The organism is Clostridium sulfidigenes (genome assembly GCF_052067195.1).
Classification (GTDB): Bacteria; Bacillota; Clostridia; order Clostridiales; family Clostridiaceae; genus Clostridium_J; species Clostridium_J sulfidigenes.
This window is the reverse complement of the sequence record NZ_JBQHQR010000013.1, coordinates 1-57,671: the sequence shown is the minus strand read 5'-3', so window position 1 is coordinate 57,671 and position 57,671 is coordinate 1. Positions and strand designations below refer to the sequence as shown.

Here is a 57,671-nt window from a genome sequence, read left to right as displayed (position 1 = left end):
TTTTAGAGGATAAGTATAACTACAGTAATGTTCAGCTTATAATACTACGTCCTCCTTATGTTTATGGAGAAAATAATTATGCAGCAAGGGAAGGCTTTATTTTCCATCACATTATCAATGATAGGCCTATCCTAATTCCTAATGATGGAGAGACTAAAATTCAATTTATCTACTCTAAGGACCTAGGCAATTTAGTAGAAAGATTTTTAGATACAAATCAAGATAATCTATCTATTTATAATGTTGGAAATAGTGAGGCAGTCACCTTTAATACATGGATAGAACTATGTGAGAAGGCTGCTAGAAAAAAGGCAATAAAGCATCATTTTTATTATGAGGAGAATGGTTATAATGAGAGAGACTTCTTTTCATTTTTTAATTATGACAATGTGCTAGATGTGAAAAAGATTCATAGAATATTTGAAAAAGAAACATCTATGGAGGAAGGCTTAAAGAAATGTTATCAATGGTATCTTCATAATGAATCGGTGGTTATGATGAAAAAACATGTAGCAGAAAAGGAAGAAGAAATTTATAAGTTATTAGGGAAATAGTTCATAGTTTTATAATATGGATGTATAACTATGAATTTAGTAATATATTTAGTACGATATGGAGATTAAAATGGACAAGTTAATATTTTGGGATTTTCAAGGTACATTAGCTCATAATGAGTGGATGCTTAGTAAAGCTTTATTCAAGGTTTTATGTAAGTATGAACCATATACGGAAATAGGTATTGAAGATTTTAAGAAAATCTCATTAGTGGGATTTCCTTGGCAACAAGCTGAAAAGGAATATGTGAATCTCACTTCTAGTGATGCTTGGTGGAACCATGCTGAAGATATATTAATAAAGGGATATATAAAGTTAAATATATCAGAAGAAAAAGCAGCTATCTACTCAAAAGAAATTAGACAAGTACTTGCATCAGGAGAAAGTTTTCAACTATATGAAGATACAATAGAAGTATTACAGTACTTTATGAAAAAGGGTTATTCAAACGTAATACTCTCAAATCATATTCCTGAATTACCTAAGATAGTAGAGAAATTAGGATTATCACCGTATATAATCGATTGTATATCATCTGCTAATGTTGGATATGAGAAGCCAAATCCTAAAATATATCATTATGCTTTGAAAAAGCATTGCAATTATAGGGATATATGGATGGTTGGAGATAGTATTTTAGCTGATGTAAGAGGTCCAGAACATGTTGGAATTAAAGCAGTATTAGTAAGATCTAATACAGAAGAAAATGTTAGATATTACTCAAAGGATTTATTAGGAGTGAAAGAAATAATAGTATAGAAAATTAATATTGAAAATGGTTAGCAATAAGCTATTGAGTTCATACAAGATAAGATAATCATTAGATTTAGAAAAACTATTTATTATACTGTGATAATTAAAAATACATTGGAGGATAGCTATGATAAAACAGTACACAAATTTAAATAATTTAGATATGTCTAGAGAAATAAAAGAAAATATTGAAAGAATATTCATGGGGAATAATGGAGAAAAGACCTTAGAGCACAGTATTAATGTTGCTAAAACTAGTATTATAATTGCAGAAAAATATAACTTAGATAAAGATGTTTGTGAAATTGCTGGATATCTTCATGACATTAGTGCAATTATTAGCCCTGAAGAAATGCTACAGTATGCTAAGGATAATAATTGGTATATAGATGAGGCAGAAAAAAAGTACCCATTTTTATTACATCAACGTTGTTCAGTTGAATTAGCAAAGGAAGTTTTTAACATAGAAGATAATAATATACTAGGTGCAATAGGTTGTCATACTACTTTAAAATTAAATCCTACACCATATGAGATGACTTTATTTATAGCTGACAAACTTTCATGGGATCAAGATGGAAGACCTCCTTTTTATGATTTGGTAAAAGAAGAATTAGACAAGTCATTATATCATGCAGCTTTAGCGTATATGAATTATATTGTAGATAATAAATTAATATTATATCCACATAAATGGTTTATAGAAGGAAAACAATGGCTGGATGGGCATTGTAATACAAGGAAGGAAGTAAGTGGTTATGAATAAAGAAGAAAAGAATCAGTTTATAGTAGATACCATAGCTAAGGTAAATAAGATATTCTCTATTCATGAAAAAATAAAGGATATAGATACATCTTTATTAAAGCTTTATACAGTAGCTGTAGTAGAAGATGGGTATTTTTTTATCTTTGATTTATCTGACAATGGTACTTGCTATGAATTTAAAGGTGAATATAAAGCACCTATGATTGTACCAGAAAAAGTGTTGGCCTCCTTTCCACTAGATTTTTATGATATGAAACCTGCATCTGTAGTATCTAAGGATGCATTTAATACCTTGGAGGGATATATATTTATATTTCATGAGTTTGTTCACTGCTATCAATGGGAGCAAGGAGATAGTGAAATTAGAGAAGAACTAGAAATTGCTAAAATAGCTAAAGAGAAAAAAGATTTTATGTGGGAGATAAATCATCCATTTCCTTATGAGGATAAGGTGTTCATAAATGAAACTTCTAAACTAGAATTTGTGGATAAAAAACTACAATATAAAGATATGGTAGATTATCATAGAGTTATGAAGAACCGTTTAAATCAAATAGACTTTGAATATATGGTATGGCAAGAGTTTATAGAAGGATTTGCTAGATATATTGAAAATCTTATTAGAGAAAAGTTACAAGTAAAATTAAATTCTAATAAATTAGAAAAACCTTTTAGTAGAGTAATCTTTTATGAGCTAGGTAGTAGATCCATAAGTGCTATATTAAAAGAAAATCCTGAGATTAAGGGGAATATTAAATGTATATATGATAAAATTAATATATAATGGATGAACTTTAGATAAAGGGTAGGGTGAGTGTTATATGGATTTTTTATATATTGTTATAGGGGTTATAGTGGCTGAGTTTATATGTTCAATATTGTTTAAAGGACTTAATGATAGCATTATTGGACTTTTTAAACCGATGCAGAAGTTTGTATCAAAATCTAAGAAGAAGAAAGTATGGAGTGCTATAGGGTATGGTATTGCTGTTTTTATTGCTTTGGCAATTAAGGATAGTTTTGAACTACATTACATTTGGTATGGTATATTAATTGGAGTTTTATTGTCTCTTAATGACATAATCTTTGAGAGAGGAATATTTGAGAAGAGAATAGACAATTTATAATAATATTAAAGTAAAAAATTTTATAGTATTAATAAGGTATAAAGAATAAAAGGTATAAAGCTAGTTTTATGATAGCTTTATACCTTTTATTTTAATTTATTTTAGACATAACTCTTTTAAATTCGGATATTGCACCACTAAGAGAAATTAAATCTTCATCTGGTAGCACAGATAACTTTTCCTTAAGAAAGCTTTTCATTAAATCCTTTTTGATTTTAAAGACTTCATTGGCTTTTTCTGTTATTTCAATTCTAATAACTCTTCTATCCTTTGGATCTTCATATCTATTAACATAACCACACTCAAGGAGTTTATCTATTATTGGGGTCATATTGGGTTTAGATATACAAAGGTCTCTGGCTATACTAGACACCGATGAAGGTCCATTTTGAGCTAGGTAAAAAACCACTTTTACATGAGATGGTGGCACAACTGTATTTTTCATAAAGTCTTCTAATTTTATAATCTTTTTATGAAGTAGCATCATAAGAAGGAAAAAGTCCTCAGATAGTTTAGTTAAATTTTTTTCATCCATAATAATTCTCCTTTGGCTGCAGTATTGAATTTCTATATTAAAATCGTTAATTAAAAATTAAAAAATCCACAATAAAATAGTTATTGACTTATAATAGTTATAAAACTATAATTAATATATGTTTATAACTGTTATATACTTATAAATAATATAATATCATAATTTATATAAATTAATAAGTATTTTATAAGATTATTATAAATAAATTTTTTTTAAATTGCAAATAAACTGATAAATTGTAAATACTATTGTTATCTATGTTCATAGGGCATAGGTAATAAAGTATTTTGTTTTTAGTTTATTTCTTAGTAATTCATTTTGTAAGAGGGAGTGGAGGAATATGTTCAAGTTAATTAAATATTTAAAGAACTCAGTGGTGCCAATTATCATCATAATTGGATTACTAATTGTTCAAGCAGTCTGTGACCTTTCTTTACCTGACTATACTTCTAATATAGTAAATGTTGGAATTCAGCAAGGGGGAGTAGAAAAAGTTACACCAGAAGTAATTAGAAAGAGTCAATTAGAAAAGTTAGAACTGTTTATTAGTGAAGACGATAAAATAGAAATTAAGAGTAATTATACTTTGTTAGATAAAGATTCTCTTAGTGATGAAGAATACAATAAATATGTGAAGAAGTATCCTTCTTTAGAAAATGAAGGTGTATATAAGCTTACAACTAAGAAAAAGGATAAAGAAACCATTGAAAAGTTAAATGGAATATTTGCAAGGCCAATGTTAGTAGTGCAAGGCTTTGAAAGTGACAGTGAAGAAAGTAAGGCCATGAAAGCAGCAATCATAGCTAAGTTTCCTCCTAATATGGGTATAGATGAAAATGCAGATATATTGGAAGTGATGTCACAGTTACCGCAGGAACAGCGAGATACTATGATGAAAGATATAGATAAAAATTTTGAGAACTTACCTAATACTATGATAGACCAAGCAGCTATTAGTTATGTAAAAAATGAGTATAATAATATTGGTTTGAATATAGACAAAATGCAAACTAACTATCTTCTTTATACCGGAGGATTAATGATACTTATAGCCCTACTAAGTATGGCTGCTACAGTAACTGTTGGATTTATTGGGGCTAGAGTGGCGGCAAACCTTGGTAAAAACCTTAGAAGTAAAGTATTTTCTAAAGTTATAGGTTTTTCTAATGCAGAGTTAGATAAGTTTTCTACTGCGTCACTTATAACTCGTAGTACCAACGATATTCAGCAAATTCAAATGCTTATGGTAATGCTTCTAAGAGTAGTATTCTATGCACCAATCTTAGGAATTGGTGGAGTAATAAAGGTTTTAAACACAGAAACTTCAATGGCTTGGATTATTGTTGTTGCAGTAGTTGCTATTTCAGCAGTAGTAATTGTTTTATTTACAGTAGTTATGCCAAGATTCAAGAGGGTTCAGAAACTAGTTGATAGGATTAACCTTGTAACTAGAGAAATTTTGACTGGTATGATGGTAATTCGTGCCTTTAGTACAGAAAGACATGAAGAAAAAAGATTCGATAAAGCAAATAATGATTTAACTAAGAATAATTTATTTGTCAATAGAACTATGGCTTTAATGATGCCAACTATGATGTTGATTATGAATGGAATTACTATTTTAATAGTATGGAATGGATCACATAGCATTGATGCAGGAACCATGCAAGTTGGAGATATGATGGCATTTATTCAATATACAATGCAAATTATAATGGCATTCTTAATGATATCTATGGTTTCAGTGATGTTACCTCGTGCTACAGTTTCAGCTGGGCGTATAGATGAAGTATTATCCACTGAATATGTAGTTAAGGATCCTGTAGCTCCAATAAAACTTGAAGAAGATAAAAAGGGATTTCTTAAATTTAATAATGTTTCCTTTAAGTATCCAAACGCTGAAGAAAATGTTCTAAGTAATATAACTTTTACTGCTATGCCGGGAGAGACTACCGCATTTATTGGTAGTACAGGAAGCGGTAAGTCTACCCTTATTAATCTTGTACCGAGATTTTATGATGTGACTGAGGGAGAAATACTTTTAGATGGAATTGACATTAGAAAAGTAAGTCAACATGATTTAAGAGAAAAGATAGGTTATGTACCTCAAAAAGGAGTGTTATTCTCTGGTACCATTGAAAGTAACTTAAAATATTCAGGTAAAAGTATTACAGACGAAGATATGATAAAGGCTGCAGAGATTGCACAAGCCACTGACTTTATTAAAGGTACTAAGGAGAGTTATAATACTGAAATATCTCAAGGGGGTACTAATGTTTCAGGGGGCCAAAAACAAAGACTTTCTATTGCAAGAGCTATTGCTAAAAAACCAGAGGTATATATTTTTGATGATAGTTTCTCAGCTTTAGATTTTAAGACTGATGCGGCATTACGAAAAGCCCTTAAAAAAGAAACATTAAATAGTACAGTTCTAATTGTAGCTCAAAGAATAAGTACGATTCTACATGCAGAGCAGATAATAGTTTTAGAGGAAGGTAGAATTGCAGGTATTGGAACTCACAATGAGTTAATGAAAACTTGTGATGTGTATAAACAAATAGCACTATCTCAACTTTCAAAGGAGGAGTTAGCTAATGAGTAAGGAGCAAAATATGAAAAAAGGACCTATGGGTGGTGGAGGACCTATGGGACGTGGACCAATGGGAGGTCCTGGAGAAAAAGCTAAAAACTTTAAGGGCACCATGAAAAAGCTTATTAGTTATCTTAAACCTTTTACTGCATCCATAATAATTGTTATAATATTTGCCGTTGGAAGTGCTGCTTTTTCTATTATTGGACCTAAGGTTTTAGGTAAAGCTACCACTAACATTTTTAAGGGACTTGTAGGTAAGATAACAGGTTCAGGAGTAGGCATAGACTTTGAATATATAGGAAGAATTTTATTAATACTTTTGATTTTATATATAATTAGTACATTATTCTCTTTTGTACAAGGTTTTATAATGTCGGGAGTTACTCAAAAGGTTTCATATAATCTTAGAAAAGAGATTTCTGAAAAAATTAATAGAATGCCTCTTAAATATTTTGATAATAAGACTCATGGTGAAGTTTTATCTAGGGTAACAAATGATGTAGATACCGTAAGTCAAAACTTAAACCAAAGTATGACTCAAGTTATAACTTCAATTACTACATTAATTGGAGTACTAATAATGATGATTTCAATAAGCGGTATCATGACAGGTGCAACTCTCCTTATATTGCCAATATCTATGTTTTTAATATCGGTAGTAGTTAAGAAATCTCAAAAACACTTTAGAAATCAACAGAAATATTTAGGAAATGTTAATGGGCAAGTAGAAGAGGTTTATGGAGGGCATAATATAGTTAAGGCCTTTAATGGAGAAGAAGAGGCAATTAGAGAATTTAATAAGTTAAATGATAAATTATACGACTCGGCTTGGAAGTCTCAATTTTTATCTGGAATGATGATGCCTATTATGACCTTTGTAGGAAACATAGGCTATGTAGTAGTATCTATTTTAGGTGGATGGCTGGCTATTAAGAAAACTATTGAAGTTGGAGATATTCAATCCTTCATTCAATATGTAAGATCTTTTAATCAACCAATAGCTCAGTCAGCTCAGATAGCAAATCTAATGCAATCTACAGCAGCGGCTGCAGAAAGAGTTTTTGAATTCTTAGCAGAAGAAGAGGAAGTGCAATTTGCAGAAAACCCTGTTAAAATAAAAAATCTGTTATTGTCAGAAGATGAGGGAGAAGAAATTCAAGGTGAAGTAAACTTTGAAAATGTTCACTTTGGGTATAAAGAAGATAAGATTATTATCAATGATTTTTCAGCACATGTAAAACCAGGACAGAAGGTTGCTATAGTTGGACCTACTGGAGCAGGAAAAACTACCATGGTTAAATTGCTTATGAGATTTTACGATGTGAATAGTGGAGCTATCTTAATAGATGGTCATAATATTCAAGATTTCAACCGTCAAGATTTACGTAGTATATTTGGTATGGTACTTCAAGATACTTGGTTATTTAATGGCTCTATTAAGGAAAATATCAGATATGGTAGATTAAATGCCAATGATGAAGAAGTTATTGCTGCAGCTAAGGCTGCTAATGTGGATCACTTTGTAAAAACTTTACCTGATGGATATGATATGATTTTAAATGAAGAAGCTAATAACGTGTCTGCAGGTCAAAAGCAATTACTTACTATAGCTCGTGCAATTCTTGCGGATCCTAAGATTCTAATTTTAGATGAAGCCACTAGTTCTGTAGATACTCGTACTGAGGTTTTAATACAAAAGGCAATGGATAATTTGATGAAGGGTAGAACTAGTTTTGTAATTGCTCATAGATTATCTACTATAAGGGATGCAGATTTAATCCTTGTAATGAAAGATGGAGATATAGTAGAACAAGGAAATCATAATGAGTTACTTGCAGCTAATGGCTTCTATGCAAACTTATATAATAGTCAATTTGAAGACATTAAAGAAGATGTAGTTTAATAACTAAATAAAAAGTAAATAGAGTTTTTTGACTAGGATAGAGTTTTTTCCATCTGAAGTTTATTGACATAGTTTTTAAGAACTAGCTTAAATTAAGTAAATTAATTTGAGTTAGTTCTTTTTATTTTAGAGATAAGTATAACCTAGTATTTAGGAAATAATAATAAAGTAATTAGTTAAATATATAATAAATATAAGTTCATTTAATATATAAATAATTAATAGACAAATATGAAAAAGATGATATAATTACCATTAATAAATGTGTAATATTAAATATGCTAAAAAATAATTATAGTAAACTGAATAAAATTCATGTTTATTAAATATATGGAATATTAGAAGGAGATTTATCATGAAAGCAAAACAGGTTTTAGATATAGCTCTTTCAGCAGGCGAACTACTTATTAGTAATGGATCAGAATCCTATAGAGTAGAGGAAACTATTGAAAGGATATGTAAAGCATATAATTATAAAAGTGAATGCATAACTACAGGAAAAGGAATTTTTATATCTATTTTAGATGAGGATCAAGAAAAGGTTACATCACTAAAAAAGGTTAGAAGCAAGAGTGTTGATTTATATAGCATAGAGCTAGTAAATAGTTTTTCTCGAAGCATCGAGTCAGAGAAGATTTCCTATGAGGAAGCAATGGAAAGACTAGAAGATATAAGAAAAACGCCTACTTTTAAATTACCTATTAGAGTGTTAGCTGGTGGAATGACTTGTTTTATTTATTCATTATTTTTCAACGGAACAATTTTTGCAGCCTTTATATCTGCGATTATTGGTATGATAATATATTATATGGTAGATAAGGTATCCAACGTAGGATTTTTCCAATTTTTTATCTTCTTTTTCTCAGGATTTCTTATAGCTAGTATAAGTATTTTATTTGAAAATATTATAACTATAGTGAACAAGGACAAGATTATACTAGGGTCTATTATGGTACTATTACCTGGTGTAGCCCTTACTAATGGAATAAAAGATATAATTTATGGTGATTTTACATCAGGAATTTCAAAGGTAGGTGAGGCAGTTTTAATAATTACAGCAATTGGTTCAGGAATTGGTACTGCATTAGCCTTTAGAAATTTTCTAGGAATCTTTTAGATATAATATATTTAAGTGAAAGTAGAGGCTATGTTATGATTAGACAAATTGTTTTAGCGTTTTTTGGAAGTGTATTTCCGGCCATATTATTTAATATAGATAGAAAAAAATTAGTTTGGGCTGGGATTTCAGGAACTCTTGCATGGATAAGCTATTTAATAGTGTTCAACTATGGAGGAAGTGTAATTATTGCTACTTTCATGGGGGCATTTGTAGTAGGAGTTTATAGTGAAGTAATGGCAAGAAGGTTAAAGGCTCCAAGTATGCAGTTTTCAATACCAGGAATATTCCCGTTAGTACCAGGAGTTATGGCCTATAACACAGTATTATATATAGTAGCTCAAAATTATGACCTTGCTTATAGCAGTGCAATGAAAACTATTATAGTAGGTGGAGCTATTGCCTTTGGAATGATGTTATCTTCAACTACTTATAAATTTTTTAGCAAAATTCAAAGAGATATAGAAACAAAGAAAGCAGCATAAAATAAAATATTAGGCTATGTTTTAAACTGTTGTTAAAACATAGCCTATATTTAAATTAAGTTTAAATTTATACTTAATTATTGAGCCTTCTTTTCGTTTTCCTTGTTATTTTCAGGGTTACACTTATTATCACACTCTGGTTTTCTCATATGTTTTCCAGGAGTCTTTGTATTTTGTTTTTTCTCATCAGTTTCGTTTAGAGTTGGTTTCTTTTCATCTTCTTTAGGAGCTTTTTCATTCTCAGGCTTAGACTCACTTATAGTTTGCTTCTTTTCATCAGGTTTTTTTGTCTTTTCTTCTTCCTCAATCATAGTTGGTTTCTTTTCCTCAGTGGGTTTTTCATCCTTAGATTTTTCTGATGGAGTCTCTATAGTAGTCATTTTTTCACTATTAGAATCCATTGATATATTATCATATCCAAAGGCTACAGTAGAAGAAGTCATGATGGCACCAACTAATGTTAGTATAATTAAAGATTTTTTCATTGTAATACACCGTCCTTTTAAAGTATTTACTTAAATTCTTAAGTATGAGTATATTTGATGAGAATAACAAGAATAAGGATAAGCTATTGAAAAATAAAAGGTTTAAGAAAACTCGACTTTAGTTTATCCTTAGAAAGAAAAAATATGTTATTAAAAATTTTCCATTAAAAATGTGGATAATAATAAATTAAAAGTGAATTTGAAAATTATAGTTTTTATGTTATAATGAAGTTAATTTAATAATTATTTAGCTAGGGGTGCCTAATGCTGAGAGAAGCAATAATTGCTTTAACCCTTGAACCTGATGTGGATAATGCCATCGAAGGAAAGCTTTAAAAGATTTTAATAATAGCTTATTTATAAAAATGTTTATAAATATTTATTTTATGAATTCATCTAAAGGCTTACCTTGTGTAAGCCTTTATTTTTTTAGATAAGAATTAATAAAGGTTTGTAAAAAAATATGTAAGCAATTATTTTCTCCTAAAGAAAGGCGCTAAATTATTAAATTAAATAATTATTGTACTTAGGGAGGAAGAAAGTATGAATTTTACAACACAAATGGATGCCGCTAGGAAGGGCATTGTAACAAGAGAGATGGAGATTGTAGCTAAGTCAGAGAATATGGATATTCAAGAGTTAAGGGCTTTAGTAGCGGAAGGGAAGGTAGCTATACCTGCTAATAAAAATCATAAATCTCTTGTACCACAGGGAGTAGGACAAGGTCTTAAAACTAAAATAAATGTAAATTTAGGTATATCCAAAGATTGTGATGACATAGATAAAGAAATGGAAAAGGTAAAAGTTGCTTTAGATATGAAAGCAGAGGCTATTATGGACCTTTCTAATTATGGAAAAACTGCGAAGTTTAGAGAAAAGTTAGTAGAAATGTCTACAGCGATGATTGGAACAGTACCAATGTATGATGTAGTTGGCTTTTATGATAAGGAACTAAAGGATATCTCTGTAGATGAATTCTTTAAAGTAGTAGAAAAGCATGCACAGGATGGAGTAGATTTTGTAACTATCCATGCAGGACTAAACAGGGAAACTATAAATACTTTTAAAAGAAATAAGAGGATTACTAATATAGTTTCAAGGGGAGGATCTCTTTTGTTTGCTTGGATGGAATTAAATCAGAGAGAAAATCCATTCTATGAGTATTTTGATAGATTATTAGATATATGTGAAAAATATGATTTAACTTTAAGTTTAGGAGACGCATGTAGACCAGGTTCGATAGCTGATGCCACAGATGCTTCACAAATTAAGGAGCTTATGGTATTAGGTGAGCTTACAAAAAGAGCTTGGGAGAGAAATGTACAAGTTATAATTGAAGGTCCAGGGCACATGGCTATAAATGAAATAGAAGCTAATATGTTACTTCAAAAAAGACTTTGTCACGGAGCACCATTTTATGTTTTAGGACCTTTAGTTACGGATGTAGCTCCAGGTTATGATCATATAACTTCTGCCATTGGTGGAGCTATTGCAGCAAGTTATGGAGCAGACTTTTTATGTTATGTAACTCCAGCAGAACATTTAAGACTTCCAAACCTAGATGATATGAAGGAAGGTATAGTAGCAGTAAAAATTGCAGCTCATGCAGCGGATATTGCTAAAGGAATTAAAGGTGCATCGCAGTGGGATAATGAAATGAGTAAGGCAAGACAGGAACTTGATTGGGAGAAGATGTTTACCTTAGCTTTAGATGAAGAAAAGCCAAGAAAATATAGAAAAGAATCTACACCTCATCATGAAGATAGTTGCACTATGTGTGGTAAAATGTGTTCTATGAGAAATATGAACAAGATTCTTAGTGGAAAAGATATTAACCTTTTAAGAGAAGATGATTAATAATTAATAAAAGGACACTATTAAAAATTAAGCTTTTATTGGTAGTTTAAGCTTAGTAATTTTAAGAGTGTCCTTCTTTATATACTTTTATGTTTAATAACTTGAATAATATAATTAATAATAAAGGAATAACTGTTTTAAAGTTTAAATTATTAATATATATCTGCAGTTACTAAGTTCACTGAATTTATTGAATTTAGCATTAATTCATCTTCTAAGGTATTTATTAACGTAACTTTATCTCTTCCAGATTCTTTAGAGATATATAATTGTTTGTCTGCAATTTCAATCATATAGTCAGTTGATCTAAGAGAGGAAAGGTTTCCATAGACCCCACCAATACTAACAGTAATTACAGAACTCTCATTATCATGAGTAGATTTTATTTTTAAGTCCTTAACTTTACAACTTATTAGATTACCTAGGTAAATAGCTTCATCATAGGTTAAATCCTCAGCAAGATATATAAATTCTTCTCCACCGTATCTACCACAAAAATCGTGACGGGAGGTAGAAATGTCTTTTAAACATTGAGCAATACTAGCAAGACATTTATCACCATGCATATGACCCCAATAATCATTATATAATTTAAAGTTATCCACATCTATCATAAATAAAACCATATTATTTTTATTGAGTTTAGAATATTTCCATAGTCTACTAAACATTTGGTCAATGGCATGTCTATTTGAAATTTTAGTAAGAGAATCTTTCAATGCTTTAAACCGTAAATTCTTATTCTCATTTTTCATATATTGTAGCCTTTTATTTTGGGATTCTATTTCCATTTCTAGTTTTTGATTTATTATTTTAATTTGTTCTAATTCTTCAGCTTCTATAGCATGATTACATTGAATTCTTATAATTTCTAGTTTAGATTTCATGGTAGATGAAGAAACTTCTTCTTCTGAAAGGTGGTACTGCCTGTAATATTCTAAGGCTGTTTTAAAATCTCCTAATGATTCGTAGTATTTAGAAAGCTGCAAATGTATTTTGCTAAGCTTATGTTTGGAATTAAGTTCCTCAGCACAATGTATAGCTTTATTTAAATATTCTATAGCATCATCAGAAGAAGTAGAAAGCTTTAAAAAACCAATGTTAAAGTATAAATCTATGATATAGAATTTGTTGCTAATGGTTTCTAAGTGTTCTAAGGATTTATTATAGTATCCCATGGCTTTATCAAACTCTTTATTTTTAAAGTGAATGAAACCAATATTATTTTCTATTTCACCTAGAAGTATAAAGTTATTAAATTTAATTGCTATATCATAGCTTTCAAAAAATATTTTTAAAGCTTTATGGTAATTATTCTTCTCTAGAAGAACTTGTCCTATATTAAATAAAATAGATGCAGAGAGTGAAGTATAATTAAACTTTTTAGCTTTAGCTAAAGCTTTCTCATAATATTTCAAGGCTTTATTATATTGGGTAGTTATCCTGTGAATCTCTGCCATATTATTAAGGGAACAGGTGTGAATAAAACTATGTTTATCATCAATACACAAATCTAGAACTCTAAGACAATTTATTAAAGAATCCTCATAAAGTCCGACGTGAAAATATGCGCAACTTAAAAGATTTAAAGCTACAACAATGCCTTCCTCTTCATTTAATTCCATAAATATATCTAGAGCATGATGACCATATTCTACCCAATTGGCAAAGTTTGATAGTGATCTGTAAATTAAGGCAAAATTAATAAAGCAATAGCCCATTGCAGATTTATTATTAAACGATTCAGCTAATTTATATGCTTCTTTTGTTATTTCATAAGCTTTTCTAGGATCGCTATGTACAATAGTTTTTCCATCATCAATAAGTTTAAAAAGTTCTTTTGAGTTATTATCCATACTAAACAACCTACTTTTCTTAGAATAGTTTAATTATAATTTGAATTTAAACTTATAACTGAGTAACCAATGCATTTTTAACCTTATGGTTACAATAATATAATAACATAAAATTAGATGAAAAATAATATAAAATTATATGATATATAAAAATTACTTAGAGATTTTAAGTAATATAAACACAAAAAGTAATTATATGTTATATTTAATTTACTTGTTATTAATCACAATATTTTTTTAATCTTTCAAAATCTAGAATAACTATTTTTTTAGATGTGCTTGCTAATATTCCTTGGGATTTTAACTCGTTAAGAACTCTAGTAACGGTAACTCTAGAGCAACCGATTAAATTTCCTAATCCTTCATGGGTAAGCGGGAGACTTAATTCAATTGGATCATTAGTTTCAGAATAATTATTTATAGTTTGAGCAACAATTCTACAAAGAGCAGAGCAAATTTGAGCTCTTGGTGATCTCTTTAAAAGGTCTCCCATCTGAAATAAAGAAATTTGATATTTTCTTAATATACTTTGAAGAAAATACTCATAATTTTTAGGGTTATCATTTAAATAATTATATAAAGTTTCATTATCAATAAATGAGATTGAAGTATCTTCTAATGTAACTGGAGTAATGCCTATATGAGAGTGCTGAAATAAACTTTCTTCCCCATATATTTCTCCTGGTATTAAAAAAAATAAAATTTTTTCAAGACCATTTTTAGTATAGATACAAACCTTCACTTTTCCTTCAGTAACTATTGAGAGTTTACCACCAGGAAAGTAATCTATATGCTCATTTTTTTTATAATGTTTTATAATTCCTAAAGGAGCAAGTTCTTCAAGAAAAAAGGTTCTCATTTTTTCTTGTGGAATATGTTTAAAGTATTCTTCATACATATATTAAATCATCCTTTTCAATTTAATAGAGTAATAGGTAATGTTTATGTTAAATCTTAAAAAACGTCTATAGTATAATATAATTCCTCATATTATAGGAATTATTTTTAAATTAAATTTTATTCATTAGTATTATTTTTGTTATTAATAGTAGATTCATTTTGTGGAGTAACAGTAGCAATAGTTGATAGGTTTGTACCTATAGCTTGAAAAAGATTTCCTAATAGATTAATTTCATCAGAAGTTCTATTTTTAGCTATATATAGAGAGAGAACAGCAGCTGCTACAACTAATTCTTCGGGGTTTAGATTATAAGACATAAATTCACCTTAAGAAAATAATTATTATTTTATATATTATGCAATAGAAATAGAGATGTCAATAAATTTAAATATAATTTTAGTTTATTGCAATAAAAAATCTATCAAATAAATGATAGATTTTTCTACTTGTATTATTATAGGCTATTCATATACTTTTTCCAGTCTCCATGATGAATATAGATTGCATGGGAATTAAAGTTTTTATCATTGCCATCTACGTATTTATATATATAACAATTTTCAATAGCCTTTGTTTCAAGATTTTTGACATTTATAGTAGTTCTTATATATTCATTGATTGATATATCTTCAAAGGATCTGAATCCTTCCATTTGATCTAAGGAAACTATATCTTCATAAAAATCTTTTAGTGCCATAATTTCTCCAATAACAGTATCTTCTCCATCTAGTAAAGCAGGGTATCCCTTGTGAGGAAGATGGAAAAGCTTTCCCCTTACTTCTCCTAGAGAAGCTGGAGATACTTTATTTTTTAAGTATTTATCATAGTTAAAGAAACCTTCTCTTAAGCTTCCATATACAAATACTTTTTTTTCTTCTGTTGGGTATGTCATTAGCAGATTGTACCTCCTATAGTTTTAATGTCTTCATCTCCATTATTAACTAGGGCTTCTATACAAAGCTCAAGACATTTTGAAATATCTTGAAGATTCATATAAGGTGTATTTGGCTTTGTAACCACTTGATTTGGTATATATGGAACGTGAATAAACCCACCTTTCATATGAGAGTACTTTTTATCGATAAGATAAAGTAATCCATACATTATATGGTTACAAACAAATGTTCCAGCAGTATTAGAAATTGCAGAAGGATAGCCATTATCTACCATGTTTTTAACCATTGCTTTTATAGGTAAGTTAGAGAAATAAGCATTTTCTCCATCTTCTTTAATTTTTATATCTATTGGTTGATTTCCTTCGTTATCTTTAATTCTAGCATCATCTATATTAATAGCAACTCTCTCCGGCATAACTGCAAATCTACCACCTGCTTGTCCGATGCAAATAACTGCATCTGGGTTATGATTTTTGATAGAGGTTTCAAGGGCCTCTATTGCTTTATTAAAGACAGTAGGAATTTCTACCTTTATAACTTCTACGCCAGCAATATTATTAGGAAGTAATTTTACTGCTTCAAGAGCTGGATTTACAGGTTCTCCTCCAAAGGGATCAAAACCACTTATTAAAACTTTCATATATATATTTAATGAAGCATTAGCTTCATTAAAATTCACCTCCTTTAGTTATATCTTATATAAACTTTTAAAATGCTAAGAAATACATTAAAACTATGTGCGCTAGTAGTAATGTCATAGCCACAGGAAATTGACGTTTAATAATTGCATTTTTGTCGTCTATTTCTAGAAGAGCTGCAGGCATAATATTAAAATTAGCTCCCATTGGTGACATTAGTGTTCCACAATATCCAGCAGTAAGAGCCAAGGCACCAGCAACTACTGGATTAGCCCCCTGTGCAAATACAAATGGAATTCCAATACCAGCAGTGATAACTGCAAATGCAGCAAAGGCATTTCCCATAATCATTGTAAAGATAGCCATACCAATGCAGTAAGCAGCTACTCCAATTAAAAGATTTCCTTCAGGTATGAAGCTTGATATACCATTAGCAATAACAGTACCAACTCCAGCAGCTGTAAATAGTGAGCCTAATGCAGTAAGAAGTTGAGGTAAGATACTTACAGGTCCAACAGAGTCAATCATTCTAGCTCCATCCTCTAAAATGAACTTTGGATTAGCTTTTGTGATAATTAAGGTTGCAATAGTTGCTATCACAGCAGCTATACCAATAGCAGCTGTTCCGCTAATAGAAGTAAATTGTGCTATTCCTAGAGCTACAATTGCGATTACTAGAGGTGGTAAGAAAACTTTATTTTTAAGTTTTCCAGATTGAGTTTTAGCAAACTCTCCATCAAGGGGTTTGGTAGGTAGCATTTTAACTTGCTTAGAAACGGTCAAGCAACCTAAGGCTATTATTAAAATCCCAACTATATTAGCTGGGATATAAGGTCCAGCTATGAATATAATACCTAGAATTGACCAAAATATTGAAGTACCAATTCTAGCTTTATGATCTTTATTTGTAAATGTATAAACTGATAGGGAAATCATTAGGAAGCCCACTAAGGCATAAAAGATTTCCAATAAAAAATTTGATAGTGCTGCCATATCCATAATCGATTCCTCCTTTAATTATCTTTTTTAGAATATTTTTTAATTAATGATTTATCTAATAAATGATTTTGTACTAATACCATTATAAATAGTATTACAGCTATTGGGATAGAAGCTTTAGCTACATCGAGAGCATCTACTACATATCCTTGTTCCTGAAGTGTACTGGTTATTAGAAGTACTCCTGAGCTAGCCATAAATAAGTTTTGTCCAAAGAAGTTACCATAGTTGTCCATAGCAGCAGAAGAAGCCTTAATTTTATCCTCATCTTCCTTATCAATTTCTCCAAAGTTACTAACGGCAGCACCTTGTGCCATAGGGTTAACAAGAGGTCTAACAAATTGAGGATGTCCACTCATTCTAATAGAAAGGGCAGCTGCCACTTGTCTAACTAGGGCATAGACACTTAATAGCTTTCCAGCAGAAAGAGATTTAGCATTACTTATAAGAGTTGCAGCTCTTTCTTTAAGTCCATATCTTTCACACATACCAATTACAGGTAATGTTAATATGAATAATGTTATGGCTCTTTGAGATACAAAAGTTTGTCCTAGAGTAGTCAATATTTCGTTAATACTCAGACCAGCAACGAGCCCTGTTAAAACCCCCGCAGAAAGAACTACAGCAATAGTATCGAGTTTTAACGTAAAACCAATGATAACAATTATAATACCGATTAATTTGATCATTATTATCCTTCCTCCCATGAATTTATATAATTTTTTAAAATTATACACTATTATGAAAAGTAAATATGTATACAGGTATACAAAGAACGGATAAATATTAGGTATAGATGAGGTCGATTGGATAAAAATAAAATTTAATCATTATGCATCAACAGCTATTTTTATCCATATTGTATTAGTAGTTGTAGTATGATAATATTAGTCTAGTAAAATGGAATAATTAATATTTATAGCATATTTTTAGGGAGATGATAAGAGTATGGGAAAAATTATACTTACCATAGTAATAACAGTATTGATGCTCCTATTTGCAATTTTCTATTTTGGAGGTATCATATTTGTTACTTTTGCAGAAGGGATAAAGTTATTGCCAATAATTTTGCTTTTAATTGTCATAGGTATAGCAGGAGCAATTATTTATAATATGATAGAAAGAATAAAAGAAATAAAAGGGGGAGACGAAAATGATATTAGTAAATACTAATTACATTGCAGGAAAAGAGTTAGAAATGTTAGGAATGGTTAAAGGGTCAGTGGTGTGGTCTAAAAATATAGGTAAGGACATTCTTAGTGGTCTTAAAACCGTTGTAGGTGGAGAGATAAAAGGCTATACAGAAATGATGAATGAAGCTAGAGCCATATCTACAAAGCGTATGGCTGACGAAGCAGAAACTATGGGTGCTGATGCTATAGTAAATATAAGGTATGCAACAAGCTCAATAATGAATGGTACATCTGAAGTTATTTGTTATGGAACTGCAGTAAAATTTAAATAAAATTATCTGAGATAGACTGAGTCAAATAAAAAATTTTGACTCAGTCTTTATTATTTATTGCAAAAATAATGTTTTAATACGACCTTTAAAGAAGGACTACTAATATTCCTATAGCTTGTATATTATGTTAATGTAATTTTGAATAGAGCCTAGAAATAAAAAGGTTAAATCTTTTTGTATAAATAAGCGTATATAAATAAAGGATATTTCTTAAGATATAGGTATTAAGATTTAAAGTATGAGTAGAGAGTTACTATGTTCTTAGATAACGATCTTCCCTAAAGTACAACGACTTCTAAGTATCAAAAATACTGATACTAAGAAGTCTGTTAGCAAACTTCAATGGGAAAAAACTCCATCTGAAGCAAAGAACTCTATTTATATGAAATATGGAGGTATATATATGAAAATGAATAAATTAAAATTGTTATGTGGTACTTTAGTTTTAACTACGGTGGTACTTTTTTCAGGGTGTAATAGTATAAATGCAGGTGAAAGTGAAAAAGAGGAGGAAACTGTTGAAGTAGGAAATACAGAAAATCAAGATAATGATGAAATTTCAGCAAGCACAGAAGATAAAGGGGAGATTATTAAAAAACCTAGTGATTCTGCGAGGGAACTTGAGTTTAAGGATAGTTATGAAAGATCTCCATATTATAATTCAAGTAAAAAATATCCTATTATCACTATTTGCAAATCAAAAGAATGTTTAAAGGAGCATGAAGGGAAAGTAAAAGGACTTACTGTAAGCATGCTTTCATGTGTAAATGAAAATAACGACGTAGATGCAAGCAAATATGATGATGAGTTTTTTTCTAAAAAAGCTTTAATTATTGTAACACTAGATGAATCAAGTGGATCTGTGAGGCATAAAGTAAAAAAGGTAATTAAAGAGGGCAATGAAATTTCTATAGCAATTGATAGAATGGTTCCTGGAATTGGAACTGCAGACATGGCAGAATGGAATATATATATTGAGTTAAATACTGAAGACGTAGATGAAAATGATATAGTGAATCTTGGTTTGATTAAAGGTCTAAACTAGTTTTTAAATTTATGGTGAGCATGTAATTATATAAAGATTCATGCTCATCATTTTCATGTAATTATTTATAGTTCATATTTCTTTTATAGTTGGAAATTATAGAAAAGGTGAATTACTTTAAAATAAATGCGCTATAAAGATGGAAAAAGGTATATAATAAAAGGTAGATTAAATTTATAGAAAAAGGAAGAATTTTTAATTAGGAGAATTGTGAGAATGAAGTTTGATTTAGAGTTGAGAGAGATAAAGGATATATGTGGAAATGTTATTTTTAATAGAGCCATGGATATGTACCTTAGAAATAAAGTTAGAAGTATAAGGATCAATGAAAACTCTATAAATATATTATCAGTTACAGCCATAGTACAGTCAGCCTATGATGTAAATAATTATAAAACTAGTGTACTTATAAATAATAAAAATTTTAAATTATATCCCAACTGTAGTTGTGAAGCTTTTAGTCAATATCATATGTGTAAGCATGTAGGAGCTGTACTTATAAAGTTAAATAAGGAAGGTGTAAGAGGCAGGGGTATAAATATTCCTAAGTCTGGAGAAGAAGAGCTTCTTGAAACCTATAAAAGTACCTTTGACAAGGCTATTAGAGGAGTTGAGAAAGAACCTCTAAATATGGATATTACCTTAGTGGTAGAGGGTGAGCACTACGGAAGTAAGAAAAAAAGTTTTTATTTAGAGTTAAAGATAGGAACTAGTAGATTATATGTGGTAAAAAATATTCGTGAACTTATGGAGTGCATGTATACAAGTGGTGGAACTATTAATTTTGGAAAAGAGCTTCAGTATAATAACACTAAATATATGTTTAAAGATAAGGATCAAGAAATCATGAATATTATAAAGGAAATTTATGATTTAAATTTAGAAGTAATGAATAGGGTATATACTAATCGTTCTGTATTCTTTAGTGGGAAAAGGGTATTTCTTTCAGAAGGACAACTTAAAAATATTCTAACCATTAAAAATGGGAAGACTATCAATTTAGATTATAAGGGAGAGCATTATAAAGATATAACTGTTTCATTAGGAAACATGCCTACTAGTTTTTATATGTTTATGAAGGGAGATAATCTAAATATAGATATGAATGGTGAAATCTCACAGGCCATTTGTGAGAATACAGGACTTTATTATTTAAATAATACTTTATATTTATTGTCTGAAAAGGAAAAAAGTGATTTTACTCCACTTCATAGAGCATTTATGAAATCAAAAAATAATACTATATCCTTTAAAAAAAGTAGTATTAATGATGTGGCAAATTTTCTTCTACCTAAATTAAAGAGTATAAGTCCCATTGTTATTAAAGATGAAAGTGTAAAGGAACTTATAAAGGAGGAGCCTTTAGTAACAGAATTTTATTTAGATAAGGATAAAGATAGAGTAACTTGTGATGTGAAATTTAATTATGGAGAAGAAAGTTTTTATTATAATTTAGAAAATGAAAGTAAAAATATCAAAGATGAAAATCAGCAATTATTAAATGAAAAAGAAGTGGGAGTATCTGAAGATATTAGTGAAGATATAGTTATTAGAGATCTAGTGAAGGAAAGAAAGACTATAGAGAAGCTTTATGGACTTGGATTTAAAAATATAGATAAAAGTTTTTATATTGAAGATGAGGATGAATTAGTAGAGTTTTTAACCTATGGTGTGGAGGAATTAGCTGAGGTAGGAGAGGTTTACTACTCTGATAGCTTTAAGGATATAAAAATATTAACGCCTAAATCCTTTAATTCTAGCATTCGATTAAATGATTTAGATCTTTTGGAGTTTAATTTCAATATTGAAGGAATTTCTAAAGAAGAATTGAAGGCAACTTTAACTTCAATTAAACAGAAGAAAAAATATTATAAACTAAAGAATGGTTCTATAATTCCACTTCAGGGCAGTGAATTTAAAGATATTTATTCTGTTATTGATAACTTTGATATATCAATTTCAAAGTTAGCTAGTGGAAGTGTAGAAATACCTAAGTATGCATCCTTATATATAGATGAAAAGATTAATAAGGGGGCATTGAATTTTGTTACAAGAAATAAAGGCTTTAAAAATCTTATAGATAATATAAAAGATGTAAAAAGTAATGAATATAAAGTTCCAGAAGAACAAGGTGCAGTATTAAGAACTTATCAAGAAATTGGATTTAAGTGGTTTAAAACCTTATCTCAATGTGGATTTGGTGGAATTCTAGGAGATGAGATGGGACTTGGTAAAACCCTTCAAGCTATAACATTTATAAATTCAGAAAAACAAGAAGGAAATTTGAAAAATAAGGCACTAATTGTATGTCCTACTTCATTAGTTTATAACTGGGTTATGGAATTTGAAAAATTTTCTAAGGACCTAAGGATTGTAGCCGTAAGTGGAAATAAAGCAGAGCGAGAAATATTAATAGAAAACATAGATGAGTACGATGTAATAATTACGTCCTATGCCCTAATAAGAAGGGATTTTGAATATTATGAGAAGATGAAATTTGATATTTGTATAATCGATGAGGCACAATATATTAAGAATCCAACTTCTTTAAATGCAGAATCTGTGAAGTCAATTCAAGCTAAGAGTAAATTTGCTATGACAGGAACACCAATAGAGAACTCACTTACAGAACTTTGGTCTATTTTTGATTTTATAATGCCTGGATATTTAAAAACCCATGGAAAGTTTAATAAAAACTTTGAATTACCTATAGTAAAAGAAAAGGATGATAAAGCTTTAGAGGAATTATTGAAGCTTATAAAACCATTTATTTTAAGAAGATTTAAAAGGGATGTAGCTCTTGAACTACCACCAAAGATAGAACATAAAATAGTGGTGGACATGACTTCAGAGCAGAAAAAACTATACTATTCTTATGTAGATGCCTATAAAGAAGAGATGGAGCAAGAAATAAAGGAAAATGGCTTTAACAAAAGTAGGATGAAGATATTATCACTTATTACTAGACTTAGACAAATTTGTTGTGATCCTGCTTCCTTTATAGAAAATTATAAAGGCGATAGTGGAAAGTATCACGCTCTTTATGACATTTTGGAAGAAGCTTTAGAGAATAATCATAAGGTACTATTATTTTCTCAGTTTACTACAATTCTAGGTAGTATAAGAGAAAAGTTGAATAAAAAGGGAATAAACACTATGTATTTAGATGGTTCTGTTCCATCTAAAGATAGGATGAATTTAGTTAAAGAGTTTAATGAGGGGGAACCATCAGTATTTTTAATTTCTTTAAAGGCTGGGGGAACAGGACTTAATCTTACCTCAGCTGATATGGTAATACATTTTGATCCATGGTGGAATCCAGCGGTGGAAGAACAGGCTGAGGATAGAGCACATAGAATTGGACAAAAGAATACTGTGGAGGTAATAAAACTTATAGCCAAGGGAACTATAGAGGAGAAAATTTACAATATACAAGAAAAGAAAAAAGAAATCATAGATAAAGTAATAGATGGAGAAGAACATACGGAATTAACCTTATCTTCTATGAATGAAAAGGAACTAGAAGAGTTATTTTCATAATAAAACTCTATCTGAAAAGTGTTTACTACAGCGTATTTTAAGAAGATAATTACCAATTAATTATATTTAGATAATGAAATTTTTAGCTTGTCGAAATAAGTCATTGAAAATATAAGGGATATGAAGTATAATTATATTGTGAAGAATAATGTTTAGATATAAGGTACTTAAAGTTTACAACATGAGAATTTAAAGGTTAAGAATTATCTTAGCCATAATTATATGTTATGTAATAAATATATTAAGATGTATTTTGCAAGGTTAAGATTTTTCTAACCTTGCATTAGTACTTAAATAGACAATTTAATTTAGAAGGGAGATACTACATGGGTAGACAAAATGCACTAGGTGAAGAAAAAATCACAAAATTATTACTTAAGTTTTCTATACCAGCCATCATTGGGATGTTGGTTAACGCACTATATAATATTATAGATAGAATGTTTATAGGACACATTCCAGAGGTAGGAAATTTAGCAATTACAGGTATTGGAGTAACTATGCCAATATCAACTATTATATTAGGGTTTGGTATGTTAGTTGGAATAGGTACTGCTACTACTATTTCCATTAGATTAGGACAAAATAAGAAAGAAGAAGCAGAGAAGATTCTAGGAAATGCTTTTACTTTAATTATAATCATTAGTTTAGCTATAACAGCTATAGGATTAATCTGGGGAAAGGATATACTAAGAATGTTTGGAGCTAGTTCAAACACCCTAGTATATGCTGAAGAATACATGCAGATTATATTTATAGGTACTATATTTAACATGTTAAGTTTTGGACTTAACCATACCATAAGAGCCAGTGGTAGTCCTAATATAGCCATGGCATCTATGCTTATAGGTGCAATTACAAATATAATTCTTGACCCAATATTTATATTTTTACTAGGAATGGGAGTTAAAGGAGGAGCTATAGCCACAGTAATAGCTCAAATTGCTTCAGCTATATGGGGAGTAAGTTTCTTTTTAAGGGGAAATGCTAATCTTAGAGTTAAAGTTAAAAACTTTAAGCTAGAAAAAAAGTTGATACTAGCTATATTTGCTATAGGTATGTCGCCATTTAGTATGCAAATTGCTGCAAGCATAGTTCAAGTAATATCAAACAATGCTTTAAGGAGTTATGGTGGAGATTTAGCCATAGGAGCAATGACCATAATAAGTAGCATAACTATGATAATTCTTATGCCGATTTTTGGATTAAATCAAGGAGTACAGCCTATTATTGGATATAATTATGGAGCTAAAAAATATGATAGAGTTAAGGAGGCTATAAAGTATCCTCAAATAGCAGCTTTAATTATTGCTACCATAGGATTTTTAATGGTAGAACTTATTCCAGGAGTTTTAGTAAAGTCATTTAACTCAGATCCACATCTACTTTCAATAACAAAGTATGGAATGAGAATTTTCCTTTCTATGATTATTTTTGTAGGGCCACAGATTATAAGAACTAATTACTTTTCTTGTATTGGAAAAGCTAAGAAATCCATGTTCTTAAGTTTATTAAGACAAGTAATACTTTTAATACCATGTATTATAATTCTTCCTTTGATACCACTTCCTAATGGAGAAACTCTTGGATTAACAGGAGTATGGTTGGCAGGACCAACTAGTGATTTTATATCTGTTATAATCACTAACTTTATCTTTAAACATGAAATAAAGAAGTTAGATAATCCTAACTTAGAAGATGGAGAAGTTATGGGAGAGGCAATTTAAGTTTCTTAATTTAGATAAATGAAAAAACTGTTAGCATAATAGTATGTTAACAGTTTTTTTATATTAAAAAGTCTTTATATTTTAATTATATGTCGTGTAGTTTTTAAACTATAGAAATACCACCTTCAACAAGAATATGTTGAGAAGTTACGTAGCTAGAAGCATCTGATGATAGATAAATAATTGTTCCATTAAGTTCACCTTTTTTACCTGGTCTTCCGGCAGGAGAAATAGCATTGTAAGCTCTAAGAAAAGGTTCATGCTTAAAAAGAGTATTTTCTGTCATCTCAGATTCAAAAAGGCCAGGACCTATAGAATTAACTGTAATATTATCTTGCATATAGCTTGCAGCCATACCCATAGTTAAGCCTCTAACAGCTGCTTTAGAAGTATTGTAGGAGTGACGGAAAAGAGAAGGATCTTTGTCTGCAATAACCGCATTTATAGAAGCTATGTTAACAATTTTACCATATTTCCTGTCTCTCATATGAGGAACTACATATTTACTCATTAAGAAAATTCCCTTAACGTTAATGTCCATAACTTTATCCCAAGCTTCAACAGACATGTTTTCAACAGAACCTGCAGTTGCAACTCCTGCGTTATTAAGAAGGATATCAATTTGTCCAAAGTGTTTCATAACTTCGTCTATTGCTGCTTTAACACTATCTTCATTAGCAACATCGCATTGAACAGCTAGAGCTTTTCCACCATTATTTTCAATTTCTTTAACTACATTATCAAGTTTATCTTTTCTTCTTGCAAGTAGTGCAACACTAGCTCCATATTCAGCATAAGCTCTAGCGGCATCAGCTCCTAGTCCACTAGAAGCACCTGTAACTATAGCAACTTTACCAGTAAGATTGAATAAATTGTTCATAACATCAAATCCTTTCTAAAATATAAATCTCTTGTAAATATTATCAATAAACAAATATTATTAATGGATATTTACTTGCTATAATAATATAGTAGCATAACTTCAACATATTGTAAATTAATTAATTATTTAACAAGGTGCTTTAATACTAATTTATAATTAGTATTATGCTAACCTGAGAGATTAATTGTCATGCAGTTGTAGATTTATCATACAAAATATTCTATAATTTTAATATACTCTCAAGTGTAAGACATTAGTCTTGAGGAATATGAATGATTAATATTCGTAGAGCTAAAGTAGGGGAGCAAGTATTTTAAGTAATATTGCTATAAACTCGGAAGCATATTGGGGTTATGATGAAGAGTATATGAAAAGTTATAAAAACACTTATGGTGTAAGTGAAAACTATATAAAGGAGGAGTAGAATTGAAATTAAAAAATAAAACTTTTTTAGGAATCTGCTTAATACTATTATTATGCAGTTTTAGTGGTTGTACATTGGATACAGGGAAAGCAGATGTTTATGATAATAATGAAAAAATTGCAAAAGATGGAGATAGCTATAGCTATGTAGGTAGGAATGAATCGGGTTCTAAAAATGAAATTACCGTTAAATATGGGAAGTTTTCAGGAGCAGATACAATTTGGAATATAGAATCAGAGGGACAAGGTGAAATTACCATTAAATATGATTCAAAGGTTGAAAGTGGTGATTTTAAAGGAGTTTTAATTAGTCCAGAAAAACAGGTGGAGGATATACTGGTAGGCACTAAAATCGGAGAAAGAACAATAAAATTAACAGAGGGAAAATATAGATTTAAATTTGTAGGAAATAAAGCGAAGGGAAAGATTGAAATTTCAATTAAAACTGAAGAGGATGAACAGGTTAAGATAAGAAAAGTAGATAATGATTAATATTAAATCGTTTATAAGGGCCATATGAAAATAATTAAGTTAGAAATCTTAGTTAATTTCCATATAGTCCTTATTTATATTATTACAGTTATTCTAACATATAAAATTTATCTGAAATAATCTCTAATATTTTATTAAGATTAGCATTACCACTATAGGTAACATGAATTATATTCTTACCATGAGAAGCAAACACATTATAATAATTTACATTAGGAGAAGAATAAAGTTTTGAACTATCCTCATAAACACTCAAATGATCAAAATTTGAATTGTTTACCTGAACAGTATTTTCACCAAAATTATGTTTATTTTCTAGGGCTGTAACTAAGCTATCTACCAAGTAATGAAAGGTTATTTTATAGGTTGAGGTATGGATATAAGTATCAATACCGTTTTTATCTACACTCTCTGTAGTATTATAAGTGGTAGCAAAAATATTATAGGTATAATTATAGTGATTTAGTTCCTTCTCTGTAGATGAAGCAGGGTCAATCCTTTTTACATCCTTAGAACCCTCTATATCATATAATGTGACAATAGGTAAATCATAGGCTTTCTCTTTAAAACTATGGTTAATACTAGTAATAACTTGTGAAAATAAGTATATTAATATAAGGATAATTATAGGAAAATAAATACCGTTTAATGGAAAAAGTTTATCCTTATATTTTATATATTTGTTAAGACTATCTTCTTCTGAGAAGTTCTCTATAGCCTTATTAACATACTTATATCCTAAAAAAGAGCGAACACAATCATATGCTGAGATAAATAATATTAAGGTATACATATGAAAGACGGTATCTACTAAAAATAAATAAATAGAACCATAACTTTTTAACAAAAAGAACATAATAATAAAATAGAGAATATTAAGAACAAGAGTTATAATAAATTCATTAAAAATATGTTTTTTTAGTGAATTTAGTTCATAAATTTGTTCCCCAGTATCTAACTTAAGAGGAAGAGGATTTTTAATTTCTGGGGCAGAAAATAAAGCAAATTTATTAAAAGGATTTGATATACTGCCACCAAAAGGTTTATAACTGCATACATAACTCCAATCGTCATCTTCATAAAGTGATATATTTTCATCTGAGGTGTAATTCTCATCAGAAAGAAGTACAACTTTATATTGTGTTTTTTTAGGTTCTCCTTTTTCAAGTTTTATAAAATAAGCTCCAACTTTTTTAATGTGTAATCCCTTTCTTGCCATTTTAGAAAACCAGATTTCATGCTCTACTAGTTTCCAATAGCTCTTAGGACGTAATCTATATACTGAATTTCTTTTTTTCAACAGTATCCCTCCTAATCAAAAGTATAAAAATATGTTTTAAAAACTTTGATTTTATATAAAAAAGCTAAAAAACATATGAACATAATATTTTTAATTATATAAATTCTATTCTGATATTAAAGAAATCTTTTGTTTTATCAATGGTATTATCTTATTTATATCTTCTTTACCAGTATATATTACACGCATAACACCTTTTCCTTTACAAGCATAGATTTCGTATCCATCACTTGTTTCTTGAACAATTAAAAGATCTAGCTCATCATCATGTAAAATAGGAGGCGTAGTATCATCTGCTTTTGAGTCCTCACCATCTTTCCATAATTCTAAGAGTAGTTTTTGAGACATGAATTTAAATCTTACTTGATATACTTTATTATTTAGTATAGCATCATGAGATTTTAAATAGGTTGTAGTGGGATTAGTCATTATAGACCCCAATTCAAAACTAGTATACTTTAATGGAGCAAAAAAGGTTTTTTTCAAATTGTAGCGACGCTCATAATTAACTTCCTCAGAAGTGGAAATTGGAGTTTCTTCTAAGGTTTCTGAGTTTTCTATTTCCTTTAGTCTTATAATTGCCATGGAAGTGGTATCATCAGGAATAGTTTTTTCATCATCATAACCTGTAAACAATGATGTGAAGGTTAAAGTTACTAAAGTTGTTGAAAGTAGAATTAGACAAGAACTAATAAAAATAGATACTATATAATTAAACTTCCAAGGTGCATTATGATCCACGGAGGTTCCTTGTAAAAGGCACTTTCTAAGTTTGCCTATATATATAATCTCAAACAATCCATTAATAAAGGTTGAAATAATTATTAATGGGGAGAAAAGTTCTAGATAACTCATATTTACTAAAACACTAACGTATCTTTTAGCAATAAACATAGGGATAACTGCATAAAATGCAAATAAAATCGCAAAAGAAATAAGAAGTTGTGTTAAAGCTTTTTTATAAAAGGGTTTTAATAACTGTGCATATTCTTCGGGGATAATATGAACCTCTGTGGTATTGAATTCATAGGGCGATGAGAAAATATGAAAATTGTTATAGTTTGTAACATATCCCCATCCACGAGCTTTATACATTCTAATTTGTTCTTCGCTCAATTCATCCTTTTCCTCAGACATTTCTATTCTATAGTACATATCCCTAGGTTCATCTTTATTAAATTTACCGAAATATTTCCCCATTTTTTCTATGAAAAGTCCTCTTTTAGCCATGGAATTAAGCCAGCTTTCGGTAACACCAATTTTCCAAGGAGAGCCTGGTTTAAATTTATAAACAGATTTACTCAAAATTAAATCCTCCTAAAAACATGAATAATATATTACATATTAAATAAATTATACCAGTAAATTTGATAGAAGTTAATCTAAAGTTAATGAAAGTCTATTATTGTTCTTAAAAAATTATGAGTTTATGAAATGTACATTTATTATTTCAAATTTCTTAATACTTTTTTAGACAAATAAGTAAATCTGTATAATTACATTTTAATTGTATTAAACTATAATAATAAATAAGCAATCTTCATTAATTAATTTAACTAGAAAGTTGAGGTAATTATTATGAGTAAAAATTCAAATAAAAGTAGCATAAATCCTTTAGTGGCTATAGGAGCTATAGCAGGGGCAGCAACAATAGCTACTTTAGGAGCTAAAAAACTTAAGAACAAATCACAAAGTCAAGAGACGGAAATTGAATATATAGATCATTCAGGAAAACAAGTTTACTTTGTTGGAGGAGGTTTAGCTTCTTTAGCAGGAGCAGCTTATCTTGTACGAGACTGTAACTTTAAAGGCGAAAACATTCATATTATAGAGGGAATGCAAATTCTTGGTGGTAGCAATGATGGTGCTGGAGATGTACAAAATGGTTTCCTATGTCGTGGTGGTAGAATGCTAAATGAAGAAACTTATGAAAATTTTTGGGAACTATTTTCAAGCATTCCATCTTTAGATATGGTAGGTAAAAGTGTTACAGAAGAAATACTTAACTTTGACCATTTACATCCAACTCATGCTCAAGCTCGTTTAGTAGATAAGTATGGTGTAATTCAAGATGTAAAAAGCATGGGATTCAACAATGAAGATCGTATGGCTCTTGGTAAATTAATGATTATTCCAGAAGAAAGTTTAGATGATATGACTATAGAGCAATGGTTTAGTCATACCCCTCATTTCTTTGAGACTAACTTCTGGTATATGTGGCAAACAACCTTTGCTTTCCAAAAATGGTCTAGTCTGTTTGAATTAAAGCGTTATATGAATCGTATGATTTTTGAATTCTCTCGTATAGAAACACTAGAAGGAGTTACTCGTACACCATATAACCAATATGAATCTGTGATTTTACCAATAAAGGCATATCTAGATGAACATGGAGTTGATTTTAGTATAAATGCAACGGTAACAGATTTAGATTTTAGACCAGGTAATGAAATTACAGTAACAGCTATTCATGTAGAAGATGGAAATGGAGAAAGAGATATTGAACTAAATGAAGGTGATGTTTGTATCATGACTAATGGTTGTATGACTGATAGTGCAACTTTAGGTGATCTTCATACACCGGCAGCTTTTGACCCTAGTGCTCCAATCTCAGGTGAGCTTTGGAGAAAAGTTGCTAATAAAAAACCAGGACTTGGTAATCCGGATCCTTTCTTTAATCATCCAGATGAAACTAACTGGGAAAGCTTCACTGTAACTTGTAAAGGAAATAAACTATTAAAATTAATAGAGCAGATTTCTACTAATATTCCAGGTAGTGGTGCTTTGATGACTTTTAAAGATTCTAATTGGTTAATGAGTATTGTAGTTGCAGCTCAACCACACTTTAAAGCTCAAACAATGGATACAACTATTTTCTGGGGCTATGGGTTATATACAGATAAGGTTGGAGATTATGTAAAGAAACCAATGCGAGACTGTACTGGTGAAGAAATGTTAATAGAACTTTTACATCATTTACATTTAGAAGATCAGATAGATGAAATTATGGAAGATGTGGTGAATGTTATTCCATGCATGATGCCTTATATAGATTCTCAATTCCAGCCTCGTAAGATGTCTGATCGACCAAAGGTTGTACCAGAAGGATCAACTAACTTTGCTATGATTAGTCAATTCGTTGAAATACCGGAGGACATGGTATTTACTGAAGAATATTCAGTACGTGCAGCAAGAATTGCAGTATATACTTTATTCAAAGTGAAGAATAAGAAAATCTGTCCTGTAACTCCATATAAAAAGAATCCTAGGATACTAAAAGAAGCTTTAAAAACTTCTTATAGATAAACAGATTATCCATAGTCCATTAATGGTATTATGGATAAAAACTTCCACTAAGTTAAAAAAACTAGTAGCTTCATTTGTGCTGAAGCTACTAGTTTTTTATGTTAATGTATTTATATTTGATTATGGTATTAATATCCTATACAATAAAATAAAGGAATGAGTTTGGGAAGAGAGAATTTATTTTATATGAAAGTAGTGATACGAGTGAATGATATTATCTTAATAGCAAAGCATTATTTTAAAGGGTTATCAAAAGAAAATGGTCTAACTACCAGTAAAGTTAGGGCGTTTTCATCAAAGCTATATAAAACTATAGAAGATAAAAGTATTGATAATATTTTTAATATATGTGAACAGTTACTTGATGAACATAAATGGGAATTAGGGGTTATTGCATATGATTGGGCTTATAGAGTTAGGAATCAGTATAATACTGATACATTTTTTGTATTTGAAAGTTGGTTAAAGAAGTATGTTACAGGCTGGGGAGATTGTGATGATTTTTGCACCCATGCCTTTGGAGAATTATTAAGTCAAAATAATGAGCTATTTAAATATGTGATAATTTGGACAAATCATCCAAACTTTTTTGTGAGACGTGCAGCTGCTGTTATCTTAATTTATCCTATTAAAAAAGATAAGTATCATGGAATCAATCCTTACCTAATTTCAGATATGCTTATGAAAGATGAACATCATCTCGTATTAAAAGGGTATGGCTGGATGTTAAAAGTGCTGTCACAGGTTGAACAGGATAAGGTATATGAGTATTTATTAAAGAATAAAAATATTATGCCACGAGTAGCTTTTAGGTATGCTTTAGAGAAGGTTGATGAAGAAACTAGAAGAAGATTGATGACGAGTTAATATATATTACTATAATTGATAAGGTTATTATCCTTAAAATATAAATTTTTAAATCTTATTTTTGTTTATTGACATTATCACTAATTAGTGATAAATTTAGATTATGAAAGATATAAAGAAATTAATTAAAGAAAATAACTTAGATCTATCAACTTTAGTCATATTTACTAGAGCAGAGCATGAAATTCATAAAAGGGAGTTTCAAACTATAAAAGAAACTGGACTTACAGTTGCTCAGTTTGGAGTTTTAGAGGCCTTATACAATAAGGGAGACTTAAAAATATATGAGTTAATAGAAAAAATATTAACTACTTCTGGTAATATAACTGTGGTTATAAAAAATTTAGAGAAGGAAGGATTAGTAAAAAAGATTATAGATCCAGAAGATAAAAGAGTTGCTATAATCTCTATAACAGATAGGGGAAGAAAAATTATTGAAGACATTTTTCCAAAGCATATTAAAAATATTAGTAGAATTTTTAGTGTTTTAACGGATGAAGAAAAAATTATGTTAAAAAGTATATTAAAGAAATTTAAAAACTTGTAAAGAGTTTTTATAAAAACATATCACTAATTAGTGATAAAATGGAGGTTGTTATGTTAAAGAGAATAGATAGTAATAACATGGGGAAAAGTAACTACGGATGGTTAAAAGGAAATTTTCATTTTTCTTTTGCAGAGTATTTTAAACCAACAAATATTAATTTTGGTGTGCTTAGGGTACTAAATGATGAGGTTATGAAGGCTAATTCAGGATTTGACACTCATCCTCATAATGACATGGAGATTATAACTTACATTGTAAGAGGAGAATTAACTCATGGAGACAGTATGGGCAATATTGGAAGCTTAGAGAGAGGTCAAATGCAATATATGAGTGCTGGCACAGGAGTATACCACAGTGAATTTAATCATAGCAATGAGGATTTAAGGATTCTTCAAATATGGATTATGCCTGATAAGAAAGGATATAAACCTAATTACGGAGATTATAGATTTAATTGGAGAGATAGAACCAACAATTGGCTCTACATGGTATCTGGCACTTTAAAGGATGTACCTATAAATGTTCATCAAGATATAAATGTGTATACAACTTATTTAGAAAGGGATAAAGAGATATACTTTAATGTAAATAAAGGAAGACAGGCATACTTAGTACAAATTGAAGGTAACTCAGAAATTAATAATGTGCATTTAAATGAACAAGATGCCTTAGAAATAGTTGAAGAAAACATTAAAATTAAAGCTAATGAAAACTCACATTTAATTGTAATAGAAATGAATAAAACAGAAGCACTATATATATGATAACTACAATATAAAATTTAAGAACAAAAATAAAATTATGTCTTGTGTGATGATATATACAAGATAAAAAAGGAGAGAAAGATATGAGTAAAGTATTATACATTAAAGCAAATATTAAGAAGGATGGAGAATCAAGAACTTTTAAGGTATCGGATAGTTTTATAGAGGAGTATAAAAGTAGTAATCCTAATGATGAAATAATTACTTTAGATCTGTATAAAGAAAATATAGATTTTCTAAAACCAGAGGATTTAGGAGAAATATTTGGAGCTAAAAATGAAGAAAGTAGGAAGCACCCAATTCTAAAATATGCATATCAATTTGCAGAAGCAGATAAATATGTAATTGCAGCACCAATGTGGAATTTAAGTATTCCTGCAATTTTAAAAGCTTATATAGATTATGTAAGTGTTACAGGAATAACATTTAAATACACAGCAGAAGGGCCAGTTGGACTTTTAAAGGATAAAAAAGCTGTACACATTGTATCTAGAGGAGGAGAATATGGGGATGCACCATATGAAATGGGGGATAGATATTTAAGAACAATCCTAGGATTCTTTGGAATTCAAGATATTAAGACTATTGCTGTAGAAAGTTTAGATGTTGTTGGAGCAGATGTTGAAGGGAAAGTTGAACAAGGAATAAAAGTAGCTAAGGATACTGCCAAGTTGTTTTAAAATTATATGTGTTAAAAAGTCATAATTAGTTTTATGGCTTTTTTATATGGATTAAATATTAATAAAAAAAGAAATGTATTTACTTTATTACTCTACCATGGTAAAGTAATAAAGTAGTAGATTATAATTAAGTGGGGGGATAAGCAAATGAGTAAAATATTAAGAAGTGTAATAATCTATGGAATTATTGCAGTAATGGCATTATCAATAGCAGGATGTAACAATAAGTCACAGGATGCAATGGATAAGGAAACACTTATAATTGGTTTTGATGATACTTTTGTTCCTATGGGATTTAAAGATAATAATGGGGAAATAGTAGGTTTTGATATTGATCTTGCAAAGGAAGTATCAAAAAGAATAGGTAAACAAGTAACATTTCAGCCTATTGATTGGTCTATGAAAGAATCAGAACTTAACTTAGGAAAAATAGATCTTATATGGAATGGTTATAGTATAACCAAAGAAAGAAAAGAAAAGGTGAATTTTACAAATCCCTATCTGGAAAATAGACAAGTTATAATAACTTTAGCGAATTCAAAAATAAACAGTAAAGTTGATTTAAAAGGTATGAATGTTGGAGCACAAAATCAGTCTAGTGCAGTAGATGCAATAAACAAGGAAGAGGAACTTTTAAAAACCTTTAAGGATGGTAAGGTTTATACCTTTGAAACAAATAATGAAGCATTAATGGATTTAGAAGCAAAAAGAATAGATGCTGTTGTAGCTGACGAGATTTTAGCAAGATATTATATAAACAAAAAAGGTGAAGGTGAATTTAAAATATTAAATGATGATTTTGGAGATGAATCTTATGGTGTTGGTATACGAAAAGGTGATGAAGAATTGCTTGAGAAGCTTAATGAAGCCTTTGAGGATATTAAAAAAGATGGTACAGCTAAGAAAGTTTCCGAAAAGTGGTTTGGAAAAGATATAATTAAATAGGAGTGTATTTATATGAATAATTTAATTACCCTATTACCACAAGTATTCCAAGGATTAAAAGTAACCATTGAGGTATTTATATTAACACTTGTAATTTCAATACCTCTTGGAATACTAGTTGCCCAGGGACGATTATCTAAAAATAAAATATTGAACAAAATAACAAGTGGGTACATTTTAATTATGAGAGGAACCCCTCTACTCCTACAAGTTGTATTTATATTTTTTGGTTTACCTATTATAGGGATAACCTTTAACAGATTTCCCGCTGCTATATTAGCATTTACTCTTAATTATGCAGCATATTTTGCAGAAATATTTAGGGCTGGAATAATTTCTATAGAGGAAGGACAATACGAAGGAGCTAAGGTTCTTGGCTTTTCTCAAAAATACATATTTTTTAAAATAATTCTTCCACAAGCTATTAAGAGAATACTTCCTGCTCTGGCAAATGAGATTATTACACTTGTAAAGGATACTGCATTAGTGTATGTAGTTGGATTAGACGAACTACTAAAAGTTGGTAAAATAGCATCTAATACAGAAGCTTCTCTTATGCCCCTTTTAATAGTAGGAATGATATATTTACTTTTAATTGCATTATTTGGTGAAATCTTTAAAAAGTTAGAAAAAAGGTATAGTTACTATCAATAGAGGAGGGTATATTGTGCTTAGAGTAATTGGATTAGAAAAAAGTTTTGGTGATAGTAAAGTTTTAAAAGGTGTAAACCTTGAAATAAAAGAAGGGGAAATTACTGTTATAGTAGGACCTTCTGGTGGTGGAAAAACCACCCTTCTTAGGTGTATAAGTGGATTAACTAAACCTGATAAGGGTTCTATAATAATAAACAACAAGTATTTATACAAAGATGGAGAAGGGGCTCAAAGAAAGGAAAAGTTGGAAATACCGATGGATGTGGGGCTAGTATTTCAAAATTTTAATTTATTCCCACATATGAATGTTTTGGAAAATATTACAGAAGCTCCAAGGGTAGTATTGGGAGTTGGTATTGAAGAAGCTAAAAATAAAGCCAAAGAAATATTAGGTTTTTTAGGACTTGCAAATAAAGAAAATTGCTATCCATTTCAACTTTCAGGGGGACAAAAACAGCGAGTTGCCATAGGAAGGGCACTTGCAATGAATCCAAAACTTATATGTTTTGATGAACCAACCTCTGCCCTAGATCCAAGCATCACTGAAGAAGTAGCGAATCTTATAAAAAAATTAAGTATTGAAAAGGGCATGACAGTTTTAATTATTACTCATGATATGACTTTTGCAACTATAGTAGCTGATAGAATTTTATCCATGGATAACGGAGTATTAAAAAATGAACATATGTATATTTAAAGTTAGGATAATCTCTTTAAGATGGGATTATCCTTATTTTTGTTTATTATTAGGTAAAGTTTGATATAAAAAATATGTAACGTACAAGCTATATCTGTAATTAAAAGAGAAGTTATAACTTTTCATGGAATTCTTACAATAATGAAAGACTAATGTAATAGATGTAAATATGAAGTTAGTTATAAAAAACATATAATTTACTTAAAAGAAACTATAGGAGGATATAAAATGAAAAAATTAATAGGAATTATTGTAAGTATAATAATAGTAGGTGGAGTTTTATTGTTAGTAAGTTCTAACGGTATAATTAATCTAGGTTCAACAAAGTATTACGTTAAAACTGTCAGTGAATATAAGGATATAACAAGTGAGAATAGTGGAGGATACAATACGTATGAGTATAAAATAAATGGGTATGATAAAGATGGAAATGAGAAATTAATTACATTTACAACGTCAAAGATACTAAAGGTTGATAGATATTTAAAGGTATATGTTAAGGGTGAAAAAACAAAGAGTTATGAAGAAGTTGAAATAAAAGAACTACCCGATAAGGTAAAAGAAATCTATAAATTAAATTAGTTTATTATTCAATGTTTTTATTTGAGAAGGAAATTATGTTAATATAGGACTAGAGAAAACATAATTTTTAGGGGATGAAAATACAATGAACGCAATTAATCACTTTAAGACTATAACAAAGCATAAGTTATTAGTTATGAAATACTGCTTTAAGGTGGGGTTATATAAACAAGGAATATTACATGATCTTTCTAAGTACTCTTGGGTAGAATTTTCAGCAGGAATAAAGTATTACAGAGGAGATGTTAGTCCTAATGGAATACAAAAGAAGGTGGAAGGATATTCTAAGGCTTGGCTTCATCATAAGGGAAGAAATAAGCATCACTTAGAATATTGGATTGATTATGGTACGAAAATACAAGATGGAATAGTTGGTATGAAAATGCCCAATAATTATGTAGTTGAAATGTTTATTGACAGAATTTGCGCTTGTATGAATTATGAAAAAGAGAAGTATAAAGATAATTCGGCTTTAATATATTATGAAAGGGGTAAGGATTATCAAATTATTCATGAGGACAGTAGGGAATTATTAGAGCTTTTACTTAATAAGTTAGCAAGTGAAGGTGAACAGATAACTCTAGATTATATAAAAAAACAGATTTTAAAATAACATAATAAAGCCATCTGAAAGGAGAAATTACTCCTTTTAGATGGCTTTAATTTTTTAGTTTTTAAATTTTGTACCCTTAGGATAGATTATTTCTATCCTACCATCACTGCTACCAGTCATGTGACCTGGATTACCTTTAAAGAGGGTTTTCCCTTTAAAGCAATCAAATTGAGACATTGTACCATAGGAGCTAAGAAGAATAACCTTTTGGTTTTCGTCATAGGTATAGTTAATATATAGTTTGTTATCCTCAAGTTTTGCTGTAACTATAGGGTTTTTGAAATAATTAAGATTTATATAGTCCACTTCATTGCAGGGAAGATGGTATTTTACAATAATATTTTCATAAATTTCTTCTATTGAGGAGTCGCTATAGCGAGTAGTAAAAATATTTTCTTCATCTTCATTAAATTGAGTTACTATTTCAATAGGGATATCAGTGTTAAGATTAGTTAGAGCCACTTCTATTTCTTTTTCTTCAAAATTTTTAAAGGGGTTGTCGTTAACAAAGTCTATGGAATCAGATCCCATTTCACTATTGCTATTGTATGGATAATTATGGGTAAATACACTTAAAGATATCACAATTATAAAACAGAAAAGGGCAATTCCACATAAAATAAATCTAGATTTAGTTGTATTTTTAGTCTCAGCTTTATAATATACTATAGTACTATTTATAACTACAGACAAAATAAGTAAAATTCCTAGGGTTATAGTACACTTTACAACAAATATGCCAAGGGAAGGTTCTTTAGTCCAAAAGCTAAAAAGATTTCCAATAGTAATGAACAGAGCTCCATTGTTAAAGAATGCAGCCACTACAAACATTATGAAAGTAATATAGAAATACATATGAAATTTTTTACTCAAAACATTGATTAACAAAGTCAGGGCAATTAACATGGAGCCATAGAGTAAATTAACTATAAAACCAGAGATTAAGAAAGGTAAATTTATAGGATAAGCAAAAGATATATTAGAATTTAAACTTCCAATTAATGCCCAAATGTTATATTGAATTAGGTATAAAAGTAAAGAAGTTACTGACACTTTTAATAGAGTAATGTAGTTAAACAGAGCATAAGACATAAATCTTGTTTTATTATCCTGGGGAAAAGCTTGATGTTGATTATTGAAGGAGTTATACCACAATAAAGTTCCGATGCTTATACTAATTGCTAGGAAAAGACCATTAGTGGTATAGGTCTGTAGACTGTAGGTAGTTACATCTTTAGAATAAGTGAAAATATCCATAAGAGTTGCAATTAAATCAATTGCAAAAAAGGATGCAAGTAGTATATAAATTATCCAAAGTGCCTTTTTATGCTCTTTTGAGCGTATTTTATATAGATTATTAATATTTTTTAATTGTCTTTTATCCATAACTCCTCCATGCCTCCATTATAATTATTTTCAGTCAGATAAATATATAGCTCTTCTGGACTAATTCTTGAAATATTCAAATTGTTAGTTGATATCTCTATCTCTAAAGATTCTGTAATTAAGCCTTCTATTATTGCAAAGGAGGTTATGTTACTAAAATCTTTATATAGTACTTTTTTATCTTTAATGAAATTTACTAAATTAGCAGGATTTCCATCTACTCTATAGGCAGACTCCTTTATAGTATCCATAGCTTCATATAAAACTAAAGACCCATTATTAATTATTACTAGTTCTGAAAGAATATTTTCCAACTCCGATAAAATGTGACTAGAAATAATTATAGTTCGTGGATGTTCTATATAATCTCGTAGTATGATATCATAAACAGATTTACGAGTTTTAATATCCATGCCTAAAATTGGTTCATCAAACATGGTAACCTTGGCACGACAGGAAATACCACATATAAAGTTAAATAAACTTCTCATACCTTGAGATAAATTTTTATACTTAATTTTCATTTTAAGATTAAAATGTTTTAAAAGGTTTTCTGCAAACTTAAGGTCGAAGTTAGGGTACATCATATTATAATACTCAACAATTCTACCTAGACATAAGTTAGATTCATAGGACATATTATGATAGCTATATACAATTTCCTCTAATACGGATAAATTATCCATGGGGTCTTCGCCTAAAACCATTAATTCTCCTTCAGTTTTCTCAATTAGACCTGCGCATAGTTTCATAAAAGTAGTTTTACCTGAGCCATTACTACCGATTAAACCTATGAGTTGATTTTCATTAATTTCTACAGATAGATTATCTATAGCCACTTTAGATTTATATCTTTTAAAAAGATTTCTAGCTATAATGCAAGAAGTCATATTATTTATCCTCCTTATAGTGTTTTTTTATAGTTTCAAGTACATAATCTTGAGATAAGTCTAATTTTTTTGCTGTATTGACTAGATCTTTTACCAGTTTTTCGAAGGTTTCATTTTTCCTTCTATTCATAATTTTTTTCTTTGCATTGGGAGTTATAATCATAGCTAATCCTCTTTGTTTTTCAAGAATACCTCTTCCTACTAATAAATTAATTCCCTTAGCTGCAGTAGCAGGGTTAACTGTAAGCTCTTTGGCAATTACTAATTGAGAGTAGCAAGTACCACTTTCTTCTAAAGTTCCACTAAGAATATCATCTTCAATAGCATTTGCAATTTGAACATATATAGGAACTAGGCTATTTACATCTATTTTCAAGGGTAAACCTCCTTTGTTTCAGGAACTACATTACATGAGTAATGTAGTATTGTACTTTTAGTATATTATCATTAGGAGTTAATGTCAATTTGTTTTTAAAAAATAATTGGAATATAAAAAATAATACTTTTATAATATAAATTCAAAACTTATACAAATGAACATAAAATGAATAGGAATGTGAATATGCAGGTGTAATACGGAGAATTAATAAGAAATAAGGGGTAAAAAGGGGAAAAAGAGCGAATACAAAACTTTATTTTTTTGTGATTTTATAGTAATATAATTATATAATATCGATAAATATTGACTCTCAAAGTCAAAATTTGTTGGATTTATATCTAAAATCTTAAAGTACATAGGACAAGTTATTATTTATATGTGTAAAGAAAGTTATAAGTATAATATACAATATAAAATTATTATGAAATAAATAAAGAAGATGCAAAGATGGAAATGCTGAAATTAAAGAATTTATGCCGTGAAATGGCTAAAAAATTTTTCATAGGTCTGAAAACGTTTAAAGAGTGGTGAGGACTAGAATCTTAAATTAAAGCATAAAAATTCTTAATTCATAGGATAATTATACAAAAATACATGAAAAATTCTCATTATTTCATAAAAGTGTGTATATTTAAGAGCATGTTACTAATAGAAAATCTTTATTGGCTTATGAATAAAATATTAACTATGTGCTTAAAGTAGATATAAATAATTTAAGCTACTATATGTGGCAAGCACTAATACTAAATTATTGGAGGGATTTACATGGCAAAGAATAAAAGGAAATTATCATTTCCAACTGCTTTTACAGTATTAATTATAGTACTGCTTTTAGCAGCAGCGCTAACTTATGTGATACCAGCTGGTTCATATTCAAAGTTATCTTATAATGCAGATAGCACTGTGTTTGAGATTACTGCTCCCAATGGAGATATAAAAGAAATGCCTGGTACTCAAGAAACTTTAGATGAACTTAAGGTTACTGGTGACATTTCTAAATTTGAAGATGGTAGTATTAATAAACCAGTAGCTATACCAGGTACTTATGAAAAAGTTGAACAAAGTCCACAAGGTATAATTGATATAATTCTATCACCTATTAACGGAGTATATGATACTATAGATATAATTTTATTTGTATTTATTATAGGTGGAGTTATTGGAGTATTAAATAACATTGGTGCATTTAATGCAGGGATTGCAAGTCTTTCAAGATTAACTAAAGGAAAAGAATACATATTGATAGTATTTATTACTTTCTTGATTTCTCTTGGAGGTACTACTTTTGGACTGGCAGAGGAAACAATAGCTCTGTATCCAATAATGGTTCCCGTATTCTTAGCTGCAAACTATGATGTTATGGTATGTATTGCAGCAATATACATGGGTTCTTCTATAGGAAGTATGTTCTCAACAGTAAACCCATTCTCAGTAGTTATAGGTTCTAATGCTGCTGGAATAAGCTTTACAAATGGACTTAACTTCAGAATTATTGCTTTTGTTCTTGGTACTTTAATAACTATAATATATATCTTAAGATATGCTAAGAAAGTTAAAGCAGATCCAAGTAAATCATTAACATTTGCAGACAAAGAAAAAATTGAAGCTAAATTTGCTAGTCAAGGAGAAGCACCAGAATTAACTTTAAGATTCAAAATTATATTGTTAATATTCCTTTTAACCTTTGTAGTTATGATTTATGGAGTTTCTTCTTTGGATTGGTGGTTCGCAGAAATGACAGCTCTATTCTTAGTAACTGGTATAATTATTGGATTCCTATCAAAATTAGGGGAGAAAGAGTTTGTAAACCAATTCGTAACTGGAGCTGCTGATTTAATGAGTGTTGCATTAGTTATAGGGGTTGCTAGAAGTATTAACCTTGTATTAGAAAATGGTATGATTTCTGATACTATACTTAACTTCTTCTCTAACGCTATAGCAGGTATGAATGGAAATATATTTATAGTGCTAATGCTTTTAATATTTATAGTGCTTGGATTCTTTATTCCTTCTTCATCAGGATTGGCTGTTCTATCCATTCCAATTATGGCTCCTCTTGCAGATTCAGTTGGACTTTCAAGAGATGTTATAATTTCAGCCTATGTATACGGATTAGGATTAATTTCCTTTATTACTCCAACGGGATTGATCCTTGCAACATTAGAGATGGTTGATGTAACTTATGACAAGTGGTTAAAATTTATCATGCCGCTAATGGGATATATAGCAGCATTTAGTGCAATAATGCTATTAATACAAGTTAACTTTTAATTTGAAATAGTAAAACTTTATAGAATTTTAAAATATACCTCCTAGGATAGGCTAATTATAGTCTATCCTAGGGGGTATTTATATATATATATGATAGTTATTTCTTTTGATTTAGCAATACAAGAAATAAAAGTTGTTATAGTTAAATATTTAACATAAATAATAATTTATAAAAAATATTAACTATAAATAGTATATTAGTTATAAGTTTCATAAAAAATAATATAATGTAATATAGCATATTGTAAAACAAAACAAGGGATGCTACAATATGTAATAAGATGAATATATAGGGAGGGAATTTGATGAAAAAAGAAGACAGTTTTAAACCGTTCATTTCTGCTGAAAAAGTCGTACCCGAATTTACATTAACATCTATTATTTTAGGAATTTTACTGGCAGTACTTTTTGGTGGAGCCAATGCTTACTTAGGTCTTAGAGTTGGTATGACAGTATCAGCTTCAATTCCAGCAGCGGTTATCTCAATGGGAGTTATACGTGTTATTCTAAGAAAAGACTCCATTCTTGAAAACAACATAGTTCAGACAATTGGTTCTGCTGGTGAATCACTTGCAGCTGGAGCTATTTTCACATTACCAGCATTATTTATGTGGGCATCAGAATGGGGAGCAGAAGCACCATCTTTGCTGGAAATTGGAATTATCGCACTTTGTGGTGGTATTCTCGGTGTTTTATTTATGGTACCACTTCGTAAAGCTCTTATTGTTGAAGAACATGGAGTGCTCCCGTATCCAGAAGGAACTGCTTGTGCAGAAGTTCTACTTGCTGGTGAACAGGGAGGAGCAAAATCTTCTACAGTATTTGCAGGTCTTGGAATAGCTGCATTATACAAATTTATTGCTGATGGATTAAAGTTATTTCCAAGTGAAGTACATTATGAACTTACAGGCTATAAGGGATCTGGAGTAGGTATAGACGTACTTCCAGCACTAGCAGGAGTAGGTTATATATGTGGACCTAAGATATCTGCATACATGTTATCTGGTGGAATAGTTGCATGGTTTGTATTAATGCCATTAATTAGTTTATTTGGTGGAGATGCAGTTATATATCCAGGTGCAGATCCTATAAGTGCTATGGATTCATTTACGATTTGGAGCAAATATATCCGTTACATCGGTGCAGGTGCTGTTGCAATGGGTGGTATTTTAAGCTTAGTGAAGTCACTACCATTAATTGTGAAAACATTTAGGCAAGCGATGAAGAGCTATGGTAGAAGTAACACTATTAGTGACCTTAGAACAGAACAAGACTTACCTATGAAAGGTATTTTAGCAGCTTGTTTAATAATTATTATATTAATGTGGCTAGTACCTGTAATTCCTGTAAATCTAGTTGGTGCAATTATAATTGTAGTATTTGGATTCTTCTTTGCTACAGTATCTTCTAGAATGGTAGGATTAGTAGGAAGTAGTAATAACCCAGTATCAGGAATGGCAATTGGAACATTATTGTTTGCAACAATTATTTTAAAAGCTACAGGAACTATTGGACAAGAGGGTATGACTGCTGCAATCGCAATTGGTTCAATTATATGTATTATAGCAGCTATTGCTGGTGATACATCACAGGATTTAAAAACTGGTTATATCATTGGTGCAACACCTAAAAAACAACAAATCGGCGAGTTAATTGGAGTGCTAGTATCTGCCATAGCTATAGGTGGAGTGTTATACCTATTAAATAAGGCATGGGGTTATGGTTCTACAGAATTACCAGCGCCACAGGCAACATTAATGAAGATGGTAGTAGAAGGTGTAATGGAAGGAAATCTTCCTTGGGCACTAGTATTTGCAGGTGCAGGTATTGCAATTGTAATTGAGATACTAGGAATTCCAGTATTACCATTTGCTGTAGGACTTTATTTACCAATTCACTTAAGTACACCAATTATGGCTGGTGGATTAGTAAGATTATACTTTGATAAGAAGAAAAATGTTTCAGAAGAAGAAAGAGGTCAAGTGGTTGAGAATGGTATTTTATATACCTCAGGTTTAATTGCTGGTGAAGGATTAGTAGGTATTTTACTTGCAGTATTTGCAATTATCCCAATTGGAGCATCTACTCTTGGTGATGTAATTAATATTTCAGAAACTATAAGTTTAGGTAATATTGGTGGTTTAATCTTCTTCTTGTTCTTAATATTCACAATATTCAAATTCAGTGCATCTAAAAAGAAGATTAGAAAATAGAAATTATTTCTTGCAATAGTCTATTAAAATAAAAAATAAGTTATCCGACCTAGGGAAAACCTAGGCCGGATATTATTTAATAGGAAGTGAATAGTCATGTTAAATAAAGAAAAAAGTGCACAGAAGGAAAATTATTTAGATTACATTCCAAAGAAAAATGAAGAGTATACTTGGTCTGTAAATGAAAAAAAACTAGTAGTAGTAGATATACCTAATAAAGGAATTCATAATAGAATTGCTCAAAAATTCTTCCACAAACCTAAAGTTAGTCATATAGAGCTAGATGCCTATGGAACTTTTATATGGAATTATATTGATGGAATAAATACAATTTTTGGAATTTCGGAAGAGGTAAAGAAATACTTTGGTAAAGAAGCGGAACCTTTACTAAACCGTTTAGTAAAATTTTTTCAAATTCTTCACGAGAATAAGTTTATTCTTTACCTAGGGAAGGAGAATAAATAATGCCAAATGGAATGCAGACGATTATAGGTATTTTATTATTTGCAGTAGCTACTGCTATTATATATGCATGGGGACTAAAAAAAACAGGTGCACAACAGAAGGATCTTTTACAAATCTTATATAGCAAGGGTGCCCAAAAAGTAATTAAGAAGTTAAAAACACAAAAGTTCATTACAAAATCGGAAATAGAGCAAGAAGTTTTAGGCGTTACAGCTTCCCAATTCTATAGCAGAAAAAAAGCTGTAGTCACTGACAAAAAAGAATTTACAAGAACTTTAATAGAATTTATGATGAATAAAAATCTTATTATGGAAGATATTGAGAGTAATAAAAGGGTATATAAATTAAGATAATAAAAATAAATTAAATATAACAAAAGTGTGCACAATCATAGGATTTTGCACACTTTTTATATAACTAATTATAAAGTTTTTGGTGGTTTTCTCCAAAGAGTTTCATTTACTGCTCTTACAGTTTTAGTAAACTTTTCACAAGTAACAGAAATTTCTATTTTTTCTTCTGAAGATAACCTTTCACTAGAGAATAATCTCTTTACTCCATAGCCAAAGCCTAAGGTTCCAAAGCCGAACTGCATTTCAGGAATTCTACCTTTGCTTAGATTCATTTCCATCGGTTTTTGATTTTTTAGTATATCTTGCTTAGTTTCGGCAGGATGTTTATCCCAGAAGTACTTATATTCAGGATTTAATTTATATGCAGTTTCATGAACTTCCTTAAATAAAGTGAACTTTACATAAATATTATTCATGGCATTTTCTAATCTTTTTCTTGCTTTTGCATTTGCTTTTTCAATCTTTTTTTCCTTTGACATTAAAATTCCTCCAAAATCACTATATGTATATAATAATTAGTATTCAAACAAATAATAAGGTATAAATATCATTATATATAGAATTCTATGCAAATGCAAACTTTTACACAGTCATGTGAAGAATTATGTGCTACAATGGTTGCCGCAGTAATTGATTAAAGTTAGTCTATCAAATTAAAGATATAGTAAGAATAAAAAAATGTATGAAGTTTTATAGATTTACAACATATTTATGAAAATATATTATTTGACATTGGATATAATAAATTTTATAATTAAAGTGAAAATATAATTAAATAAATTCACGTATATGAATTTATTTTTAAGAGTATAAATTTTATTTATCAATGTGAGTTGAGGTGATATGTTGAACTTGCCAAAGATTATTAATATTCAAAAGTATTCTATCCATGATGGGAATGGAATTCGTACCACCATTTTTTTCAAGGGATGTCCACTATCTTGTCTATGGTGTCATAATCCAGAAAGTCAAAATTATAGTGAAGAACTTATGTACAATGAAGAAAAATGTACAGGGTGTATGGCATGTATAGATAGTTGTCCTCAAAGGGCAATTTCAAAAGAAGAAAAATGCGTTGTTACAGATAAAATCAAGTGTGATCTTTGTAAGGAATGTATTGACTATTGTGTAAATAATGCTCGTGAAATTGTGGGGAAAGAATATACAGTAGCACAGCTTGTTAAGGAAGCAGAAAAAGATAGAATGTTTTATGAGGAATCAAGTGGAGGGATTACATTATCTGGCGGAGAGGTTATGACTCAAAACATGGACTATATAGAAGAATTATTAAAAAAGTTGAAGAAAAAGGGATATAACATTGCCATTGATACTTGTGGTCAAGCTCCCTATGAAAATTATAATAGAATACTTAAGTATGTAGATACTTTTTTATATGATATAAAACTTATGGATAATGAAAAGCATATAAAATATATAGGAAAGTCTAATAATCTTATTCTTGAAAACTTAAAAAAGTTAAGTGAAGCTGGAGCAAATATCAATATAAGGATACCCTTGGTAGAAGGGGTTAATGCAGATGATGAATCTATAGAAGAATTAATAAAATTTTTAAAGAAAAATATAAATGTACATAAGATAAATTTACTTCCTTATCATAATACAGGGAAGAGCAAATATGAAAGACTTCAAAAGGTCTATGAAGGAGTTAACTTTGAAGCACCTAGTAAGGAAAGAATGGAGACTGTAAAGGGGAAATTTGAAAAGGCTGGATTTATAAATATAAAAATAGGAGGTTAATTCATGGAAAGAGGCATGAATGAAAGAATAAAAAAATTAAGGACTCAAAGTGTAAACACTGTTCCTCATATATACATGGAGAGAGCTAAGCTAATGACTGAGGCCTATAAGAAGTATGAAGGTTCTGTATCGATTCCAGAAATGAGAGCTTTAGCATTTAAGTATTTTATGGAGAACAAAACTTTATGCATTAATGATGGGGAACTTATAGTTGGAGAAAAAGGAGATGGACCACAGGCAGCTCCAACATTTCCAGAACTATGTTGTCATACCCTTGAAGATATGCACATAATGAATGATAGAGAATTAATTTGCTTTAAAGTAAATGAAGAGGATTTAATAACTCAGGAGGAAGAAATTATTCCTTACTGGGAAAAAAGATCTATTAGAAATAAAATTATAAATGCCATGAGTGATAAGTGGAAGTCATGTTATGAAAGTGGAATTTTTACTGAGTTCATGGAGCAAAGAGGTCCAGGTCATACAGTAGGCTCTGAAAATATATACAAAAAAGGATTTTTAGATTATAAAAATGAAATTAAGGAAGCTATATGTAAATTGGATTTTTTAAATGACAAAGAAGCATTTTCTAAAAGAGAGCAACTAAATGCTATGAGTATTAGCTGTGATGCTATTATGATTCTAGGAGACAGATATGCTAAATATGCTAGAGATCTAGCTAGCAAAGAAACAGATGCTAGAAGAAAAAAGGAGCTGCTTCAAATTGCAGAGAACTGTGAAGTAGTACCAGCCCATGCTCCAAGGACTTACTGGCAAGCAATACAGATGTATTGGTTTGTTCATTTAGGAGTAACTACAGAATTAAACCCTTGGGATGCATATAGTCCAGGGAGACTTGACCAACACTTAAATCCTTTCTATGAAAGAGATGCAGAGGAAGGTATTTTAGATGAAGATAAGGCTAAGGAACTTTTGGAATGTCTATGGATTAAGTTTAATAATCAACCATCACCTCCAAAAGTAGGAGTAACATTAAAGGAAAGTGGTACCTACACTGACTTTGCTAACATTAACACTGGTGGAATTACACCTGAAGGGCAAGATGGAGTAAATGAAATAAGTTATTTAATCCTAGATTGCATGGATGAAATGCAGCTACTTCAGCCAAGCTCCAATGTACAAATCAGTAAGAAAACCCCTAAGAGATTCCTAAAAAGGGCTTGTGAAATATCTAGAGAGGGATGGGGTCAACCTGCCTTTTATAATACAGAGGCCATTGTACAAGAACTTCTTAATGCAGGTAAATCCATAGAGGATGCAAGAAGAGGTGGTACTAGTGGATGTGTTGAAACTGGAGCATTTGGAAATGAAGCTTATATTTTAACAGGATACTTTAACCTACCGAAGATATTAGAATTAACATTATTTAATGGATATGATAAAGTAAGTGGTAAGCAACTAGGATTAGAATTAGGATATGCTAAGGACTTTAAAAATTATGAAGAGTTATTTAGTGCTTATAAAAAACAAATAGAGTATTTTGCAGATATAAAGATAGAAGGAAGTAATATCATTGAAAAAATATATGCAGATTATATGCCTGCACCTTTTCTTTCAATTATAACTAATGATTGCATAAGAAAAGGAAAAGACTACAATGCAGGGGGAGCTCGTTACAATACTAACTATATACAAGGGGTTGGTATAGGAACTATTACTGATTCTCTAGCTGCTATAAAATATAATGTCTATGATAAAAAGAAATTTACCATGGGAAAATTGATAGAAGCCATAGAAAATAACTTTAAAGGCAATGAGATAATTGCAAATTTAGTTAGAAATAAAACTCCAAAATACGGTAATGACGATGATTATGCTGATGAAATCATGACATCAGTATTTGATGCGTATAATAAAATAATAACTGGTAGACCAAATGTTAAAGGTGGATGTTATAGAATCAATATGCTACCTACAACTTGTCACGTTTACTTTGGAGAGGTGATGATAGCTAGTCCAAATGGTCGTCTTGCTCATAAACCAGTATCAGAAGGGATATCACCTGAAAAGGGAGCAGATACAAATGGACCAACAGCAGTTATAAAATCAGCATCTAAGATGGATCATCTAAGAACTGGAGGAACTCTTTTAAACCAAAAATTCACTCCAAGTGTAGTAGCAGGAGAAGAAGGACTAGACCACATGGCTAACTTAGTAAGAGCTTACTTCAATATGGATGGACATCATATTCAATTCAATGTAATTGATAGAGAAACCTTAATAGAAGCGCAAAGACATCCTGAGGATTACAAGGATTTAATAGTAAGAGTTGCAGGTTACAGTGACCACTTCAGAAATCTAAGCAAAGAACTTCAGGATGAAATAATAAACAGAACAGAACAGCGATTCAACTGACACTCCAAATCTATGATTTGGTTAGTGGAAGTTACTCCTTCAAACGTATGTGAGAAGGAGTGTCCTTTAAAAGAAGAGAATCTTTGATTTAGTTAGCGGAAGTTACTCCACCGAGTGAATGCGAGGCGGAGTATATTATAAAAAAATATAAATATAAAGGGGTCTTTAAAATGGCAATGAAGTTAGGATTTATTGGTTGTGGCAATATGGCAAAAGCTATGATCGGAGGAATTATTTCATCTAAGATTCTTAGTGCAGAGGAAATTATAGCTTCTGATTCATATGCTGAAGGATTAGCTAACACAAATAAGGAGCTAGGCATAAATATTACTGCTGATAATAAAGAAGTAGCAATGAATAGTCATGTGGTAGTTTTATCTATAAAGCCTCAATATTATGATAATGTAATTAAAGAAATTTCATCTGTGATTAAGGATGAAACTATCATAGTAACTATAGCACCAGGTCAAAGTCTTGAAAAATTACAAGGTCAATTTGGAAGAGCTGTGAAGATAGTTAGAACTATGCCAAATACGCCAGCTCTTGTAGGAGAAGGAATCACTGGAGTGTGTAAAAATGCTTTAGTCAGTGAAGAAGAATTAAATTATATATGTAATATTTTAAGTGGCTTTGGAAAAGCAGAAGTTGTAGAGGAAAGAATGATGGATGCCGTGATGGCTGTAAGTGGAAGCTCACCAGCTTATATATTTATGTTTATAGAAGCCATGGCAGATGCAGCGGTAATGGAAGGTATGCCAAGGGATAAAGCTTACAAATTTGCAGCTCAAGCAGTTTATGGCAGTGCTAAGATGGTAATGGAAACAGGTAAACATCCAGGAGAATTAAAGGATATGGTATGTTCTCCAGGAGGCACGACTATAGAAGCAGTAAGAGTTTTAGAAGAAAGAGGTTTACGTAGCAGTGTCATTGAAGCTATGAAGGCATGTGTAGAAAAGGCGGGGAAAATGTAGATTTATTAAAGTTATCTCCTGTCTATTGATATCCCCAACATGTTAAGTTATTATCACTCTTTAATATGTTACAGTAGACAGTTAACCTTAAATTACAACACACAAATAATGAAAAAGAACTATAGGAAGGATATGTGTCCTTCCTATAGTTCTTTTTGAATAAAAATTTATTATAATTATGAATTTAGCTTCACATATAATTTTAGTTTGGAATACATTAATAATGATAAACTTTTAAATGAATTAAAAAGGAGTTTTAGAATGTTGAATGATATGGATGAGAAAGTAAATTCAAATAATATTTATCCCTTTGAATTTAATAATGGACAGAATCACAAAGATGTAAAATATACAGTTACTAATGATGGATATATTATAATGTTTCTTAAAAATGAGATAATTATGGGGCTCAAAGATACTAATAGTGTAACAACACTTAATTACGATGAAGAACAATTAAAGGAAACTAAGAATACCGAAACTATTAATTTTTTTAAGATATTACTTAAGAATTCATTACCTGATGTTGAAATAATTGGAGAAGGTGAAGGTGATGAAAAGAAAAATTATTTTGATTTTGATGTACCTGATGAAGAAGTTATAGATGTACCTACTTATTCACAAATAAGGTATAAAGGAATTTATCACGGTATAGATTTATGTTTTGACTTTAATAATGGGGAGCTAGATTATAAATTTATACTTCAGCAAGGAACAAATCCAGAAATTATTAATATGACTTTTGAAGGCATAGACAGCATTAAATTAGATAGAGATAAAAATGCAGAAGTTAATATAAAAGAATGTAAGTTATCAGTTCTAAAATCTAGTGCTTATCAAAGTTATAGTGAAATAAATATAGAAGTAGCTAGTGAATTTAAGATTGAGGGAGATAGTTTATATATAAATGTAGGTCATTATGATAAAACTCTTCCTCTAGTTATTAAATCAGCACTATCATACTTCACATATATGAGAGGAGAAAGTGATGGTATGGAATATATAATAGAAAATGATAGCATAGAAAACATTGAAGTAAAGGATATAACAAATTCTTCTGATATAATGACTGATAGTCAAGGTGATTTACCAGTGGAGGAACCAAAGGAATCCAATATTAAAGGAGAAAGTGTTGACTGTGAAATGAATGTTTTGGATAGGGGGCATCATAAAGAACCAGACATTGAAGATGTTTATAATATTATTACAAATCCACGTTATGGATTAGCAGAGATAAAAAGAGAAGTTAGAGCTATAGAAAGAAATGTTAAGGAGACCATATGTAGATTAGAAGCTAGAAATAGAGAAATCCAATGTAAACTAGACTGTATAATAGCTTGTATGAATTGTAAAAGAAAGTTTGCTTTAACTACTGGTAGAGTAAGAAGAGAATGTAGAATAGCTAATTTATTTATTAATATAAGAAATAATTCTAGGACCCCAGTAGAATTAGAAATACGTAGAAAAAATATATGTAATGATAGAAGTAGGGTTTGCACTATTTGTATAACAGTAGGACCATGCTCATGTAAGGAAGTTATTTTCCGTAACATTCCAGATACCTATGAAATAGAAATTAGGGGAGTTACAGAAGATGTAAGAATAAGAGTAACGGAAGTATGTTGTGGAGATAATGGTTCTAGCAGACCAATAAGATTATGTAGAATACCTGATCCAAGTTAAAACTAACTATTTTATAATTTTAATAAAAGGCTAACTCAGAATTTTGAGTTAGCCTTCTTATAATTACTCTATTACTTTTAAAATAGTATCTGCAAACTTACGTTTTGGCATTGCTACTTCTTCATCAAAATACCCAATAGGAATAACTGAAACAATTTCCTCTGTATCAGGGATTCCAACAATTTCAGTTACCTTTGCTTCATCAAAGATACCTAGAATAACTGTACCTAGACCTAGTTCTTTAGCTTTTAATAAGAAAATCATGTTAGATAATCCGCAATCATACATTTGCCAACCATCACCCTTAGCAGAGTCAAAGCCACCATCACGAGTATAACCAGATCTAAATTTAACTACACTAGATACTATAATAACAGGAGCGCTTTTACATGAAGGTTTATTAAAGTCAGGCATTGCTTCTATTATTGCTTCCTTTACTTTAGCATCTTTAATTGCATAGTAACGAGTTACTTGAGAATTTTTCCAAGACGGAGCATAAGCAGCAGCGTTTACTATCTCCTCTATAATATCATTACTTACTTTTTTTGAGTTAAAGTTACGAATACTTCTTCTTGTTTCTATACACTTTTGAAATTCCATAATCAAACACCCTTTAATCTTTCTGTTTATATTTAGTTTTATTAGATTTAGATAAAATAATCAATCTTTTAAGTTACCAAATCTAAGAAAAACCTAATTTCATTACCTATTATAGTATAGGATAGCAAGGCCATGCAACTAAGAATTTTTTCTTTTTAAAATTATACGTAAATAAATGTAATAAATTAATAGTAATAATGATAAAATAACTACTACAAATATAAAGTAAGTCCCTTCAGTAAAATATTTTGATGAATAGGGATAAAAAACTAATAGTGAACCTGTTATCAAATGAAATAATCCTTCTAACCTAAGGTATTTTTTTCTATTATCTATTACATATTTTCTTTCAGTATACTTTATAGAGCGTTTTAGATTCCAATTAGGTTTATTTAAAAAAGCGCATACACTTATATATATATAGTAGAAACCAGGTAAGGTAAGTATATAATTTGAATCAAGTTTTAAAACTAAAATTAGTATTCCGCTAATAATAAGAACTAAAATTGTTATTATATCCATAAAAATCTCCTTTATTATTTTATAATTCTATAACCATATTATATATTATATAGTAAAAAATAGAAAAAGACAATAATGATAAAATAATACCAATATGTGAACATAATAAATTACTTATTGAAAATGTAACAAATAAATAATAATATACTATATAAAGAAGCAATATGTAGTAAAATAGGAATTCAAAAGGAGCAAAGTAATTATGAATATAAAAGAACTAATTTATCTTATACCGGCTATTCTTATTGCAGTATCTCTTCATGAATTTGCCCATGGGTATGTGTCTTATAAGCTAGGAGATCCAACACCAAAGGTAACGGGACGTCTTTCACTAAATCCATTAGCACACTTGGATCCAGTAGGAACACTATGCCTTTTATTCTTTCGATTCGGATGGGCAAAACCTGTACAAGTAAACCCATATTATTATAAGGATAAAAGAAAGGGCATGGCACTGGTAGGATTAGCAGGTCCTATGATGAACTTTTTAATAGCTCTTATATGTGCTTTTGTTATGGAAATAATTCTAAAAATCACAGGAGGCTATGGTGGAGATGTGATTTTGTTCATATTCAAGCTTCTTAACTATACTTATATAATCAATATAGGATTAGGCGTGTTTAATTTGATACCATTCCCACCACTAGATGGTGCCAAAATTATTGGAGCCTTATTACCAGAGGAGAAATACTTTAAGTTTATGAAGTATGAAAGATATGGTCAATTAATTATATTTGCATTACTAATGTTTAATTTTTTAGATATCCCGTTAGACTTGGCAAGAAAAGGATTAGACAGTATTATTTGGGGCATTGTGAAGCTAGTTGTATAATTTAATTACATTATAATTGAGATTAGACAAAGAAGTTTTCTGATTATTAAATATAAAAAAGGATTCGTTAGATTAGTTTAATTAAGAGTTAAAAAGATTGTAAGTAAGTTTTGGACTTATATTTTATTGAAGGATAAGATAAAGTTATATCGAATATATGCATAGGAAACTATCTACATAGTTTCCTATGTTAAATTTTTAAAAGTTATATAGATAAAATTTTAAAATGTTAACTATTTAAATAGTTGTTGGCCCCATGGGGCTTTAGAGGATTTTCATGGTTAAATTAGGTGACAGTACATAGATAAATTTTGTATTTTTACTAAAAATCATTGACATTCAAGTAGATGTAAGGTGTTTAATATATTTAAAATTATTCACATAAAGGAGACCATAGATGAAAATAAAAGAGTTTAAAAATGGTGAAATTTCATTAACAGCTCAGCTGTTTGGTACTTTAATGCTTAGTGGGCCATTATTGTGGCTTTGGCTTAATATTACTAATAAAAATTATGATTCTATAGGGCTTAATAGCATCATGGCAATATTTAGTACAGTAATATTAACTTTAACTTGGAGAAAATATTTAAAGCAACCTAATAAAAAGACTAAAGGTACAGCCTCTGTATTTTTAATTTCAATTCTTGAAATAGTTTTAACTATTTCAATTTTTGTGGGTATAGGGACGTTACAAGAAGCTATATTTGTACCAAAGAATTATTTAATGTTTATATTTAAACCACCATATAGTTATTTTATCTTCTTCTATGAAATAGAATTAATTGCATTTTTAATATCAAGAGTGTATAAAAAAATAAAGAATATAGAGTTAAAATGGACTGTAGACTTTTGCAATTTTGTAAAGAAGAATATATTTGTAACTATTATTATAAATATTCTTCTACTATATGTGTGCATTACTGGCATTACTGTGGTAACAGAAAATAAGATTACTGACTATAGTTTTTATAATCCAATGGGGACAACCTATTCCTATGAAGATATTTCTAAGGTTGCAGCTGGATTTAATGGAAAGAAGTTTGGCATTTTTCCAAAAGGAGCAGGTGAATTTTATTATACTGTATTCTTTAATGATGGTAATAAAGTAAATTTTTATCAAGCTAATAGTGAATTTGAAGACACTTATTTAGAACTTGAAGTATTTGATAAGCTTATTATGAACAATGGTAAGGTTGAAAAGACATCATCTAAAGAAAATTATGAACTATGTGATTTTGATCAAAGGTATGTAGATAGATTTTTGAGGATAATTGATAATAAGTAATTTGAAAATGTCGGAGATAATTAAGGTTTAATTATTTCCGGGGAAAGTTATTTTAGTAGTTTTGTGTAGGTATTTTTAGTCTGTTAATATTATGAAGAAAATTTAAAGGAGTTGTGTATATGTTTAGAGAAATGAGAAAAAAGGATAGAGAAGTTCTTGGTGAGGACATAGAAAAAATTTTAACTAATGGAGAATATGGAGTTTTAGCAACGATTAGTGAAAATGGATATCCTTATACTGTACCATTAAGCTATGTTTACCAAGATAACTCAATATATTTTCACTGTGCTAAAGAAGGGCATAAGCTTGATAATATTGAAAAAAATTACAAAGTATCCTTTTGTGTTGTTACAGATACTGAAGTATTACCAGGAAAGTTTAGTACAAATTACAAAAGCATCATAGCTTTTGGAGAAGCAAAGGAACTAACTGGAGTTCTAAAGAGAGATATTTTATTTAAATTTATTGAAAAATATTCTCAAAGCTTCATAGAAGAAGGTAAAAGATATATTGAAAGAGCACAAGATAGTGCAAAAATAGTAGAAATTGAAATAGAACATATTACTGGGAAATCTAGAGGATAATAAGATTAATGAATTTAAGATTAATAGTATAATCTTAATTATTAAAATGCTATGTTGAGAACAACATAGCATTTTATTTAGCTAGTATTTATTATAGAATAAATTAACTTATATATACATTATATTGAAGTAAATGTTACAATTAGAATATATTAAATTTAAAACCTATATTAAATATTTTTGAAAACAAATGCAGTAATAACTTATCAGTCATATTATTAAAGTAAGACAATGAAAATTAGAATTTATATATTCGTTGTAACATTAGATGGAGGAATAAAGTTGGAATGTGATGAATTAATTGAGTATATAACAAAAAAATTAGCTGCTCAGAAGTTAATTATAAAAGATAGATGCTTGATAGTTGGAATTGATGGACAAGGATGTTCGGGAAAATCCACTTTATCGCAAAATATTAAAAATTCCCTATTAGCATCAGGAGTTAAAACTGAAGTAGTTTCAATTGATGACTTCTGTAATAAAAAAGCTACACGTTATTCTGATGAATTACCATGCTGGAAACAACAATATCATAATAATTTTGATTATATGAAGTTTGAAAATGATATTTTAAAACAAGCTAGAATAACAGGTAAAATAGATTTTAGTGATTTCGTTTTAGATACTCTAAAGGATGAATATGCAAAAAAATTAGATGTTTCTTTAGGCAGTGAGGGGATACTCATAATTGAGGGTATATTTATATTTAAAAATGAATTTAAGAAATATTATGATTATAGTATTATGCTTGTAGTTGAAACAGATGAGCAATTAAGACGAGCTTCAGAAAGAGATATATTTAAGAATGATAGCTTAAAAGTGTTATTAAATAAATATAATGATAGATATATTCCTGCGTATAAATTATATGAAAAGATTGATAACCCTTATTCCTTTGTAGATTTAATTATAGATAATACTAATGTGGATATGCCTAATATAATTAAATAAAGTAAATTATCATACAAAATCATAGGAGGAAATACATGAATAAAATAGCATTCCTGTTATAAAGCTAAATGAACTTTGAAAAAAAGAAACTCCACTGATAAAATACTGGGTATAAGGACTTGCAAGTCTTATCCCTAATTAATAATTATCAGTGGA

56 protein-coding genes and 1 riboswitch (1 of these 57 running past the window's edge) are annotated in these 57,671 nt (G+C 29.6%); of the genes, 38 read left to right on the top strand and 18 right to left on the bottom strand.

Translation table 11 applies throughout. The features are described from left to right. The 5 genes from ACTNBA_RS14350 to ACTNBA_RS14330 all read left to right on the top strand — a co-directional run. Positions 1-554, top strand: the 3' portion of a protein-coding gene (locus ACTNBA_RS14350; RefSeq protein WP_441074893.1) for an NAD-dependent epimerase/dehydratase family protein. Its footprint begins 415 nt before the window's first position; only the last 554 of its 969 coding nucleotides appear in the window; its start codon lies off the left edge, out of view; its stop codon occupies positions 552-554. Positions 555-624: 70 nt separating this feature from the next. Further along, entirely contained in the window at positions 625-1,314 is a 690-nt protein-coding gene (locus tag ACTNBA_RS14345) for an HAD family hydrolase (RefSeq protein WP_441074891.1), read from the top strand. 121 nt (positions 1,315-1,435) lie between these two features. Next, the gene (locus ACTNBA_RS14340; RefSeq protein WP_441074890.1) at positions 1,436-2,074 is read left to right on the top strand and encodes an HD domain-containing protein; all 639 of its coding nucleotides are present in this window, start codon (positions 1,436-1,438) and stop codon (positions 2,072-2,074) included. Beyond that, positions 2,067-2,858, top strand: a complete 792-nt coding sequence (locus tag ACTNBA_RS14335) for a hypothetical protein (RefSeq protein ID WP_441074889.1) — start codon at positions 2,067-2,069, stop codon at positions 2,856-2,858. The genes ACTNBA_RS14340 and ACTNBA_RS14335 overlap by 8 nt, the downstream gene beginning before the upstream one ends. Before the next feature lie 37 nt (positions 2,859-2,895). Continuing rightward, a complete protein-coding gene (locus ACTNBA_RS14330; RefSeq protein ID WP_441074888.1) occupies positions 2,896-3,201 on the top strand; it encodes a hypothetical protein in 306 nt (101 codons plus the stop codon). Positions 3,202-3,292: 91 nt separating this feature from the next. On the opposite strand, the gene ACTNBA_RS14325 is transcribed toward ACTNBA_RS14330, so the two are convergent. Beyond that, positions 3,293-3,736 carry a MarR family transcriptional regulator gene (locus tag ACTNBA_RS14325; RefSeq protein WP_150845781.1) on the bottom strand — a complete coding sequence of 148 codons (444 nt, stop codon included), beginning with the start codon at positions 3,734-3,736 and terminating at the stop codon, positions 3,293-3,295. Between the two features lie 340 nt (positions 3,737-4,076). Between ACTNBA_RS14325 and ACTNBA_RS14320 the strand changes: the two genes are divergently transcribed. The 4 genes from ACTNBA_RS14320 (at position 4,077) to ACTNBA_RS14305 (ending at position 9,834) form a co-directional block, all read left to right on the top strand. Further along, positions 4,077-6,338, top strand: a complete 2,262-nt coding sequence (locus tag ACTNBA_RS14320; RefSeq protein WP_441074887.1) for an ABC transporter ATP-binding protein — start codon at positions 4,077-4,079, stop codon at positions 6,336-6,338. Continuing rightward, positions 6,331-8,232, top strand: a complete 1,902-nt coding sequence (locus tag ACTNBA_RS14315; protein WP_441074885.1) for an ABC transporter ATP-binding protein — start codon at positions 6,331-6,333, stop codon at positions 8,230-8,232. The genes ACTNBA_RS14320 and ACTNBA_RS14315 overlap by 8 nt, the downstream gene beginning before the upstream one ends. 355 nt (positions 8,233-8,587) lie before the next feature. Beyond that, the gene (locus ACTNBA_RS14310; RefSeq protein WP_035135828.1) at positions 8,588-9,349 is read left to right on the top strand and encodes a threonine/serine exporter family protein; all 762 of its coding nucleotides are present in this window, start codon (positions 8,588-8,590) and stop codon (positions 9,347-9,349) included. Between the two features lie 5 nt (positions 9,350-9,354). Next, positions 9,355-9,834, top strand: coding sequence for a threonine/serine exporter family protein (locus ACTNBA_RS14305; protein WP_441074985.1), 480 nt, complete (start codon positions 9,355-9,357; stop codon positions 9,832-9,834). A gap of 77 nt (positions 9,835-9,911) precedes the next feature. Here ACTNBA_RS14305 and ACTNBA_RS14300 read toward each other — a convergent pair whose 3' ends face one another. Beyond that, on the bottom strand, positions 9,912-10,319 hold the full coding sequence (locus ACTNBA_RS14300) for a hypothetical protein (protein WP_441074884.1): 408 nt from the start codon (positions 10,317-10,319) through the stop codon (positions 9,912-9,914). A gap of 243 nt (positions 10,320-10,562) precedes the next feature. After that, positions 10,563-10,664: riboswitch (TPP riboswitch) on the top strand. 198 nt (positions 10,665-10,862) lie between these two features. Between ACTNBA_RS14300 and thiC the strand changes: the two genes are divergently transcribed. Next, positions 10,863-12,176: a phosphomethylpyrimidine synthase ThiC gene (gene thiC / locus ACTNBA_RS14295; protein WP_346849112.1), complete on the top strand. Its 1,314-nt coding sequence runs from the start codon at positions 10,863-10,865 to the stop codon at positions 12,174-12,176. A 152-nt stretch (positions 12,177-12,328) separates the two neighbouring features. Here thiC and ACTNBA_RS14290 read toward each other — a convergent pair whose 3' ends face one another. The 7 genes from ACTNBA_RS14290 to ACTNBA_RS14260 form a co-directional block, all read right to left on the bottom strand. After that, the gene (locus tag ACTNBA_RS14290) at positions 12,329-14,032 is read right to left on the bottom strand and encodes a tetratricopeptide repeat-containing diguanylate cyclase (RefSeq protein WP_441074883.1); all 1,704 of its coding nucleotides are present in this window, start codon (positions 14,030-14,032) and stop codon (positions 12,329-12,331) included. Between the two features lie 220 nt (positions 14,033-14,252). Beyond that, positions 14,253-14,930: a Crp/Fnr family transcriptional regulator gene (locus ACTNBA_RS14285; protein WP_441074882.1), complete on the bottom strand. Its 678-nt coding sequence runs from the start codon at positions 14,928-14,930 to the stop codon at positions 14,253-14,255. Positions 14,931-15,049: 119 nt separating this feature from the next. Beyond that, positions 15,050-15,250, bottom strand: a complete 201-nt coding sequence (locus tag ACTNBA_RS14280) for a hypothetical protein (protein WP_346878292.1) — start codon at positions 15,248-15,250, stop codon at positions 15,050-15,052. 137 nt (positions 15,251-15,387) lie between these two features. Continuing rightward, positions 15,388-15,825 carry a gamma-glutamylcyclotransferase family protein gene (locus ACTNBA_RS14275; RefSeq protein WP_441074881.1) on the bottom strand — a complete coding sequence of 146 codons (438 nt, stop codon included), beginning with the start codon at positions 15,823-15,825 and terminating at the stop codon, positions 15,388-15,390. Then, the gene (gene pcp / locus ACTNBA_RS14270) at positions 15,825-16,469 is read right to left on the bottom strand and encodes a pyroglutamyl-peptidase I (RefSeq protein ID WP_441074879.1); all 645 of its coding nucleotides are present in this window, start codon (positions 16,467-16,469) and stop codon (positions 15,825-15,827) included. Before pcp ends, ACTNBA_RS14275 begins: the two co-directional genes overlap by 1 nt. A 67-nt stretch (positions 16,470-16,536) precedes the next feature. Then, positions 16,537-17,466 (bottom strand): DUF979 domain-containing protein, encoded by a 930-nt coding sequence (locus ACTNBA_RS14265; protein WP_441074878.1) that lies wholly within the window; start codon positions 17,464-17,466, stop codon positions 16,537-16,539. Between the two features lie 14 nt (positions 17,467-17,480). Beyond that, entirely contained in the window at positions 17,481-18,152 is a 672-nt protein-coding gene (locus ACTNBA_RS14260) for a DUF969 domain-containing protein (protein WP_035131935.1), read from the bottom strand. A 262-nt stretch (positions 18,153-18,414) separates the two neighbouring features. Between ACTNBA_RS14260 and ACTNBA_RS14255 the strand changes: the two genes are divergently transcribed. From ACTNBA_RS14255 to ACTNBA_RS14235, 5 genes are all read left to right on the top strand, one after another. Next, positions 18,415-18,639 carry a hypothetical protein gene (locus tag ACTNBA_RS14255; RefSeq protein WP_441074876.1) on the top strand — a complete coding sequence of 75 codons (225 nt, stop codon included), beginning with the start codon at positions 18,415-18,417 and terminating at the stop codon, positions 18,637-18,639. Beyond that, positions 18,620-18,931 carry a YbjQ family protein gene (locus ACTNBA_RS14250; protein ID WP_035131635.1) on the top strand — a complete coding sequence of 104 codons (312 nt, stop codon included), beginning with the start codon at positions 18,620-18,622 and terminating at the stop codon, positions 18,929-18,931. Before ACTNBA_RS14255 ends, ACTNBA_RS14250 begins: the two co-directional genes overlap by 20 nt. 403 nt (positions 18,932-19,334) lie before the next feature. After that, complete coding sequence (locus ACTNBA_RS14245) at positions 19,335-19,976, top strand: hypothetical protein (protein WP_441074875.1); 642 nt, start codon at positions 19,335-19,337, stop codon at positions 19,974-19,976. A gap of 216 nt (positions 19,977-20,192) precedes the next feature. Beyond that, a complete protein-coding gene (locus ACTNBA_RS14240; protein WP_441074874.1) occupies positions 20,193-23,516 on the top strand; it encodes an SNF2 helicase associated domain-containing protein in 3,324 nt (1,107 codons plus the stop codon). Between the two features lie 326 nt (positions 23,517-23,842). Then, a complete protein-coding gene (locus ACTNBA_RS14235) occupies positions 23,843-25,243 on the top strand; it encodes an MATE family efflux transporter (protein ID WP_346886728.1) in 1,401 nt (466 codons plus the stop codon). Positions 25,244-25,346: 103 nt separating this feature from the next. Here ACTNBA_RS14235 and ACTNBA_RS14230 read toward each other — a convergent pair whose 3' ends face one another. Further along, positions 25,347-26,123, bottom strand: a complete 777-nt coding sequence (locus ACTNBA_RS14230; protein WP_441074872.1) for an SDR family NAD(P)-dependent oxidoreductase — start codon at positions 26,121-26,123, stop codon at positions 25,347-25,349. A gap of 429 nt (positions 26,124-26,552) precedes the next feature. On the opposite strand from ACTNBA_RS14230, the gene ACTNBA_RS14225 reads away from it, so the two are divergent. Further along, positions 26,553-27,041, top strand: coding sequence for a hypothetical protein (locus tag ACTNBA_RS14225; RefSeq protein WP_441074870.1), 489 nt, complete (start codon positions 26,553-26,555; stop codon positions 27,039-27,041). Positions 27,042-27,129: 88 nt separating this feature from the next. On the opposite strand, the gene ACTNBA_RS14220 is transcribed toward ACTNBA_RS14225, so the two are convergent. Together ACTNBA_RS14220 and ACTNBA_RS14215 are read right to left on the bottom strand one after the other, a co-directional pair. Next, positions 27,130-28,341 (bottom strand): DUF2812 domain-containing protein, encoded by a 1,212-nt coding sequence (locus tag ACTNBA_RS14220; RefSeq protein WP_441074869.1) that lies wholly within the window; start codon positions 28,339-28,341, stop codon positions 27,130-27,132. A gap of 105 nt (positions 28,342-28,446) precedes the next feature. Continuing rightward, the gene (locus tag ACTNBA_RS14215) at positions 28,447-29,646 is read right to left on the bottom strand and encodes a DUF2812 domain-containing protein (protein WP_441074868.1); all 1,200 of its coding nucleotides are present in this window, start codon (positions 29,644-29,646) and stop codon (positions 28,447-28,449) included. 273 nt (positions 29,647-29,919) lie between these two features. Between ACTNBA_RS14215 and ACTNBA_RS14210 the strand changes: the two genes are divergently transcribed. The 10 genes from ACTNBA_RS14210 to ACTNBA_RS14165 all read left to right on the top strand — a co-directional run bounded on the left by ACTNBA_RS14210 (position 29,920) and on the right by ACTNBA_RS14165 (position 37,996). Next, positions 29,920-31,647 (top strand): oleate hydratase, encoded by a 1,728-nt coding sequence (locus tag ACTNBA_RS14210; RefSeq protein ID WP_441074867.1) that lies wholly within the window; start codon positions 29,920-29,922, stop codon positions 31,645-31,647. 186 nt (positions 31,648-31,833) lie between these two features. Further along, positions 31,834-32,514, top strand: a complete 681-nt coding sequence (locus tag ACTNBA_RS14205; protein WP_441074865.1) for a DNA alkylation repair protein — start codon at positions 31,834-31,836, stop codon at positions 32,512-32,514. Positions 32,515-32,617: 103 nt separating this feature from the next. Beyond that, entirely contained in the window at positions 32,618-33,061 is a 444-nt protein-coding gene (locus ACTNBA_RS14200; RefSeq protein WP_441074863.1) for a MarR family winged helix-turn-helix transcriptional regulator, read from the top strand. Positions 33,062-33,111: 50 nt separating this feature from the next. Continuing rightward, positions 33,112-33,825 (top strand): pirin family protein, encoded by a 714-nt coding sequence (locus ACTNBA_RS14195; RefSeq protein ID WP_441074862.1) that lies wholly within the window; start codon positions 33,112-33,114, stop codon positions 33,823-33,825. A gap of 83 nt (positions 33,826-33,908) precedes the next feature. Continuing rightward, positions 33,909-34,505 carry an NAD(P)H-dependent oxidoreductase gene (locus ACTNBA_RS14190; RefSeq protein WP_441074861.1) on the top strand — a complete coding sequence of 199 codons (597 nt, stop codon included), beginning with the start codon at positions 33,909-33,911 and terminating at the stop codon, positions 34,503-34,505. A 147-nt stretch (positions 34,506-34,652) separates the two neighbouring features. After that, entirely contained in the window at positions 34,653-35,450 is a 798-nt protein-coding gene (locus tag ACTNBA_RS14185) for an amino acid ABC transporter substrate-binding protein (protein WP_441074860.1), read from the top strand. A 12-nt stretch (positions 35,451-35,462) separates the two neighbouring features. Further along, entirely contained in the window at positions 35,463-36,104 is a 642-nt protein-coding gene (locus ACTNBA_RS14180) for an amino acid ABC transporter permease (RefSeq protein ID WP_346878298.1), read from the top strand. 13 nt (positions 36,105-36,117) lie between these two features. Then, the gene (locus ACTNBA_RS14175) at positions 36,118-36,801 is read left to right on the top strand and encodes an amino acid ABC transporter ATP-binding protein (RefSeq protein ID WP_346877966.1); all 684 of its coding nucleotides are present in this window, start codon (positions 36,118-36,120) and stop codon (positions 36,799-36,801) included. Positions 36,802-37,029: 228 nt separating this feature from the next. Beyond that, positions 37,030-37,383 carry a YxeA family protein gene (locus ACTNBA_RS14170; protein WP_346879584.1) on the top strand — a complete coding sequence of 118 codons (354 nt, stop codon included), beginning with the start codon at positions 37,030-37,032 and terminating at the stop codon, positions 37,381-37,383. A gap of 85 nt (positions 37,384-37,468) precedes the next feature. After that, the gene (locus tag ACTNBA_RS14165; RefSeq protein WP_035131665.1) at positions 37,469-37,996 is read left to right on the top strand and encodes a DUF5662 family protein; all 528 of its coding nucleotides are present in this window, start codon (positions 37,469-37,471) and stop codon (positions 37,994-37,996) included. A gap of 54 nt (positions 37,997-38,050) precedes the next feature. Here the strand turns inward: ACTNBA_RS14165 and ACTNBA_RS14160 are convergent, their stop codons facing one another. Genes ACTNBA_RS14160 through ACTNBA_RS14150 form a run of 3 tightly spaced genes read right to left on the bottom strand, consistent with a single transcriptional unit; the run spans position 38,051 to position 40,648 of the window. Next, positions 38,051-39,382, bottom strand: coding sequence for a hypothetical protein (locus ACTNBA_RS14160; RefSeq protein WP_441074857.1), 1,332 nt, complete (start codon positions 39,380-39,382; stop codon positions 38,051-38,053). Next, positions 39,364-40,272 (bottom strand): ATP-binding cassette domain-containing protein, encoded by a 909-nt coding sequence (locus ACTNBA_RS14155; RefSeq protein WP_441074856.1) that lies wholly within the window; start codon positions 40,270-40,272, stop codon positions 39,364-39,366. Before ACTNBA_RS14155 ends, ACTNBA_RS14160 begins: the two co-directional genes overlap by 19 nt. A gap of 1 nt (position 40,273) precedes the next feature. After that, on the bottom strand, positions 40,274-40,648 hold the full coding sequence (locus tag ACTNBA_RS14150) for a GntR family transcriptional regulator (RefSeq protein WP_035131671.1): 375 nt from the start codon (positions 40,646-40,648) through the stop codon (positions 40,274-40,276). Positions 40,649-41,416: 768 nt separating this feature from the next. On the opposite strand from ACTNBA_RS14150, the gene ACTNBA_RS14145 reads away from it, so the two are divergent. The 4 genes from ACTNBA_RS14145 (at position 41,417) to ACTNBA_RS14130 (ending at position 45,953) form a co-directional block, all read left to right on the top strand. Next, positions 41,417-42,922, top strand: a complete 1,506-nt coding sequence (locus ACTNBA_RS14145) for a YfcC family protein (RefSeq protein WP_035131673.1) — start codon at positions 41,417-41,419, stop codon at positions 42,920-42,922. 305 nt (positions 42,923-43,227) lie between these two features. Next, a complete protein-coding gene (locus ACTNBA_RS14140) occupies positions 43,228-45,135 on the top strand; it encodes an OPT family oligopeptide transporter (protein WP_441074855.1) in 1,908 nt (635 codons plus the stop codon). A 96-nt stretch (positions 45,136-45,231) separates the two neighbouring features. Further along, positions 45,232-45,600: a PqqD family protein gene (locus ACTNBA_RS14135; RefSeq protein ID WP_441074854.1), complete on the top strand. Its 369-nt coding sequence runs from the start codon at positions 45,232-45,234 to the stop codon at positions 45,598-45,600. After that, positions 45,600-45,953: a hypothetical protein gene (locus ACTNBA_RS14130; RefSeq protein ID WP_441074852.1), complete on the top strand. Its 354-nt coding sequence runs from the start codon at positions 45,600-45,602 to the stop codon at positions 45,951-45,953. The genes ACTNBA_RS14135 and ACTNBA_RS14130 overlap by 1 nt, the downstream gene beginning before the upstream one ends. 68 nt (positions 45,954-46,021) lie before the next feature. Here ACTNBA_RS14130 and ACTNBA_RS14125 read toward each other — a convergent pair whose 3' ends face one another. Next, positions 46,022-46,432: a hypothetical protein gene (locus ACTNBA_RS14125; protein WP_441074850.1), complete on the bottom strand. Its 411-nt coding sequence runs from the start codon at positions 46,430-46,432 to the stop codon at positions 46,022-46,024. 367 nt (positions 46,433-46,799) lie between these two features. Between ACTNBA_RS14125 and ACTNBA_RS14120 the strand changes: the two genes are divergently transcribed. The 4 genes from ACTNBA_RS14120 (at position 46,800) to ACTNBA_RS14105 (ending at position 52,741) form a co-directional block, all read left to right on the top strand. Then, complete coding sequence (locus ACTNBA_RS14120) at positions 46,800-47,711, top strand: trans-4-hydroxy-L-proline dehydratase activase (RefSeq protein WP_441074983.1); 912 nt, start codon at positions 46,800-46,802, stop codon at positions 47,709-47,711. A gap of 3 nt (positions 47,712-47,714) precedes the next feature. Further along, positions 47,715-50,087, top strand: coding sequence for a trans-4-hydroxy-L-proline dehydratase (hypD, locus tag ACTNBA_RS14115; RefSeq protein WP_441074849.1), 2,373 nt, complete (start codon positions 47,715-47,717; stop codon positions 50,085-50,087). 170 nt (positions 50,088-50,257) lie between these two features. Then, complete coding sequence (proC, locus tag ACTNBA_RS14110; protein ID WP_441074848.1) at positions 50,258-51,058, top strand: pyrroline-5-carboxylate reductase; 801 nt, start codon at positions 50,258-50,260, stop codon at positions 51,056-51,058. 261 nt (positions 51,059-51,319) lie between these two features. Continuing rightward, on the top strand, positions 51,320-52,741 hold the full coding sequence (locus tag ACTNBA_RS14105) for a DUF7948 domain-containing protein (RefSeq protein ID WP_441074847.1): 1,422 nt from the start codon (positions 51,320-51,322) through the stop codon (positions 52,739-52,741). Between the two features lie 63 nt (positions 52,742-52,804). Here ACTNBA_RS14105 and ACTNBA_RS14100 read toward each other — a convergent pair whose 3' ends face one another. Continuing rightward, positions 52,805-53,341, bottom strand: a complete 537-nt coding sequence (locus ACTNBA_RS14100; protein ID WP_441074845.1) for a nitroreductase family protein — start codon at positions 53,339-53,341, stop codon at positions 52,805-52,807. A 138-nt stretch (positions 53,342-53,479) separates the two neighbouring features. Further along, complete coding sequence (locus ACTNBA_RS14095; RefSeq protein ID WP_441074843.1) at positions 53,480-53,863, bottom strand: hypothetical protein; 384 nt, start codon at positions 53,861-53,863, stop codon at positions 53,480-53,482. A gap of 202 nt (positions 53,864-54,065) precedes the next feature. Here ACTNBA_RS14095 and ACTNBA_RS14090 point away from each other — a divergent pair, with 202 nt between their 5' ends. From ACTNBA_RS14090 to ACTNBA_RS14075, 4 genes are all read left to right on the top strand, one after another. Next, positions 54,066-54,695, top strand: coding sequence for a site-2 protease family protein (locus tag ACTNBA_RS14090; protein ID WP_441074842.1), 630 nt, complete (start codon positions 54,066-54,068; stop codon positions 54,693-54,695). Between the two features lie 397 nt (positions 54,696-55,092). After that, entirely contained in the window at positions 55,093-55,980 is an 888-nt protein-coding gene (locus ACTNBA_RS14085; protein ID WP_441074841.1) for a MerR family transcriptional regulator, read from the top strand. Between the two features lie 119 nt (positions 55,981-56,099). Beyond that, entirely contained in the window at positions 56,100-56,564 is a 465-nt protein-coding gene (locus ACTNBA_RS14080) for a pyridoxamine 5'-phosphate oxidase family protein (RefSeq protein ID WP_441074839.1), read from the top strand. Between the two features lie 231 nt (positions 56,565-56,795). Beyond that, on the top strand, positions 56,796-57,515 hold the full coding sequence (locus ACTNBA_RS14075) for a nucleoside/nucleotide kinase family protein (protein ID WP_441074838.1): 720 nt from the start codon (positions 56,796-56,798) through the stop codon (positions 57,513-57,515). Positions 57,516-57,671 lie beyond the last annotated feature (156 nt).

What these genes read in the sequence shown, in the direction of transcription:
- ACTNBA_RS14265 (WP_441074878.1), bottom strand. Translation starts at nt 17,466, where the DNA reads ATGGATATGGCAGCACTATCAAATTTTTTATTGGAAATCTTTTATGCC.
- ACTNBA_RS14140 (WP_441074855.1), top strand. Translation starts at nt 43,228, where the DNA reads ATGAAAAAAGAAGACAGTTTTAAACCGTTCATTTCTGCTGAAAAAGTC.
- pcp (WP_441074879.1), bottom strand. Translation starts at nt 16,469, where the DNA reads ATGAAAGTTTTAATAAGTGGTTTTGATCCCTTTGGAGGAGAACCTGTA.
- ACTNBA_RS14245 (WP_441074875.1), top strand. Translation starts at nt 19,335, where the DNA reads ATGAAAATGAATAAATTAAAATTGTTATGTGGTACTTTAGTTTTAACT.
- ACTNBA_RS14335 (WP_441074889.1), top strand. Translation starts at nt 2,067, where the DNA reads ATGAATAAAGAAGAAAAGAATCAGTTTATAGTAGATACCATAGCTAAG.
- ACTNBA_RS14170 (WP_346879584.1), top strand. Translation starts at nt 37,030, where the DNA reads ATGAAAAAATTAATAGGAATTATTGTAAGTATAATAATAGTAGGTGGA.
- ACTNBA_RS14290 (WP_441074883.1), bottom strand. Translation starts at nt 14,032, where the DNA reads ATGGATAATAACTCAAAAGAACTTTTTAAACTTATTGATGATGGAAAA.
- ACTNBA_RS14205 (WP_441074865.1), top strand. Translation starts at nt 31,834, where the DNA reads ATGAAAGTAGTGATACGAGTGAATGATATTATCTTAATAGCAAAGCAT.
- ACTNBA_RS14130 (WP_441074852.1), top strand. Translation starts at nt 45,600, where the DNA reads ATGCCAAATGGAATGCAGACGATTATAGGTATTTTATTATTTGCAGTA.
- ACTNBA_RS14185 (WP_441074860.1), top strand. Translation starts at nt 34,653, where the DNA reads ATGAGTAAAATATTAAGAAGTGTAATAATCTATGGAATTATTGCAGTA.
- ACTNBA_RS14285 (WP_441074882.1), bottom strand. Translation starts at nt 14,930, where the DNA reads ATGTATGAAGAATACTTTAAACATATTCCACAAGAAAAAATGAGAACC.
- ACTNBA_RS14330 (WP_441074888.1), top strand. Translation starts at nt 2,896, where the DNA reads ATGGATTTTTTATATATTGTTATAGGGGTTATAGTGGCTGAGTTTATA.
- ACTNBA_RS14085 (WP_441074841.1), top strand. Translation starts at nt 55,093, where the DNA reads ATGAAAATAAAAGAGTTTAAAAATGGTGAAATTTCATTAACAGCTCAG.
- ACTNBA_RS14200 (WP_441074863.1), top strand. Translation starts at nt 32,618, where the DNA reads ATGAAAGATATAAAGAAATTAATTAAAGAAAATAACTTAGATCTATCA.
- ACTNBA_RS14190 (WP_441074861.1), top strand. Translation starts at nt 33,909, where the DNA reads ATGAGTAAAGTATTATACATTAAAGCAAATATTAAGAAGGATGGAGAA.
- ACTNBA_RS14125 (WP_441074850.1), bottom strand. Translation starts at nt 46,432, where the DNA reads ATGTCAAAGGAAAAAAAGATTGAAAAAGCAAATGCAAAAGCAAGAAAA.
- ACTNBA_RS14195 (WP_441074862.1), top strand. Translation starts at nt 33,112, where the DNA reads ATGTTAAAGAGAATAGATAGTAATAACATGGGGAAAAGTAACTACGGA.
- ACTNBA_RS14240 (WP_441074874.1), top strand. Translation starts at nt 20,193, where the DNA reads ATGAAGTTTGATTTAGAGTTGAGAGAGATAAAGGATATATGTGGAAAT.
- ACTNBA_RS14300 (WP_441074884.1), bottom strand. Translation starts at nt 10,319, where the DNA reads ATGAAAAAATCTTTAATTATACTAACATTAGTTGGTGCCATCATGACT.
- ACTNBA_RS14080 (WP_441074839.1), top strand. Translation starts at nt 56,100, where the DNA reads ATGTTTAGAGAAATGAGAAAAAAGGATAGAGAAGTTCTTGGTGAGGAC.
- ACTNBA_RS14280 (WP_346878292.1), bottom strand. Translation starts at nt 15,250, where the DNA reads ATGTCTTATAATCTAAACCCCGAAGAATTAGTTGTAGCAGCTGCTGTT.
- ACTNBA_RS14165 (WP_035131665.1), top strand. Translation starts at nt 37,469, where the DNA reads ATGAACGCAATTAATCACTTTAAGACTATAACAAAGCATAAGTTATTA.
- ACTNBA_RS14230 (WP_441074872.1), bottom strand. Translation starts at nt 26,123, where the DNA reads ATGAACAATTTATTCAATCTTACTGGTAAAGTTGCTATAGTTACAGGT.
- ACTNBA_RS14145 (WP_035131673.1), top strand. Translation starts at nt 41,417, where the DNA reads ATGGCAAAGAATAAAAGGAAATTATCATTTCCAACTGCTTTTACAGTA.
- ACTNBA_RS14105 (WP_441074847.1), top strand. Translation starts at nt 51,320, where the DNA reads ATGTTGAATGATATGGATGAGAAAGTAAATTCAAATAATATTTATCCC.
- ACTNBA_RS14345 (WP_441074891.1), top strand. Translation starts at nt 625, where the DNA reads ATGGACAAGTTAATATTTTGGGATTTTCAAGGTACATTAGCTCATAAT.
- ACTNBA_RS14180 (WP_346878298.1), top strand. Translation starts at nt 35,463, where the DNA reads ATGAATAATTTAATTACCCTATTACCACAAGTATTCCAAGGATTAAAA.
- ACTNBA_RS14250 (WP_035131635.1), top strand. Translation starts at nt 18,620, where the DNA reads ATGATATTAGTAAATACTAATTACATTGCAGGAAAAGAGTTAGAAATG.
- ACTNBA_RS14135 (WP_441074854.1), top strand. Translation starts at nt 45,232, where the DNA reads ATGTTAAATAAAGAAAAAAGTGCACAGAAGGAAAATTATTTAGATTAC.
- ACTNBA_RS14155 (WP_441074856.1), bottom strand. Translation starts at nt 40,272, where the DNA reads ATGACTTCTTGCATTATAGCTAGAAATCTTTTTAAAAGATATAAATCT.
- ACTNBA_RS14160 (WP_441074857.1), bottom strand. Translation starts at nt 39,382, where the DNA reads ATGGATAAAAGACAATTAAAAAATATTAATAATCTATATAAAATACGC.
- ACTNBA_RS14255 (WP_441074876.1), top strand. Translation starts at nt 18,415, where the DNA reads ATGGGAAAAATTATACTTACCATAGTAATAACAGTATTGATGCTCCTA.
- ACTNBA_RS14320 (WP_441074887.1), top strand. Translation starts at nt 4,077, where the DNA reads ATGTTCAAGTTAATTAAATATTTAAAGAACTCAGTGGTGCCAATTATC.
- hypD (WP_441074849.1), top strand. Translation starts at nt 47,715, where the DNA reads ATGGAAAGAGGCATGAATGAAAGAATAAAAAAATTAAGGACTCAAAGT.
- ACTNBA_RS14095 (WP_441074843.1), bottom strand. Translation starts at nt 53,863, where the DNA reads ATGGATATAATAACAATTTTAGTTCTTATTATTAGCGGAATACTAATT.
- thiC (WP_346849112.1), top strand. Translation starts at nt 10,863, where the DNA reads ATGAATTTTACAACACAAATGGATGCCGCTAGGAAGGGCATTGTAACA.
- ACTNBA_RS14340 (WP_441074890.1), top strand. Translation starts at nt 1,436, where the DNA reads ATGATAAAACAGTACACAAATTTAAATAATTTAGATATGTCTAGAGAA.
- ACTNBA_RS14325 (WP_150845781.1), bottom strand. Translation starts at nt 3,736, where the DNA reads ATGGATGAAAAAAATTTAACTAAACTATCTGAGGACTTTTTCCTTCTT.
- ACTNBA_RS14100 (WP_441074845.1), bottom strand. Translation starts at nt 53,341, where the DNA reads ATGGAATTTCAAAAGTGTATAGAAACAAGAAGAAGTATTCGTAACTTT.
- ACTNBA_RS14310 (WP_035135828.1), top strand. Translation starts at nt 8,588, where the DNA reads ATGAAAGCAAAACAGGTTTTAGATATAGCTCTTTCAGCAGGCGAACTA.
- ACTNBA_RS14090 (WP_441074842.1), top strand. Translation starts at nt 54,066, where the DNA reads ATGAATATAAAAGAACTAATTTATCTTATACCGGCTATTCTTATTGCA.
- ACTNBA_RS14275 (WP_441074881.1), bottom strand. Translation starts at nt 15,825, where the DNA reads ATGACATACCCAACAGAAGAAAAAAAAGTATTTGTATATGGAAGCTTA.
- ACTNBA_RS14075 (WP_441074838.1), top strand. Translation starts at nt 56,796, where the DNA reads ATGAAAATTAGAATTTATATATTCGTTGTAACATTAGATGGAGGAATA.
- ACTNBA_RS14235 (WP_346886728.1), top strand. Translation starts at nt 23,843, where the DNA reads ATGGGTAGACAAAATGCACTAGGTGAAGAAAAAATCACAAAATTATTA.
- proC (WP_441074848.1), top strand. Translation starts at nt 50,258, where the DNA reads ATGGCAATGAAGTTAGGATTTATTGGTTGTGGCAATATGGCAAAAGCT.
- ACTNBA_RS14315 (WP_441074885.1), top strand. Translation starts at nt 6,331, where the DNA reads ATGAGTAAGGAGCAAAATATGAAAAAAGGACCTATGGGTGGTGGAGGA.
- ACTNBA_RS14210 (WP_441074867.1), top strand. Translation starts at nt 29,920, where the DNA reads ATGAGTAAAAATTCAAATAAAAGTAGCATAAATCCTTTAGTGGCTATA.